Source organism: Rheinheimera pacifica (genome assembly GCF_024809855.1).
Classification (GTDB): Bacteria; Pseudomonadota; Gammaproteobacteria; order Enterobacterales; family Alteromonadaceae; genus Alishewanella; species Alishewanella pacifica_A.
Map to the genome: position 1 here is coordinate 288357 of NZ_JANUEM010000002.1, position 57553 is coordinate 345909.

55 protein-coding genes (2 of these 55 only partly in view) are annotated in these 57553 nt (G+C 50.3%); 35 read left to right on the plus strand and 20 right to left on the minus strand.

Annotated features, from left to right (window positions below):
• The 14 genes from M2404_RS04180 to M2404_RS04245 all read left to right on the plus strand — a co-directional run.
• Positions 1-903, plus strand: partial view of an ABC transporter permease gene (locus M2404_RS04180; protein ID WP_259238472.1) — the 3' portion only. The gene continues 222 nt to the left of window position 1, outside the view; the window shows 903 of its 1125 coding nt (coding positions 223-1125); its start codon lies beyond the left edge, outside the window; its stop codon occupies positions 901-903.
• A gap of 28 nt (positions 904-931) precedes the next feature.
• The gene (locus M2404_RS04185; RefSeq protein WP_259238473.1) at positions 932-1129 is read left to right on the plus strand and encodes a hypothetical protein; all 198 of its coding nucleotides are present in this window, start codon (positions 932-934) and stop codon (positions 1127-1129) included.
• 318 nt (positions 1130-1447) lie between these two features.
• Positions 1448-3025 carry a 2-isopropylmalate synthase gene (gene leuA, locus M2404_RS04190; RefSeq protein ID WP_259238474.1) on the plus strand — a complete coding sequence of 526 codons (1578 nt, stop codon included), beginning with the start codon at positions 1448-1450 and terminating at the stop codon, positions 3023-3025.
• A gap of 2 nt (positions 3026-3027) precedes the next feature.
• Positions 3028-4116, plus strand: a complete 1089-nt coding sequence (gene leuB, locus M2404_RS04195; RefSeq protein ID WP_259238475.1) for a 3-isopropylmalate dehydrogenase — start codon at positions 3028-3030, stop codon at positions 4114-4116.
• Positions 4116-5549, plus strand: a complete 1434-nt coding sequence (gene leuC / locus M2404_RS04200) for a 3-isopropylmalate dehydratase large subunit (protein ID WP_259238476.1) — start codon at positions 4116-4118, stop codon at positions 5547-5549. Before leuB ends, leuC begins: the two co-directional genes overlap by 1 nt.
• Positions 5546-6148: a 3-isopropylmalate dehydratase small subunit gene (gene leuD, locus M2404_RS04205; protein WP_259238477.1), complete on the plus strand. Its 603-nt coding sequence runs from the start codon at positions 5546-5548 to the stop codon at positions 6146-6148. The genes leuC and leuD overlap by 4 nt, the downstream gene beginning before the upstream one ends.
• A 186-nt stretch (positions 6149-6334) precedes the next feature.
• On the plus strand, positions 6335-6598 hold the full coding sequence (locus M2404_RS04210; protein WP_259238478.1) for a hypothetical protein: 264 nt from the start codon (positions 6335-6337) through the stop codon (positions 6596-6598).
• A gap of 129 nt (positions 6599-6727) precedes the next feature.
• Positions 6728-7090, plus strand: coding sequence for a DUF2200 domain-containing protein (locus M2404_RS04215; RefSeq protein WP_259238479.1), 363 nt, complete (start codon positions 6728-6730; stop codon positions 7088-7090).
• A gap of 32 nt (positions 7091-7122) precedes the next feature.
• Positions 7123-7509, plus strand: coding sequence for a DUF6152 family protein (locus tag M2404_RS04220; RefSeq protein ID WP_259238480.1), 387 nt, complete (start codon positions 7123-7125; stop codon positions 7507-7509).
• Positions 7510-7515: 6 nt separating this feature from the next.
• A complete protein-coding gene (locus M2404_RS04225) occupies positions 7516-7992 on the plus strand; it encodes a DUF6644 family protein (protein ID WP_259238481.1) in 477 nt (158 codons plus the stop codon).
• Positions 7993-8108: 116 nt separating this feature from the next.
• On the plus strand, positions 8109-8450 hold the full coding sequence (locus tag M2404_RS04230; RefSeq protein WP_259238482.1) for a gamma-glutamylcyclotransferase family protein: 342 nt from the start codon (positions 8109-8111) through the stop codon (positions 8448-8450).
• A complete protein-coding gene (locus M2404_RS04235; protein WP_259238483.1) occupies positions 8443-9033 on the plus strand; it encodes a uracil-DNA glycosylase family protein in 591 nt (196 codons plus the stop codon). The genes M2404_RS04230 and M2404_RS04235 overlap by 8 nt, the downstream gene beginning before the upstream one ends.
• A gap of 83 nt (positions 9034-9116) precedes the next feature.
• Positions 9117-10328, plus strand: coding sequence for an NAD(P)/FAD-dependent oxidoreductase (locus M2404_RS04240; RefSeq protein ID WP_259238484.1), 1212 nt, complete (start codon positions 9117-9119; stop codon positions 10326-10328).
• A 102-nt stretch (positions 10329-10430) separates the two neighbouring features.
• Positions 10431-10841: a DUF2784 domain-containing protein gene (locus M2404_RS04245; protein WP_259238485.1), complete on the plus strand. Its 411-nt coding sequence runs from the start codon at positions 10431-10433 to the stop codon at positions 10839-10841.
• A gap of 77 nt (positions 10842-10918) precedes the next feature.
• Here M2404_RS04245 and M2404_RS04250 read toward each other — a convergent pair whose 3' ends face one another.
• Entirely contained in the window at positions 10919-11869 is a 951-nt protein-coding gene (locus M2404_RS04250) for a hypothetical protein (RefSeq protein ID WP_259238486.1), read from the minus strand.
• Between the two features lie 159 nt (positions 11870-12028).
• On the opposite strand from M2404_RS04250, the gene M2404_RS04255 reads away from it, so the two are divergent.
• Positions 12029-12661 (plus strand): trimeric intracellular cation channel family protein, encoded by a 633-nt coding sequence (locus tag M2404_RS04255; RefSeq protein ID WP_259238487.1) that lies wholly within the window; start codon positions 12029-12031, stop codon positions 12659-12661.
• On the opposite strand, the gene M2404_RS04260 is transcribed toward M2404_RS04255, so the two are convergent.
• From M2404_RS04260 to M2404_RS04270, 3 genes are all read right to left on the minus strand, one after another.
• Positions 12627-13700 carry a PepSY-associated TM helix domain-containing protein gene (locus tag M2404_RS04260; RefSeq protein WP_259238488.1) on the minus strand — a complete coding sequence of 358 codons (1074 nt, stop codon included), beginning with the start codon at positions 13698-13700 and terminating at the stop codon, positions 12627-12629. The two genes, M2404_RS04255 and M2404_RS04260, sit on opposite strands and share 35 nt — an antisense overlap.
• A gap of 30 nt (positions 13701-13730) precedes the next feature.
• Positions 13731-15818: a TonB-dependent receptor gene (locus M2404_RS04265; RefSeq protein ID WP_259238489.1), complete on the minus strand. Its 2088-nt coding sequence runs from the start codon at positions 15816-15818 to the stop codon at positions 13731-13733.
• A 91-nt stretch (positions 15819-15909) separates the two neighbouring features.
• Positions 15910-16041 (minus strand): hypothetical protein, encoded by a 132-nt coding sequence (locus M2404_RS04270; RefSeq protein ID WP_259238490.1) that lies wholly within the window; start codon positions 16039-16041, stop codon positions 15910-15912.
• Between the two features lie 129 nt (positions 16042-16170).
• Here M2404_RS04270 and M2404_RS04275 point away from each other — a divergent pair, with 129 nt between their 5' ends.
• The 4 genes from M2404_RS04275 to M2404_RS04290 all read left to right on the plus strand — a co-directional run bounded on the left by M2404_RS04275 (position 16171) and on the right by M2404_RS04290 (position 22628).
• Positions 16171-19836 carry an ATP-binding protein gene (locus M2404_RS04275; protein WP_259238491.1) on the plus strand — a complete coding sequence of 1222 codons (3666 nt, stop codon included), beginning with the start codon at positions 16171-16173 and terminating at the stop codon, positions 19834-19836.
• Entirely contained in the window at positions 19836-20456 is a 621-nt protein-coding gene (locus M2404_RS04280; protein ID WP_259238492.1) for a condensin complex protein MksE, read from the plus strand. Before M2404_RS04275 ends, M2404_RS04280 begins: the two co-directional genes overlap by 1 nt.
• Positions 20456-21700: a hypothetical protein gene (locus tag M2404_RS04285; RefSeq protein WP_259238493.1), complete on the plus strand. Its 1245-nt coding sequence runs from the start codon at positions 20456-20458 to the stop codon at positions 21698-21700. The genes M2404_RS04280 and M2404_RS04285 overlap by 1 nt, the downstream gene beginning before the upstream one ends.
• A gap of 244 nt (positions 21701-21944) precedes the next feature.
• Positions 21945-22628: a polysaccharide deacetylase family protein gene (locus M2404_RS04290; protein ID WP_259238494.1), complete on the plus strand. Its 684-nt coding sequence runs from the start codon at positions 21945-21947 to the stop codon at positions 22626-22628.
• Here the strand turns inward: M2404_RS04290 and M2404_RS04295 are convergent.
• On the minus strand, positions 22594-23814 hold the full coding sequence (locus tag M2404_RS04295) for an acyltransferase family protein (protein ID WP_259238495.1): 1221 nt from the start codon (positions 23812-23814) through the stop codon (positions 22594-22596). The two genes, M2404_RS04290 and M2404_RS04295, sit on opposite strands and share 35 nt — an antisense overlap.
• Before the next feature lie 105 nt (positions 23815-23919).
• On the opposite strand from M2404_RS04295, the gene M2404_RS04300 reads away from it, so the two are divergent.
• From M2404_RS04300 to yidD, 3 genes are read left to right on the plus strand one after another with little or no spacing between them, the layout of a single operon-like run.
• Positions 23920-24810 (plus strand): LytR/AlgR family response regulator transcription factor, encoded by an 891-nt coding sequence (locus M2404_RS04300; RefSeq protein ID WP_259238496.1) that lies wholly within the window; start codon positions 23920-23922, stop codon positions 24808-24810.
• 41 nt (positions 24811-24851) lie between these two features.
• Positions 24852-25070: a DUF4177 domain-containing protein gene (locus M2404_RS04305; protein ID WP_068236204.1), complete on the plus strand. Its 219-nt coding sequence runs from the start codon at positions 24852-24854 to the stop codon at positions 25068-25070.
• Between the two features lies 1 nt (position 25071).
• Positions 25072-25335 carry a membrane protein insertion efficiency factor YidD gene (gene yidD / locus M2404_RS04310; RefSeq protein WP_259238497.1) on the plus strand — a complete coding sequence of 88 codons (264 nt, stop codon included), beginning with the start codon at positions 25072-25074 and terminating at the stop codon, positions 25333-25335.
• Positions 25336-25396: 61 nt separating this feature from the next.
• Here the strand turns inward: yidD and M2404_RS04315 are convergent, their stop codons facing one another.
• On the minus strand, positions 25397-26059 hold the full coding sequence (locus M2404_RS04315) for a DUF4097 family beta strand repeat-containing protein (RefSeq protein WP_259238498.1): 663 nt from the start codon (positions 26057-26059) through the stop codon (positions 25397-25399).
• A gap of 292 nt (positions 26060-26351) precedes the next feature.
• On the opposite strand from M2404_RS04315, the gene M2404_RS04320 reads away from it, so the two are divergent.
• Together M2404_RS04320 and M2404_RS04325 are read left to right on the plus strand one after the other, a co-directional pair.
• Complete coding sequence (locus tag M2404_RS04320; RefSeq protein ID WP_259238499.1) at positions 26352-26858, plus strand: hypothetical protein; 507 nt, start codon at positions 26352-26354, stop codon at positions 26856-26858.
• Positions 26855-27283 carry a hypothetical protein gene (locus M2404_RS04325; RefSeq protein WP_259238500.1) on the plus strand — a complete coding sequence of 143 codons (429 nt, stop codon included), beginning with the start codon at positions 26855-26857 and terminating at the stop codon, positions 27281-27283. Before M2404_RS04320 ends, M2404_RS04325 begins: the two co-directional genes overlap by 4 nt.
• 22 nt (positions 27284-27305) lie before the next feature.
• Here the strand turns inward: M2404_RS04325 and M2404_RS04330 are convergent, their stop codons facing one another.
• From M2404_RS04330 to M2404_RS04340, 3 genes are all read right to left on the minus strand, one after another.
• On the minus strand, positions 27306-28157 hold the full coding sequence (locus tag M2404_RS04330) for a PA4780 family RIO1-like protein kinase (protein WP_259238501.1): 852 nt from the start codon (positions 28155-28157) through the stop codon (positions 27306-27308).
• Between the two features lie 83 nt (positions 28158-28240).
• Positions 28241-28639: an MAPEG family protein gene (locus M2404_RS04335; protein ID WP_259238502.1), complete on the minus strand. Its 399-nt coding sequence runs from the start codon at positions 28637-28639 to the stop codon at positions 28241-28243.
• A gap of 78 nt (positions 28640-28717) precedes the next feature.
• Positions 28718-30628, minus strand: a complete 1911-nt coding sequence (locus M2404_RS04340) for an extracellular catalytic domain type 1 short-chain-length polyhydroxyalkanoate depolymerase (RefSeq protein WP_259238503.1) — start codon at positions 30626-30628, stop codon at positions 28718-28720.
• A gap of 276 nt (positions 30629-30904) precedes the next feature.
• Here M2404_RS04340 and M2404_RS04345 point away from each other — a divergent pair, with 276 nt between their 5' ends.
• Entirely contained in the window at positions 30905-32977 is a 2073-nt protein-coding gene (locus M2404_RS04345; RefSeq protein ID WP_259238504.1) for an amidohydrolase family protein, read from the plus strand.
• 102 nt (positions 32978-33079) lie between these two features.
• Complete coding sequence (locus M2404_RS04350) at positions 33080-34972, plus strand: methyl-accepting chemotaxis protein (RefSeq protein ID WP_259238505.1); 1893 nt, start codon at positions 33080-33082, stop codon at positions 34970-34972.
• A 151-nt stretch (positions 34973-35123) separates the two neighbouring features.
• Here M2404_RS04350 and M2404_RS04355 read toward each other — a convergent pair whose 3' ends face one another.
• From M2404_RS04355 to M2404_RS04370, 4 genes are all read right to left on the minus strand, one after another.
• The gene (locus M2404_RS04355; protein WP_259238506.1) at positions 35124-35345 is read right to left on the minus strand and encodes a hypothetical protein; all 222 of its coding nucleotides are present in this window, start codon (positions 35343-35345) and stop codon (positions 35124-35126) included.
• Between the two features lie 13 nt (positions 35346-35358).
• Positions 35359-35892 carry a hypothetical protein gene (locus M2404_RS04360; protein WP_259238507.1) on the minus strand — a complete coding sequence of 178 codons (534 nt, stop codon included), beginning with the start codon at positions 35890-35892 and terminating at the stop codon, positions 35359-35361.
• Between the two features lie 258 nt (positions 35893-36150).
• Positions 36151-36891: an endonuclease gene (locus M2404_RS04365; protein WP_259238508.1), complete on the minus strand. Its 741-nt coding sequence runs from the start codon at positions 36889-36891 to the stop codon at positions 36151-36153.
• 282 nt (positions 36892-37173) lie between these two features.
• Complete coding sequence (locus M2404_RS04370; RefSeq protein WP_259238509.1) at positions 37174-37674, minus strand: Mpo1 family 2-hydroxy fatty acid dioxygenase; 501 nt, start codon at positions 37672-37674, stop codon at positions 37174-37176.
• A 269-nt stretch (positions 37675-37943) separates the two neighbouring features.
• Between M2404_RS04370 and M2404_RS04375 the strand changes: the two genes are divergently transcribed.
• The gene (locus tag M2404_RS04375) at positions 37944-39368 is read left to right on the plus strand and encodes an alpha-amylase family glycosyl hydrolase (RefSeq protein ID WP_259238510.1); all 1425 of its coding nucleotides are present in this window, start codon (positions 37944-37946) and stop codon (positions 39366-39368) included.
• An 11-nt stretch (positions 39369-39379) separates the two neighbouring features.
• Here M2404_RS04375 and M2404_RS04380 read toward each other — a convergent pair whose 3' ends face one another.
• On the minus strand, positions 39380-42583 hold the full coding sequence (locus tag M2404_RS04380; RefSeq protein ID WP_259238511.1) for a DEAD/DEAH box helicase: 3204 nt from the start codon (positions 42581-42583) through the stop codon (positions 39380-39382).
• 204 nt (positions 42584-42787) lie between these two features.
• On the opposite strand from M2404_RS04380, the gene M2404_RS04385 reads away from it, so the two are divergent.
• A complete protein-coding gene (locus M2404_RS04385) occupies positions 42788-43354 on the plus strand; it encodes an SRPBCC family protein (protein WP_259238512.1) in 567 nt (188 codons plus the stop codon).
• A gap of 73 nt (positions 43355-43427) precedes the next feature.
• Complete coding sequence (locus M2404_RS04390; protein ID WP_259238513.1) at positions 43428-44930, plus strand: YifB family Mg chelatase-like AAA ATPase; 1503 nt, start codon at positions 43428-43430, stop codon at positions 44928-44930.
• Positions 44931-45072: 142 nt separating this feature from the next.
• Here the strand turns inward: M2404_RS04390 and pyrC are convergent, their stop codons facing one another.
• Complete coding sequence (gene pyrC / locus M2404_RS04395; RefSeq protein ID WP_259238514.1) at positions 45073-46104, minus strand: dihydroorotase; 1032 nt, start codon at positions 46102-46104, stop codon at positions 45073-45075.
• 146 nt (positions 46105-46250) lie between these two features.
• Between pyrC and M2404_RS04400 the strand changes: the two genes are divergently transcribed.
• Complete coding sequence (locus M2404_RS04400) at positions 46251-48044, plus strand: SLC13 family permease (protein ID WP_259238515.1); 1794 nt, start codon at positions 46251-46253, stop codon at positions 48042-48044.
• Positions 48045-48098: 54 nt separating this feature from the next.
• The gene (locus M2404_RS04405) at positions 48099-48251 is read left to right on the plus strand and encodes a hypothetical protein (RefSeq protein ID WP_259238516.1); all 153 of its coding nucleotides are present in this window, start codon (positions 48099-48101) and stop codon (positions 48249-48251) included.
• On the opposite strand, the gene M2404_RS04410 is transcribed toward M2404_RS04405, so the two are convergent.
• A complete protein-coding gene (locus tag M2404_RS04410; protein ID WP_259238517.1) occupies positions 48248-49441 on the minus strand; it encodes a Bcr/CflA family efflux MFS transporter in 1194 nt (397 codons plus the stop codon). The two genes, M2404_RS04405 and M2404_RS04410, sit on opposite strands and share 4 nt — an antisense overlap.
• A 236-nt stretch (positions 49442-49677) precedes the next feature.
• Between M2404_RS04410 and M2404_RS04415 the strand changes: the two genes are divergently transcribed.
• The gene (locus M2404_RS04415) at positions 49678-50352 is read left to right on the plus strand and encodes a DUF3334 family protein (protein ID WP_259238518.1); all 675 of its coding nucleotides are present in this window, start codon (positions 49678-49680) and stop codon (positions 50350-50352) included.
• A 28-nt stretch (positions 50353-50380) separates the two neighbouring features.
• Here the strand turns inward: M2404_RS04415 and M2404_RS04420 are convergent, their stop codons facing one another.
• Genes M2404_RS04420 through M2404_RS04435 form a run of 4 tightly spaced genes read right to left on the minus strand, consistent with a single transcriptional unit; the run spans position 50381 to position 53536 of the window.
• Positions 50381-51610 carry an ATP-binding protein gene (locus tag M2404_RS04420; RefSeq protein WP_259238519.1) on the minus strand — a complete coding sequence of 410 codons (1230 nt, stop codon included), beginning with the start codon at positions 51608-51610 and terminating at the stop codon, positions 50381-50383.
• Positions 51611-51612: 2 nt separating this feature from the next.
• A complete protein-coding gene (locus M2404_RS04425; RefSeq protein ID WP_310503062.1) occupies positions 51613-52305 on the minus strand; it encodes a response regulator transcription factor in 693 nt (230 codons plus the stop codon).
• Complete coding sequence (locus M2404_RS04430) at positions 52305-52685, minus strand: DUF3019 domain-containing protein (protein ID WP_259238521.1); 381 nt, start codon at positions 52683-52685, stop codon at positions 52305-52307. Before M2404_RS04430 ends, M2404_RS04425 begins: the two co-directional genes overlap by 1 nt.
• Complete coding sequence (locus M2404_RS04435) at positions 52685-53536, minus strand: MipA/OmpV family protein (RefSeq protein WP_259238522.1); 852 nt, start codon at positions 53534-53536, stop codon at positions 52685-52687. Before M2404_RS04435 ends, M2404_RS04430 begins: the two co-directional genes overlap by 1 nt.
• Positions 53537-53850: 314 nt before the next feature.
• Here M2404_RS04435 and M2404_RS04440 point away from each other — a divergent pair, with 314 nt between their 5' ends.
• From M2404_RS04440 to M2404_RS04450, 3 genes are all read left to right on the plus strand, one after another.
• Entirely contained in the window at positions 53851-54885 is a 1035-nt protein-coding gene (locus M2404_RS04440) for a LacI family DNA-binding transcriptional regulator (RefSeq protein WP_259238681.1), read from the plus strand.
• A 123-nt stretch (positions 54886-55008) separates the two neighbouring features.
• Entirely contained in the window at positions 55009-57312 is a 2304-nt protein-coding gene (locus tag M2404_RS04445) for a toxin-antitoxin system YwqK family antitoxin (RefSeq protein WP_259238523.1), read from the plus strand.
• Between the two features lie 133 nt (positions 57313-57445).
• Positions 57446-57553: the beginning of a TonB-dependent siderophore receptor gene (locus tag M2404_RS04450; protein ID WP_259238524.1), read on the plus strand. Its footprint extends 2040 nt past the window's final position; 108 of the gene's 2148 nt are visible here — the first part of the coding sequence; the start codon lies at positions 57446-57448; its stop codon lies beyond the right edge, outside the window.

The window sequence follows — 57553 nt, forward strand, 5'->3', positions numbered from 1 at the left end:
TTTACTATTCCTGAGCTTATATCGTTAGCTGAAGGCGATGCAGGTATGGATGCCGGGCGTTACACCTTTGTGCTGAATATTCCGCCGGGTTTTCAAAGCGATATTCTGGCTGGCAACATAACTAATATACAGCTAAATACCGACGCAACACGTATGAGCCAGGCGTTTAGCGGCAGTGGTTATGTACAGCAAATTGTAATGACTGAAATCGCTGAGTTTTTGCAGCACCAACGCGGAGAAACGGCTGAGCCGGTTGAGCTGGCACTGCGCGTACGCTTTAACCCAACGCTGGAAAAAGCCTGGTTTGGCTCGGTAATGCAAATTATTAATAACGTTACCATGTTATCGATCATTCTTACCGGTGCCGCTCTTATTCGTGAACGCGAGCATGGCACTATCGAGCATTTGTTGGTCATGCCGGTAACTCCTACCGAAATTATGCTGGCTAAGGTTTGGTCGATGGGGCTGGTGGTGCTGTGCGCGGCGGCTTTTTCACTGACCGTCGTTATTCAGGGGGCATTACAGGTGCCGATAGAAGGTTCAGTTGCACTATTCTTAACGGGGGCGGCGTTGCACCTGTTTGCAACCACATCAATGGGCATATTTTTGGCGACACTGGCGCGTAATATGCCGCAGTTTGGTATGTTAATGGTATTGATATTACTACCACTGCAAATGTTGTCTGGCGGCTCTACACCAAGAGAAAGCATGCCTGAACTGGTTCAAAATATTATGCTGGCTGCGCCAACCACCCACTTTGTCAGCCAGGCTCAGGCTATCTTATACCGGGGGGCGGGTATTGATGTGGTATGGCCACAGTTCTTGTGGCTGTTGCTTATCGGCAGTTGCTTGTTCTTATTTTCGTTATCGCGTTTTCGTAAAGCCATCAGCCAGATGGCATAATAATGGACTTAGTTTAGGAGGTATCAAAATGCTGAGTTGGTTAGCACGGTTTTTTCTGATTGCAGGGGGAGGTGTCGCCAGTTGGTTTGTCTCGCGGGAAGCTAATAATTTTGAAGTGATACAAATGGTTATTGCCATTTTTCTATTTGTGTTAGTTGCTGCAGTTGCCGCATTTTGGCCACAGATCAGAAGATGTTTTAACCAAGCAGAGTCAGATGAAAAATAAAACTGCAGTAGATAGCGGGCCGTAATATGTTCTTATTTAGCCATCTATACTGTTGCAGAAAAAAAATAACCATGCTATTACTATTGGCGTTTTGCTAACCAATGTAATGAACAGAGCAATTAATGAATTTTAACAACCGTCGCGTTTCTACAATTAGCCTCCTCGTGCTCCTCACCGGCGCGCGGGGTGCTGCTTATTGGTAAAAACGTAACGAACCGATAAAGCTAAAACCCCGTGCCACTGGCCGGGGTTTTTTGCATTTGAAGCCCCCGCCACAGGTTGCAATCTAAACCGAGACAACGGAACAGGAAACACAAGATGAGCGGCGATAACAAAATCTGGATCTTTGACACCACCTTACGTGACGGCGAGCAGGCACTGCGCGCCAGTTTAAGCCAGAAACAAAAAATTCAGCTGGCGCATGCCATTGCCAGACTGAATGTTGATGTAATGGAAGTTGGCTTTCCGGTATCCAGCCCGGGCGATTTTGATTCAGTGCAGCGCATAGCGCGTGAAGTAAAAGGCCCGATTATTTGTGGCCTGGCCCGTGCAGTAAGTGCTGATATTGAAGCCTGTGGCGAAGCGTTAAAAGATGCCGAGCGCCGCCGTATTCATACTTTTATTGCCACCTCACCGCTGCATTTACAATATAAATTGCGCAAAACTCTGGCCCAGGCCAGCGAGCAGGCCGTAGCGTGTATTAAACTGGCCAGCCGTTATACCGACGATATTGAATTTTCCTGTGAAGATGCCGGCCGCACGCCAATTGATGATTTATGCTGGATTGTTGAACGCGCCATTGCTGCCGGTGCCACTACCATTAATATCCCCGATACCGTCGGTTATACGATACCAAACGAGTTTGCTGCCATTATCAGCACGCTGCGTAATAAAGTGCCGAATATTGATAAAGCCCGCTTAAGTGTGCACTGCCATAACGATTTAGGCTTAGCGGTAGCCAACAGCATCAGCGCCATTCAGGCCGGAGCACGGCAAATTGAATGTACGGTAAACGGTATTGGCGAGCGCGCCGGTAACTGCTCGCTGGAAGAAGTGGCGATGATTATCAATACCCGCAAAGACGTGTTGGCGCCGTTGTACACTGATATTAAAACTACCGAGATTTACCGCAGCAGCCACTTAGTCAGCCAAATTTGTAATATGCCCATTCAACCGAATAAAGCCATTGTTGGTGAAAATGCCTTTGCTCACAGCTCCGGCATTCATCAGGACGGCGTACTAAAAGCACAAAATACCTATGAGATTATGGCGCCGGAGCAAGTCGGCATTCGCCAGAACGAGCTGAACTTAACCTCGCGTTCGGGCCGCCATGTTATTCAGCATCGGTTAGCTGAATTAGGCTACACCAATGGCGATTATGACTTAGAAGCGGTGTACAAAAGCTTTGTCGCACTGGCAGACCAAAAAGGCCGGGTGTTCGACTATGACTTAGAAGCACTGGTGTTTTTTGAAAACATGCAAGAGCAAAACGACTACTACGCGCTGGAGTTTTTAAGCTCGTCTACCCATACCGGCCATGTGGCAAGCGCTACGGTTGGCCTGCGCTGTGGCGATAAGGTGTTTACCGAAGCGGCTACCGGCAATGGTCCGGTAGAGGCAGCTTTTAGTGCGATTGCCCGCATCAGCAAACTGAATATCAAGATGGTTGATTTTAACTTACAGGCCAAAGGCAGCGGTGAAGATGCACTGGGCCAGGTAGATATTATTGCCGAGCATGAAGGCCGCCGTTTTCATGGCGCCGGTTTGGCTACCGACATTGTACGCAGCTCGGTGCTGGCCTATGTGCATGTGCTGAATATGATCCAGCGTGCGCAAACTATCGATGCCCACAAACACGCCCGTCAGAACACCAACAAGATTGCCGCAGGGGAATAGTAATGAGTACACAGAGCAACAAACATTATAAAATCGCGGTATTAGCCGGTGATGGCATAGGCCCGGAAGTCATGGCAGAGGCTGAAAAAGTATTACAGGTAGTAGCCGATAAATTTCAGTTCGGCATAACCTTAACCCCGGCCTTAGTTGGTGGTGCAGCAATAGATGCTACCGGTGAACCGTTACCCGCCGCCACGCTGAAACTGTGCAAACAAAGCGATGCGATTTTATTTGGCTCAGTCGGTGGGCCAAAATGGACCGGCTTAGCGCCGGATAAACAGCCCGAGCGCGGCTCTTTATTGCCACTTAGAAAAACCTTCGATTTATTCTGCAATTTACGCCCAGGCCAGATTTACCCGGCCTTTGCCGATTTATCGCCATTGCACCCGCGTGTTAGCAGCTTGGGTATGGACGTACTGTGTGTACGCGAGCTGACCGGCGGCATTTATTTTGGTGAAAAGGGTCGCACTGAAACCGATGCCTTTGATACCCAGCGCTACAGCGTGCGCGAGATTGAACGCATTGCCAAAGTCGCTTTTGAAGCAGCAACAAAGCGCAGCAATAAAGTTACCTCGATTGATAAAGCCAATGTGCTGCAAACCAGTATTTTATGGCGTGAAACGGTAGAGCGGGTGGCAAAAAATTACCCCGGTGTAACGCTGGAGCATATGTATATTGATAACGCCGCTATGCAGTTAATCCGCAGCCCGCAGCAGTTTGATGTATTGCTGTGCGATAACCTGTTTGGCGATATTTTATCTGATGAAATTGCCGCCATTGCCGGTAGTTTAGGCCTGTTACCGTCAGCCAGTTTAAACGGCAGCGGCTTTGGCTTATACGAGCCAGCCGGTGGCAGCGCGCCGGATATCGCGGGCTTGGGTGTTGCCAACCCGATAGCACAAATTTTAAGTGCCGCCTTAATGCTGCGCTACAGCTTTGGTGAGGAAGACGCCGCCTGCGCTATCGAACAGGCTGTGCAGCACTGCCTGGAGCAACATATAGTAACGCGCGATATTAACCCTAAATCTACTTACGGCACGGCTGCGGTTGGTGCAGCTATTGTGGCCACTTTGCGCCAGGAGAACCAATAATGGGCCAGGCTACTGCTAACGCGAAAACCCTGTATCAAAAAATCTATGCCAGCCATGTGGTGGGTAAGTTAAACCCCAGCACCGACTTACTGTACGTTGACCGGCATTTAATTCACGAAGTTACCTCGCCGCAGGCGTTTTCCGGTTTAAAACTGGCTAACCGCAGCGTGCGCCGGCCCGATTTAACCTTTGCCACTATGGATCATAACGTTTCAACGCAACGCCGTAGTATCGACGCCGCCGGTGACACCTCACGCAAACAGCTGGAAGCTTTAGCGGCTAACTGCGAAGAAAACCGTATTCCATTGCTGGATTTAACCCACCCGGATCAGGGCATAGTGCATGTGATAGGGCCAGAGCAGGGCCTAACCCAGCCTGGCATGATCATCGTTTGCGGTGACTCGCACACCTCTACTCACGGTGCTTTTGGTGCCCTGGCTTTTGGTATTGGTACCTCAGAAGTAGAACACGTACTGGCTACGCAAACGCTGCCACAGCAGCAGGCCAAAACGTTAAAAGTAGAAATAAACGGGCAATTAAGTGCCCATGTTACGCCAAAAGATGTGATTATGGCGGTAATAGGCAAACTGGGCACTGCCGGTGGCAATGGTTATGTTGCTGAGTTTAGCGGCAGTGCTATCCGCGCTATGAGCATGGAAGGGCGGATGACGCTGTGCAATATGAGCATAGAAATGGGCGCCAAGGCTGGGCTGATAGCGCCGGATCAAATCACCTTCGACTATATCAAAGGCAAGGCGCATGCCCCCAAAGCCGAACATTGGGACGCCGCCGTGCAGTACTGGCAAAGCCTGTATTCTGATACCGATGCCGTGTTTGATACTGTAGTGGAGATTGATGCTGCCACTATTACGCCGCAAATTACCTGGGGCACCAACCCCGAGCAGGTCATGGCCGTAGATCAAAGTGTACCGGCACCTGGCAGCTTTACTGACGTCACCAAGCGCGATGCCGCCGAACGGGCGCTGGCCTATATGGGGCTGGAGCCGGGTCAAAAGCTGACCGACTGCAAGGTAGATGTAGTGTTTATTGGTAGTTGCACCAACAGCCGGATAGAGGATTTACGCGCTGCGGCAAGCCTGGTGCGGGGTAAAAAAGTCGCTGCCGGTGTACGCGCTTTGGTGGTGCCAGGCTCGGGCGTGGTAAAACGCCAGGCCGAAGCAGAGGGCTTAGCCAGTATTTTTAAAGACGCCGGTTTTGAATGGCGTGAACCGGGCTGCAGTATGTGCCTGGGTATGAATGACGACAGAGTAGAAGCCGGCCAGCGCTGCGCCTCTACTTCAAACCGTAACTTTGAAGGCCGCCAGGGCCGCGGTGCGCGCACCCATTTGGTTAGCCCGGCGATGGCTGCAGCTGCTGCGATTGCCGGTAAGTTTGTTAATATCGCAGCCGCAACAGCAGGAGAACAGGCATGAGTAAGATATTTGCACAGGGCCTGGTATGCCCGCTGGATAAAAACAACGTTGATACTGACCAGATTATTCCAAAGCAGTTTTTAACCAGTGTTAGCCGTGATGGCTTTGCCGAGGCGATGTTTTATGACTGGCGCTATCTGGCCGATGGCGCCCCAAACCCGGACTTTGTTATTAATAAGCCGGAATACCAGGGTGCCAGTATTTTACTGACCCGCGCTAACTTTGGCTGTGGCTCCAGCCGCGAACACGCGCCCTGGGCCATTAAACAGTACGGTTTTACCGTGATTATTGCTGAAAGCTTTGCCGATATTTTCTTTAATAACAGTGTTAACAACGCAATGTTGTTAATTCAGTTAAGTAAAACCAATGTCGAGCTGTTATTTAACCGCTGCCAGCAAGGCCCGCAGCAGTGGCAAATTGATTTGGCCAGCCAGGAAATCATGTTCGGCAACAATGCTGCCATGGGCTTTAATATCGATGCCGATATTAAGCAGCGGCTGCTGTCCGGGCTAGATTTTATCGGCTCAAGCGAGCAGTTAAACTCACAAATTGCCGACTACGAACAAAGCCGCAAAGCCAGCCAACCCTGGTTGGGGTAAGCGCTAAGGTTTTATCAGCTGCGATCCAACGGGCTGAGAGCTAACACAAACACCTCAGCGGCATATCTGCCCTGAGGTGTTTTTTATATTGCGGCCTATGCAATCTACCTGTTATAAATTAGGAACTACTCGTAACGAGTTGCTGGCTTGGTGTGTAAACTAAATGTGAAGATTGAAGCTGTGGATATGAAAGAACTGAGTCTATCGCAAGCAAACGAAATTCAGTTTTTGTATCCATCAGAACCTGAATGGGTATCGGTTTCCGACGAAACTCTCATAGTGCTGGTTAAAGATTACGTTTCTGAACCAAATTGCGCGACCATTGCGCTTTGCCAGCTGAAACGACGAGATAATCCATTAACTAAGCCTTTAGCCAGGTGGCTGCTGCAAGAGGAATATGCAGATGAATGGCTTAAAGAATCAGCCCAAGATATTCTTGATGAAAGTTAGCAAACACATAACAGCAAAGGCTGCATCACCGTTTTGGCTGCGCGTACTACATGGCTGAATTTGGCATTAGCCTTGTTGAAATCCTAAACTATGGGGTTCAATCATTGCTAAACAAGCGGAAGTCCTCGTATGAAAACAACCAAAGAACACGACGAGCGAATCGCGAACATGACGTTTTCCTCTGTTTATCCACACTATGTTGCGAAAGTTGAAAAGAAAGGGCGAACCATAGCAGAATTACATCAAGTGATAGCATGGCTTACTGGTTTCGAAGCAACAGATTTGCAGCGTCTGATGGAAAATCAGGCTACCTTTGAAAAATTCTTTTCTGAGGCTACGATCAATCCGAAAGCAAGCCTGATCACGGGTTTAATTTGTGGCTATCGAATTGAAGAAATTGAAACTAGCTTGACCAGGCAGGTCAGATACCTGGATAAACTGGTAGACGAACTTGCAAAAGGCCGCAAGATGGGAAAGATTCTGAGGTCATAAGGCAGGTTTAATTTAGCGACGGAGCAAAATATATGCGTAGCAAAAACATGGCAATTACAGTTATCAGCGCTCTGGCGGCGATACTGCTTTGGTTACCCGAAGTGGCAGCGCACCATGGCTGGAACTGGACCGAAGATAAACAAACAGAAATGACCGGCACCATTACAGAGGTGTTTATTGGCCCGCCTCACCCGCGGCTGATGATTGAAACCGATACCGGCCCCTGGCAGGTAGACTTAGGTAACCCCCGGCAAACTAAAGCTGCCGGTTTTGTTGAAGGCGAAGCCAAAACCGGTGATACGGTGCTGATCCGCGGCCACCGCTCTGATAACAAAGATGAACATATTATCAAAGCAGTACGTGCCACTATTAATAACAAGCAATATACCTTTTACCCGGAATTACTGCGTGAGGACTAGCCCGTAATGCTGACGGCGTTGTTGCTTAATCTGGGCGATACGGCGTTAGCATCGGCACTGCGCCAGTCGGATATCGGTTATCCGCTGGTAGCCTCAGCACATATTCTGGGTTTGGGGTTGCTGGTGGGTAGTATTATCACGCTCGACTTACGTATTTTAAGCATCATGAAGCGGGGCAGCCTTAGCGAACTGGCGCCATTATTAAGCCGGGTCGCGGCGTGTGGCGTTATGCTGGCGATACTAACCGGGGTGTTGCTGTTTAGCGTGCAGCCTGCACACTATCTTGGCAACAGCGCTTTTCTGCTAAAACTGGCACTGATCAGTCTGGCGCTGATTAATGTAGCGCTGGTGCATAGCCTGCCGCCCTGGCGCGCTATTCTGGCTGGCCAGCCAGCTACCTTGCTGCTGAAACTTAGCGCCTTAATCTCACTTACGCTGTGGCTTGCTGCTGTCACTGCTGGCCGCTGGATAGCATTTGTCTAGCTTTGGCGTAGGGCCCGGTTTGCAGCCGGAAAGGCGCTGTACCTTAGCCCACGGCAGCAGTAAACTTATCGCACTCAACACTCAACACTCAACACTCAACACTGAGCAAGGTAACTATGGCCAAACTATTTTCTTACGGCACCCTGCAGCAAAAAAATGTCCAGTTGGCTAACTTTGGCCGCGAGTTAAGCGGCAGCAAAGATATTTTGCAGGGCTATATTATCGGCGAGGTAGAAATAACCGACGAGCGCGTACTGCGCGAAAGCGGCAAGGCATTGCACCCGATTTTACGCCTTAGCGGTAATAATACCGATGAAGTGTCGGGTACGGTATTTGAGCTGACTGATGCCGAGCTGGCCCAGGCGGATGATTACGAGGTCGATGCTTATGTGCGGGTAAAAGCGACGCTAAAATCCGGTACTGAGTGCTGGATATATGCGGCAGCTAAGCATGCCTGAACAGCTGAGTTTGCCTGAAGATGTGCGCCACTGCACCCTGTGCGCAGCGCATTTACCGCTGGGGCCCAAGCCCATTTTGCAGTGGCACCCTCAGGCGCGTATTTTAATTGCTGGCCAGGCACCGGGGCGAAAGGCGCATGACGCAGGCTTGCCGTTTGCTGATGCCAGTGGTGAGCGGTTGCGGCAGTGGCTTGGTTTGAGCGCAGAGCAATTCTATAACCCCAAACTGGTGGCGATATTGCCGATGGGTTTTTGTTTTCCCGGTACCGGCAAAAGTGGTGATTTACCACCCCGGCCAGAATGTGCCCCTGCCTGGCGTCAGGCATTATTAAAACCACTAAAACAGTTACAACTCACTCTGGTGATAGGCCAGTATGCACAGGCTTATCATTTACCGGCAGCCAAATTATCGGTAACCGATACTGTAGCGTCCTGGCAGGATTACTGGCCAGACATCATCCCACTGCCACACCCCAGCCCACGCAATAATATCTGGTTAGAACGCAACCCCTGGTTTGCCGGGCAGCTGTTACCAAAGCTACAGGCCCGGGTGAAAGAGGTTTTGTTACTGAAACGGCAATAGCCTTGTCAGGCTAATCAGCGTACTGTGCTTAGTAAGCCATAATAACATTATGCTAATAAGCACAATTACCTGAGGACAGACGGATGGATCTGAAAAGTGGCTACCCTTTCTGGGCCATCAAAAACGGCCTGATGTGCGCCTTTCCGCAATTGCAGGCTGATATTCATTGTGATGTCGTTGTTGTGGGCGGAGGTATTACCGGCTCACTGATTGCCGATGAGCTGGCAACGCATGGTTTTGACACCGTCGTGGCAGAGCAGCGCGATATCGGCTGGGGCAGTTCTGCAGCAAGTACAGCGCTGCTGCAATATGAAATTGATACCCATATGGTCGATTTAGCCGCAATGTACGGTGAACCCCAGGCCGTGCTGGCTTATAAGGCATGTGCTGCGGCAATTACAGATATCGGTAAGTTAGCGAATGAGTTGGCTGATGTAGATTTCAGCATGCAGCATAGCCTTTATTACGCCAGTAAACGCAAAGACAAAGCGGCGTTACGTGAGGAATATCTGCTGCGGAAAAAGCACCAGTTTGCTCTGCAATGGCTGGATGCGGATAACGTGAAAGCACAATTTGGTATCCAGGCTCCGTGCGCCATTCTCAGCAAACACGCCGGCTGTGTTGACCCCTATCGAATGGCATCCAGGTTATTACTGCGCCTGGCAGATCGCGGCGGCAGAGTGTTTGACCGTACGGTAATTGCCAGCATTAAACCCACCGCAGATAAGGTAACTTTGCGTACTCCGGAGGGGCATCAGATCCATGCTAAACACCTGATAATGGCGGCAGGTTACGCTTCGCAAAAATGGCTGAAGCAATCGGTGGCAAAAAATCGTAGTAGCTATGCGTTTATTACCGATCCTATGGCAGAAGACGATCTGGGTTGGTTAGCGTCAACTATGGCATGGGAATCGGCCCGGCCATATCTGTATATGCGTACCACAGGTGATAACCGTTTACTGGTGGGTGGTGATGACGACGATATCGACATACCGGCGCGTCGTGATAAAAGGGTGGAAAGCAAAGCGAAAGGGCTGGTGAAAAAAGTAGAGAAGTTGCTGCCGCAGCTAACATTGCGCCCGGCGTTTTCCTGGGGCGGCACCTTTGCCGAAACTAAAGATGGTCTGCCGTTTTTTGGCGAACATCAACAATGGGGCCCGAGGGTGCTGTTTGCCATGGCTTATGGCGGCAATGGTATTAGTTACAGCATGATAGGTGCAGGTTTACTGCGTGCCACTATTGAAGGGCGTAGCCATCCACTGGTGCCATTATTTGGTTTTTCACGGCTGAGTTAGTTTGGCAGTAATAAAGTGGACTAGCTGCAGTAAGCAAGCCTGCGCTGTTTGAAAATGTAAAGCCAGCACACTGTTGCTGCGTTAGCTTACAGGAGGATCTGTATGTCAAAAGCGTCGTTACTGCTGGGGCTTGCCGATTTCATTTTAACGCTGCACTTTTTGTTTGTGTTATTCGTAGTATTGGGTTTGCTTGCTATTTACCTGGGTTATTTTCTCAATTGGCGTTGGGTTAGAAACCGCACCTTTCGCATCCTGCATTTAAGCGCAATAGGCATAGTAGTGCTGCAGTCGTGGCTTGGAGTTATTTGCCCGTTAACCATCTGGGAAATGGCGTTGCGGCAAAAGGCCGGTGCAGCGACTTATGCCGGTTCCTTTATTCAGCACTGGCTGCAAAGCTTGCTGTATTACACGGCGCCGGATTGGGTTTTTATGGTGTTGTATACCGGCTTTGGTGGGTTGGTGGCAGTGAGTTGGTTTTTAGTACCGCCGCAGGCCAGCCGGCGCGGCGGTTAACAGAATAGCTCTGGCAAAACTGTAGTTTGGCGTTTAAATAAAAAAGCCGGCGGGGCAGCCGGCTTATCAGGCGTATCTTAATTAGCCGTCAGTTTCAGATTGGCGTATTCAATCATCGCTTCCGGTGTTTCCAGGCCTGGCATCGGTTCTCCGCTGGCCAGTTGTTCAAACTGCAATGGCTCGGCAAAGCTAAATGTCAGTTTTAACTTTTCCGGTTTATTAACAAAGGCTGTCAGGCTGTCTTTCATTGGCTGTGGCAAAGGCTCCAGCATTGAAATATTCAGTAGCGCCATGCCTTGTATGGTTTTCAGATCCGGTGCCTGGCCCTGTTCGGCTGCCATAGCAATAGCACGCTCAATAAAACCTTTATTTTCAATAGTAATATTGCCACTGTTTAATGCACCGGTAGCCAGTTTAGCCATTACCTGCTGTACATAGTCTTCGCTAACGGTAAGTGCTTGCTGCTCCTCTGGTGACATGGCGCTGAATTCTTTAGCGTATTGCCAGAATTGCTGCATTTGCGCCAGGGTAAAGTCATAGCTCAGGCTAAACTCGTCATTAATGCGGGTGTGCTGGCTAAATAACAGTTGGCCATTGGCCTGATACTCATAACTGTAATCACCGTGCAGCGCTATGCTTTGTACAAAGGCGCTGATATGGGGCGGCAGTAATTGTAATGCGGCAGGGGCGGCTTTAATGCCGGTGATTTGCATACTGGCTTTGTCAGCCAGGCTTTGCGGTTTAACACCTTTAGCCGTGATAAGCTCGATAGTGGCAACCTGGCCCAGCTCTGCCATGGTAACTTCCAGGCCACTGATGCTGTAACTTGAGGTAAGTACGTTAGCCGACACATCTTTATACGCTAATGAAAATTGTGGCATTTCGCCGGTGTCGGCAAGGTCGCGGTAGCTTTGGTTTGCCTGTTCAATCTGCTGCTTAATGGCATCTTCTGCCAGCATATTGGCATAATACAATCCGCCGCCTGCGGCTACAGCTACCACAACCAACGCTATCACTGACTTGTTCATACTAATCCTTTAAAAGTGTTTGTTAAAAAAACGGTAAAATGTTAACACAAACCGCGCTATCCGAACAGTAAAGCGGGCGGCTTTTTTATAGCTTAGCCGCCTATTTACGCTGTTGCTAAAGCCTGTTACTTTGGCCGCTGAAACAGCCTGGGGGCAGATATGGAAAGCTATTTTCACTGGTTTGATTTATTGGGCATTGCGGTGTTTGCTATTTCCGGCACTTTAGCCGCCTGGCGCAATCAGATGGACGGCTTTGGTGTAATAGTGCTGGCCAGTGTTACCGCTATAGGCGGCGGTACCTTGCGCGATGTGATTCTGGATACCCCGGTGATCTGGATTAACAATAACAGCTATTTTTACGCCATTTTTATCGCTGCTGTGGCCACTATTTTGCTGGTTCGCAACCGTTTAACCATTCCGCATAATACTCTGCAGCTGTTTGATGCACTGGGCCTGGCATTCTTCGTTATTATGGGTACACAAAAAGCACTGGATCATGGCACTTCAACTATGGTGGCAATATTACTGGGCACGATGAGCGGTGTTTGCGGCGGCATGATCCGCGATGTGCTGTGCCGTGAGGTGCCAATGGTGTTTCGTGGCGAGCTATATGCCGTAACCTGTATTTTCGGTGGTGTGGTTTATACCGGCCTGCTGGCACTGGGCGTGGCGCAACTACCCGCTATGCTTAGCGGTATGCTGGCGTTGTTACTGCTGCGTTTAGCAGCCATGAAATGGCAACTAACGGTACCGGTATTTAGTAAGCACCACAACGAGCTGAACGAGCCTTAAGCCGGCGCCAGCTAAAAATCAGCCCCAGTAGCAATAAGGCCAGGCTGAGTACGCCGGTGCACAACAACGCCAGTTGATAAAGTGTACCGCCCACGGCAGCAATATGCAGCGGGTAAAAACTGTGACGCAGCCGATCGGCCAGCGCCAGCTCAGTTGCTGGCAGCGCAAACAGCACAGTGTTATCTAACGGGTTAAGTTGCACTACACCACGGCCATTCGGGTGCCATTCGTTTGTGGCTTTGGCACGAAAGCTTATCGGGTCATCGTCTTTTTGCCGCAGGCTCACCAGCCGTAATGCCTGTGCGGGCCAGTGCTGCTGTGCGCTGTGCAGGGCAGCTGTCCAGTTGGTGGCATTAAGCGGCACCGCCGCGATATGGCGTACCGGTTGGGCTGGCGGTGCAGAGGGGGGCATTAATGTGTGCAGCACGGTTTGGGTTTGCTTACTAAATACCATCATAGCGCCGGTGGCACTGGTTAACAGCAGCAATGGCAATAGCAGTAGCGCTAACAGACTATGGTACTGGCGTAAGCTACGCAGGCTACTGTCGGGTTTTGGCAGGCTAAACAGGCGGCGATTGAAACGGCGTGGCCACCATTGCCACAGGCCGCTGAGTAATAACAGCAGGCTAAACAGGCCGATAATGCCGTTTGCGGTATGGCCGCCTTCACCCGCCAGTAAATGCAGATGAAAATCATACAGCCAGTCCAGCCAGTCGCTGTGCACATTGCGGATTAACAGTAGTTGGTGTTGCTCATTGTAATAGTGCCGCTGATTATCGAACGTAACGGCTTCCAGCCAGAGTGCATCAGCAGCGGGGAATTTTACATAACGAAACTGCGCATCCTGCTGTAATTGGTTGAGCAGCGGCCCCCAGTGGCTGATATCGGCCACTGGCTGAATATGCTGCAACTGCGGGTAATGCCAGCGCAGCAGCGGGTTTTTATACAGCAACACCGCGCCGCTAACGCTCAGCAATACCAGCCAGATGCCCAGCGCCCAGCTTAGGTAGCGATGCAGTCGCGCCGCGGTTAACACCATTTAGAATAAGCTCATAGAAAGCAAGTTCATTTAAAAGCTGTGGCTCCAGCTTAAGTTTAGCGTGCGGCCAATACCGGCAAAGTAACGGGCATTAGCCGGTGTGCTTTGCGCATAGTAGGTAAAATACTGTTTGTCGGTCAGGTTTTCTATGCCAAGGGTCCAACGGCCATAGTTTGTATCATAGCTGCTGCTTAAATCCAGAGTGGTATAGCCGTTAAACTGTTCAGCGGTATTTAGCGTATGGCTAAACAGAATATTGGCCTGCAGGCGGCTGCTAAGCTTGGGCAACCATTGCTGTTGCCAGTGCAGGTTTAACCGCTCCGGTGCGATATTTACGCCGCCCAGATCGGTATCAACTCTACCATCTGCATTGCTGTCAAAACGGCCTTTCGTGCGGGCATAGCTAAAGCCCAACTGGCTGTCAGCGCTGAAATAGTACTGGCCTTCGGCTTCAATACCGTCTATTTCGGTTTTTTCCCGCATTACGCTGTAAATGCCATCGGCATCGGGTTCTAAGCGCGAGCCTAAATCAGAGTCGGAGCGATAGGCGCTGGCGCGCAGTTGCCAGTTGTCGAAGTTGAACTCTACTCCCAGCTCCAGGTTATCGGAAATCACCGGCTGTATAGTCAGAAAGCTGTCTACTGACAAGCCCGGGGTGTTGATATCCCGCAGTACACGGCCAACATCCGGCATACTAAAGCCTTCGCTGTAACTGGCATACAACCGGACATTAGTATGCAGTTGCCATACGGCACCGGCGTTTAACAGTAGTTCGGTAAAGTCTGGCTCGCCCCCGGCAACAAAGGTACTGTTGTAAGATGCCAGTGTAGTAAAATCAGCCACTTTCAGCTTACCGTATTCATAACGGCTGCCTACGCTAAAGGTCCAGTCGGGTACTGCGCTGTAACGTAATTGGGCAAAAGGCGCGATATTATTGAATTTTGCCTCCGGTACCCAGTTGCGGCCGGTCAGCGCCAGTTCCTGATAGGTTTTATCCTGTAGCCAATCAACGCCGGTGCTTAAATCCAGCGCGTTTACTGCCAGATTAGGTTTAAACCAGGTTACGCGGCTGCCATACTTGGTGGATTTATTCTGTGATTGATCATACAGGTTCTCGCCATAAGCCGGATCCTGAAAAGCGGCAAAACGGCCACCGCCATACAAGGCAGCAAAGTCCTGTAAAAACAGCTGCCAGCTTAAACTGCCGCCCAACACTGCCTGGTTAGTGTAATCCAGCGTAGCGGTTGTGACTTTATTCTGCGGGGCGCGGCCTTCGGTTTCGCCGCGTACCGAAGTGGCTGCTATGCCCTCATTCACATTACCCGGTACCTGCACATAGTTGCCGTTACCACGCAGCTTATAATGGTTAACCATCAGCTGCAGTGTTTCGGTATTGCTTAATTGCTGCCGGGCTTTGATAAACACATCGATGCTGCGCGAGTCCATCGTATCGCCCTGAGTGCCGTCAACACCAATCAGCTTGCCATCGCCATCGCGGTACATACCGGTATCGCTGGCTGCTACGCCGGCCACCACAGCAAAGCCCTGTTGCTGGTAGCTATGCAAATAACTGGCTTTATAGCTTTGGCTATCGCTGCCGCCAGCCGTAGGTGTAGTAAAGCCAGCGCTAAGCTGATGGCGGTTGTCACCGGCTGATTTGGTAATAATGTTAATAATGCCGCCGCTGGCGCCCATACCCTGGATGGCATTAGCACCGCGGATCACCTCAATACGTTCTATCATCGCCGGATCTATGGTTTTACCGTCGCGCGAGCCGTTACGCAGCGGGTTAGATTGCGGCACACCGTCAATCATATACAGTGGTTCGCGGCCGCGCAGTGTTTCACCGGCTGAGGTCAGCTTTTGCCGGCTGGGTGAAAAGCCGGGTAACAGGTTGCCTAAAATGGCCGAAATATCCTGGGTCAACGCCAGCTGGCTGGCAATTTGCTCTTGTGTGATCACGGTAATGGTGGCCGGTACCGTACTAACCGGCGCACTGCTGCGTGTGGCGCTAACCTGAATATGCTCTATGGCATCGTCGTTGGCCTGCAACAGCGGGCTGCATAATAACAATGCCAAAGCGATACGGGATGGAGTAAAACGGGGCAGTGCAGACATAAGCAACCTTATTAACATAAAATGCAATGAGAATGGTTCGCATTTATAATTCTATTGTTAACAAAAGTCAAGCCAGCACTGTATAAGCCAGCTAACGGCACTTACGATAGCTGCGTTCTGGACGGCCGATAGCACCGTAGTGTTGATCAACCATTAGTTCTGCACTTTCCAGCAAATATTCCAGATAACGTCGTGCGGTAGAGCGGCTTTTATTCATGCGCATAAGTGGTGCGGCGCCTTGTTGTGCTGCCAGTGCTTTTCAAACTGGTATTTAGCCGCATTCCATGGATAATAAGCCGCACTAAAACATTGACTGCGGTGCGCAGTTTTTGCACCGTCGACAGGATGCGCTATGTCTCAATTACTTCGTATTGTGCTTATTCACACCCACCTGCCAGGTGTGGTGGAACTGCAACTGGATGAACACACCAATATCTGTGGTACCAATGCTTCGGGTAAAACCACCTTACAACGGCTGGTGCCGGTATTTTTTGGCGAACAGCCTAACCGGGTAGTGCCGAAAACCCGCAAAAAGTTTGATGAATTTTATCTGCCGTTTTCTAACAGCTATATCGTGTATGAATACCAGCGTGAAAACGGCGATATTTGTCAGGTGGTGTTAACGCGTAAAAACGATGGCGGGGTTGATTACCGCTTTATTAACGCGCCTTACCATAGCGATCATTACTTGCAGCACACCGCCGAGGGTGTAAAAGGCCACAGCTACAATGACTGGGCTGGCGCTATGCGCAGCCTGGCTGATGTGCAGGTATCGCATAAAATCAGTGCCACCAGTGAATACCGCAGCATTATTCAGAACGACGCCGCGGCACTGCGTGGCAACAACGCCGATAGCGTAAAATTGCGCCGTTTAGCCGCCAGCTTTAGTTTGGTTAGCAGTGGCCATAAGCTGCGCCACATTGAAAAGCTGGTTAGCGCCGTGCATGCCAAAGAAGGCAAAATGGATACGCTAAAAGCGATGTTAGCGGCCATTTTTGAAGAAGACGGCGTAACCCTGCCTACTACCAAGGTGAAAAACACCAAGGCGCGCGAGTGGATCCAGCAAATGCGCCAGTCGATGCGGCTGGACAAACTGCAACAGGATTTTGAACGCTTAAAACAACTGGCGCTGCAACTGGATAGCGCCGAAGCCCAACTGGCCGCGCTACTGCCGCTATTGCAGCAGGATGAGCAGCAACAAAAACTGCAAAAGGCCGATGCCGAGCAACAGGTACAGCTATTGCGCGGTCAGCTGCAACAGTTAAAGCAGCAATTTGAACAGCAGCAGATAGAGCAAAACAGCAAGCTGAGTAAAACTGAGGCAGACTTAACTGAAACCAGCGCGCGGTTAGATCAGCTGCAACAGCAGTATGATAGTTTTGAAAGCCGTGATATGGCCAAACTGCAGCGCGATACCGACGCGCTGCCACTGTGGCGTGACACCCTGCAGGAATTGCTGGAACAATACCAGCTGATGGTAGAGCAGCACGGCGATATGGAGCGCCAGTTAGAGCAGCGAAAAGCCAAGCTGCTTGAAGCCTTTAACCGCTTAAGTGAGCAACAGCGCGGTAAAGCTAAACAATTGCAACAGCAAAAAGACAGCACCCGCGAGCAGCAAGACACTAAACTCTCTGCGCTGGAAAGCGCCTTTTCGCAGCGTTTACAGCAGCAACAGCAGCGCTTTGCCGAACAATTAACCCAATGCAGCAATGGCATTGCCGTGCTGCAAAGCCAACTGAGCCATTCCGCACTAACCGATGCCGAGCATGACGAGCTGCGTAGCGCTGATCTACGGCTGGAGCAAACCCAGCAGCAGGCCCAGCAGCAGGCGCGGCAGGTACAGCAACTGCAGCAGCAATATCAGCAAGCCCGGCAACAGCGTGAACAGGCCGATAAGCAACTGGAGCAGGCCAGCAAAGCGCGGCATCTGGCCGAGCAGCAACTGCAGCAACTACACCGCCAGCTTACGCCGGAACAGGGCAGTTTACGCCATTATCTGCGGCTGCATTACAGCGGCTGGGAGCAAAAGCTGGGTAAGGTGCTGGACGAGCGTTTACTGGAACGGCAGGATTTACAGCCGCACTTCACCGAGTTAAGTGACAGCCTGTACGGCCTGCAACTGGAACTGGCGGCAATAGACACGCCCGACTACGCCCAGGATGAAGCGGCCATACGCCACCGCATACACAGTGCCGAGCAACAACTGGAGCAGGCGACGGCTAGTAAGGTTGCTGCCGAAAAAACGCTGAAAGACAGCCATCAGCAAGCTGAGCTGGTGCAGGCCCAACTGGAGCAGGCGCAGTGGCAATATACCCAGGCTGAGCAAAATATTGACTACGCCCGCGATGCGCGTAACCGGCTGGAAGCCGCGCAGCGCGAGCTGATTAAACAGCGCCAGGCCAGCGCACGTGCCGCACTGGCAGAGCAGCAACAGCAACTGGAAAAACTGCAACAACAGCAGCAACAGGATTTACAGGCGCTTAAAGCCGATCATCAAACACAGAAAATTGAGCTAAAAGCCGACTGGCAGGCTGAGCTGCAGGTATTTGATGAACAACTGGACGAACTGGAACGCCAACTGGAGCGCAAGCGCGACGACAACAAACAGCAACTGAGTGAATTGCAGCAGGCGTTTAACGAAGAGTTATCGGCTAAGGGTATAGATCCGAAACGACTGGTTGAGCTGAAGCAGCGCCAGGAGCAATTAAAAACCGATATTAAAGCCACCGAAAGCCGCCAGGACGAACTAACACAGTGGCAACGCTTTATGCAACTGGACTGGCAGCAACTGCGGCCACAATTACTGGGCAAAGAAACCGAATTAAAACAACAACAACGTGAATTAAGCCAACTGCTTAGCCAGTTAAAAGCTGATTTTGCCACCAGCCAGAAACGGCTGGATGAGCAAAAGCGCCAGTGGCAGGACAAAATGCAGCAGCCCGATGCCTGGCTAAGCCAGTTAAAACCGCTGCTACTAAAACTGGCCGAGCTGCATTTGGCTGAGGTTACACCGGCTGTACTTGCGGCGTCAGCCGATTTAATAGAGCGTTTAGCCCGCAGTAATGAAGCACTGGAGCAACGCAGCAAGCTGGATCAGCAGCTAAGTGCGCAACTGGATCAGTTTGAAACGACTTTAAGTAAAGACGCCGGCAGCGAGTTTCTCGACCGGCTGCAGCACGAAAAACGCAAACTGCCCGATTACGCCGGTAAGCGCCAGCAACTGCCTATACTGGCCGATTTACTGCGCATCTTAAAAGATCAGCAACAGCAACTGCTTGAAATGGGCGAAAATATTGGTGGCGACCTGAAAAAGTTCTTTACGGTATTTAGTGATATTAACCGCCGCATTGCCTTGCAAAGCCGCCGCTTAAGCGAAGCGGTAGCAGACGATTTGGTGCTTGAAGGCATCAGCAAATCCGAAGTGCGTATTTTATCTACCATTGACGAGCTGGGCTTTTGGCAGCCGTTAAAACACTTTGCTAAATTGTACGACGACTGGGGCGCCTCAGGCAAAGCATTGCCTTCCGAGCAGTACCTTAACGCACTGGCTGATGTAGTCGAGCTGCTGCGTGCCGATGAGCAATACACTATTGAATCCTTACTGCGGCTTGAGCTGCACTTAAGCGAAGGCGGCTCTGAGCTGGTGATTAAAAATGATCGCCAGTTGCTGGAGTCATCCAGCCACGGTATGGCGTACCTGATTTTATGTAAGTACCTGCTGGCCTTTACCCGGTTGCTGCGTGGCGAGGCCAAAGTAGCCATTCACTGGCCGATAGATGAAATTGGCACCCTGGCGTATCACAACGTAGAAAAGCTGTTTGCCGCCTGCAGCGCCAACAACATTATTATTGTCGGTGCCTTTCCTAACCCGGAGTCTGACGTACTGATGCTGTTTAAACACCGTTATTTAATTGAACCAAGCCAACAGGACCCGGCAAAACGCCAGTTAAAACGTATTCAACCGAAAACCAGCCGCTTAGCCGAGCGGCTGGCACAGCGGCAACAGGAGGCCAGCTAATGTTACAACATGGTCCTTTACTGGAGCGGCTGCTGGCCGGTGCTTTTATCTGCCAGGTTAGCGACGAAGATGCCTTTCGCCATTTAAGCCAGGAACAAACCCAGCAGGATATTAACCATTACTTACGGCCACTAAACCGGCGTTTAGTGAGTAATGACGATAACAGCGTGTATTTTCTGGCGTATCACGAGTTAAACAAAGTCGCGCGTGAGCAATTAAGCAGCCAGTTTGCTTTAACCGTACAATCGTTGTTACCGCTGCTGGAATGGTTGCAACTGGTGCAGGAAACCCTGGGCCGCGACAGTGCGTTAACTGCAGGTGATACCATTAAGCTGCAGGAATTTGTGCTGCGCACCGAGGATAACCAAAGCCTGCGCCAGCGCTTAAACCAACTGGCCAGCGACCGCTTTTTTAACAGCCAGAGCGACGCGTTGGACAACCAGGTAAAGCTGATTTTCCGCCGCTTAAAAGAGCACGGCTACCTGCTGCAACCGCACAGCGACCGGCAGTACTATATTGTTACCGGCAAAATTGACTATTTAATTGATGTTATTCGCTTTATCCGCGATGAAGAGCATCTGCCGGTAGATGATACCCCAACTCAGCAGGCGATGTTGTAATGGCGCCGCTGGATACAGGTTCGGCGTCTAACCTGTTTAGCGTGGGTGCTGAACGGCTGGCGCTGCTGGGTAAGCACCATAAAGCGCTGATGCAGGGCTATCTGGATGGTTTTATTGATGAAGCCGCCTTTAGCGAAAGCGCACTGAAAAAGCTGATTGCCGCGCGTATTTTGTGGCGGCCGGACGAGCAACAGCCACTGGCGCTAAGGCCGCTGGTAAGCGAGCTGATTGCCAGTATGGTGGCCGATGAAAACCGCCGTCAGATTAATGCCGACGTGGCAGAGAAACTGGAGCAAATCCGTAACCGGGTGCAGGCGTACCGCGATGCGCAGTACAAAGGCGACTACAGCGTGGCAGAGCTGCAACTGCAACGGCTAACCGAGCATGTACACGATTTAAGCGGCCAGTTTGAAGAAGCTATAGACAGCTTATGGCACCGGCTTAACAGCGATTTTGGTTTTGTTGCCAGCCTGGATGATAAGATCCGTGAGAACGAGCGGGCGCAAAAGCAATTGCGCCGTTTACTTGATGGCCTCGACTTGCTCGATTTTAATGAACTGATCGAGCTGTCTGAGGGCAATAACCAGTTGCGTAAGTTGCTGGTAAGCCAGCTACAGCACCAGCTTAGCTCGCATCACAGTAGCCTGCTGGAAGTGCAAAAACGCTTAGTCGAGCTATTAGCCCGCTTCCGTCAGCAGCAGGCACGCTCCATGCTAATCACTAATATGGCGGCGTTTTTACGCCAGCACCCGAAGTATCAGCCGGCCGATTACCCGAACCGCTCTGACGTGCCACTGTTATTTAACCAGGCCGCCGCAATACAGCCGCAAGCTGCTATTGCGCTGGATAAAGCCAGCGAACGGCAGATCCTGGCCGAACTGGTGCGGGCGTTGCCAAGAGCAGCCGTTATTAACCTGCCGGATCAGCAAAGCGCCAGTTTTGCTGCGGTAATGGAAGATGAAGAAATTGCTGCCCGCCAGCAAGCACTGAAAACTGATGTAGAAAACTTCTACCTGCGGGTTATTGATAAAGCCGGGCCGGTAAGTGCATTGGAATACCTGGCGGAACAGCAACTAAGCTGGGACAGCGAAATCTGGCTGTATCAGATTATTGCTGAGTATCAGGCATTGCCGCAGGATGAAAAACATATGTTTGCCATTAAACGTGACGAAGTGCCAGCCAGCGCCGTTAACAGCCTGCTGCTTATCCGCGATATCAGCCTGAGCCTGCAGGCCGCCGGATGAGTTACCCGCCGCTGAGCGCACAAACACTGCGCTACCTGCAACAGCGGCTTAATGGCAGTGATTACCCGATGGCTAACTAGTACAGTTGGGTTGGGGGCTAAGGCATGCGCATTAGCAACAATTCAACAGTGAAGCAAGTTTAGTCCGCTGTTGCTCAGCCACAATTCAGTTTACGCTGATTAGCATCTGGCCGCGTATTGCACAAATTAACTGATATGATGAAAAAACTCTGATCACAGCTGTGGTGTTGCTTGCGACACTTTATGGCATATGGCAACTCTCTTCAGCCCGCAGCTTCCAGCTGTTTGGTGAGCTGATACACCGGGTGGATACCAACGAAAAAGTTATTGCCCTAACCTTTGATGACGGCCCATCCAAACGCTTTACTGATGAGGTGCTGACCATACTGGCAGCAGAGCGGGTAACCGCGACCTTTTTTGTTACCGGTAAAGAAACAACGCAAAATTTACCTCAGGCCCGGCAACTGCTGGCTGCTGGCCATCAACTGGGTAATCATAGTTATAGTCACCCGCGTATGTTGCTAATGTCGCCCACCGCAGTTGCCAGAGAGATTGAACAAACCGATGCAGCTATTCGCAGTGCAGGGTATAAAGGCGATATTCTGTTTCGCCCACCTTATGGCAAAAAGCTGCTGGTGCTACCCTGGTATCTGGCAAAGCATAACCGCACGACGATTATGTGGGATCTTGAGCCGGAAACTGATCCAAAGCTGGCAAGTGACGCCCAGGCGATGGCGGCGTATGTGATTAACAATGCTAAGCCCGGCAGCATTGTTTTGTTGCATGTGATGTACCAAAGCCGGCAGGCCTCACGTGAGGCTCTGCCGTTAATAATTGAAGGTTTAAAGCAAAAAGGCTACCGGTTTGTTACGGTTAATGAGTTGCTGGCGATGCGCGCTCAGAGCTAACAGCAGGCAGCTTAACTTTTAAACCAAACAACCAGCGGCTTAGCCAGAAGCGTTTGATTAGCTCGTAACCAGCCCAGCAGCCCAGGCAGGTCAGCACTATTAACGCTATAGCTTCAATGCCTACCGGTAGTGCCAGTGGTTTTAGCCATACGGCAAATACGATAATCAGGGTTTGGTGTAGCATATACCAAGGCAAGATAGCGTTATTGCTGTAGTGCAACAGGCTGCCGTTTTTATCCAGCTTATTGGTTGGCCGGTTCAGGTAACGGCCTGCGTAACCCACCAAGGCCAGGATCCAGCACCAGTGATTCAGCGACAGCACGGCAGAGAAAACCAACCGTAACATAAAGGTGATTTCATTATCCGGTAAGCTGCCAAATACGCCGTTACGATCAGCAATAATCAGGCTATAGCACAGTAAGGCCGCCAGCAGGAAGTAACGCCGGTAGCGGATAACCTGCAGCCACCAGTTCCCTTGCTGGGCAAACAGGTAACCAGCAATAAATACCAGCATATATTTACCGTGGTTATACCAATCATCCAGCAGCGCATGGGTAGACGGAAAATGCATGCGTAATGTCAGCCAGGCCAGCATCATGCTGCCAACGATAAGTAAAAAAGCATAGCGCCCCGGCATGGCCTGTAGCCAGTTTGCTGTGGCAAGCCGGTTTAACGGGCCAGCGAACAACAGCATCAGTGCGCTGTAGCACCATAAATACGGCAAAAACCACAGATGGTTCCAGGTTAGCAGGCCAATAGGGCTGTGGTGATCTCTTAACAGCTCTGTATTGGGGTTAATATACTGCCACCAAAAACTCAGATAACCCGGTTCAATGAGCTGCTGCGATAAAGCCTCAAAATATACCTGCGGCACCACCACAATAAACATGGCACACAGCAGCGGAATAAGTAAGCGGTTACTGCGCAGGCGAAACAAGCTTAACCGGCTGCTGCGTTGCTGCGCTAACGCCAGCGCCATAGCGCTGATAAAAAACAACAGCGACATCCTCCACTGGTTGGTTAATATCATCAGGTTTTGCAACGCTTCGCTGGTTACATCACTTTTAATATGCCAGCCCCAGTCGGCTACATAGTACATGCCAATGTGATACAAAATCAGCAGGCCAAAGGCCAGGGTGCGCAGCCAGTCCAGGTCGTAGTGGCGCTGATAAGGTGTGGTGGTCATTGTGGTGCTCCGTTATTACTGTTGCGCTATAGTGCGGTGCTGCAATAGCATGAGAAACAGCAGAATGACTGACAGGCGGCGTTTGGGGATAACAGGTGGTACAGTGTGACGAACGGTAAGGCAAAAAGTGCGTTTGAGCGGTTTGACAGGCATCCGCAGTTATTCAGCTATCTGATACTTACAGTATATTTTTTTATTAATGCCGCTATTAACGCCAGTTCTGTCTGGATGGAACACAGCAGAAACAGCAATAATACCCTGCAGTTGTGGGAGCCCATAGTGTGGGAATACAGCAGCGCGGTAAGTACCCTGCTGCTGTGCCCGCTGTTTTTCTGGTGGTTTAGCCGCCATCCGTTGCAATTAACCGGCATACGCCGACAGCTACTGCGGCATTTATTCGGCAGCCTGGTGTTTTCTGTCTGCCATGTGGTCATTATGGTGGGTCTGCGCGAGCTGATTTATTACTGGCACGGCTGGAATTACAACTTCGGCCCGTTGTTACGCGAGTTTTTCTACGAATACCGTAAAGATGCCTGGGGTTATCTGTTTTTTCTGCTGGGATACCAGCTGGCGCAGTTCGTTTACAGCCGTATCAAAGGTGAAGCGCACCAGTTAGATAATGCTGAAGAGAGCGGTGTAGCGCAGCCGGTAAAAGCGCCGGAGCATTTTCTGGTAAAAAAGCTGGATAAAGAGTTTTTGATCCGGGTAGATGATATTGAATGGCTGGAAGCCAGCGGCAATTACGTTAACCTGCACAGCAAAGGCCGTATTTATCCGCTGCGCGCGACGTTAAGTAACACTTTGATGCAGCTAAGCAGCAAAGGTTTTAGCCGTATTCATCGCAGTTTGGCAGTAAACCATAATGCGATAGACAGCATTAGCTACGACAGCAGCGGCGATGGTGATATTTTGCTTAAAAGCGGGCAGCAACTGGCGCTGTCACGCCGTTTTAAAGACGCATTCAGAGCCGCATTGCAACCCGATGCAGCGAATTGAAGAACTTCCACCCACATTAATAATATTAAGGGCGACATACTATGGCGACACAGTTTAAAGAATACAGAGTGATCCATATCGCTGAAGGTGGCTGTGGCACTATATTTTTCGGTGCTTCAGGTTTGCCGTTAAAAAAAGTTGAGGCAGAGCTCAATGCGCAGGCTGCACAGGGCTGGCAGGTAGTATTTCAGGTGATTGAGCACAAGCGTTTCTGGTTGTTCTGGAGCCGTGAAGCCATGATTGTTACGCTGGCCCGCTAAAGTGAAACGGCTACTGCTGTGGGCAATACGCCGTTACCGTAGCAGTGGTGGTGGTAAACGCTGGTTTGGTATTGACTGCAACTTTGAACCCAGCTGCTCTGCCTATACTTACACCGCCATTGAACGTTTTGGTCTGCGCCGTGGTGTGTTGCTGGGCTGGCAGCGCATTAAGCGCTGCAGCCATCGCGACAGCTTTTGCAAATGCATCGAGCCGGTACCAGCGGCTGAGCATAATCCAGGGTTAAAATGTGCTGTTAAACGCTAAACCATAGCAAGTGGGATAAACCAAAGCAGCGGTAATAAACATACCGCTGCTGCTTTACCGGTTAACGGCCGTCGTTAATCTGTGTTACCACTTTAGCCTGCATCGCCGGGTTTTCGATCTGCAGCTCAACTTCTTGCTGCAGAATAATATTGCCCTCTACCACAGCATCAGCGCCGATATACAAAGTGGGCTTTTTGTCATTATTCCAGCCGAAAAAAGCTTTTTTCTTACCACGTGGTTTGTATACCACGTCACCTTTTACCACTGTTTTGCCGGTTAATTTAATGTCGCCATTTACCGTAGTTACATCACGGCCTGCCTGGCTGTTATCCAGCACAATGTCGCCATTCACGGTGGTGACATTGCCACCAATAACCGTATTACTACCGGCTAAAATCTTACCGTTAACGGTGCTGAGTTCATCTGCTACTTGCAAGCCGCTGCCGCTTTCAATACTGCCGTTTACTGTGCTGGCGCTGTGCAGCTTTACGTTGTCGCGCAGCTCTATGCTGCCATTAACGGTAGAAACGCTTTTGGCACTGCTGTTGCTGGCCATTTTTACGCTGCCATTTACCAGCGAAATGTCGTCATAGTGTTGGTTGCTGCTCACTGAAGCTGAGCCCAGTACTTTATCAATACTGCCATGCTCTGCGGCATAAGCATTAACCAGACAACCGGACGCAATCACTAAACTTACAGTGGCAACAATTTGAGATAATTTCATGGTGATATCCTTTTTATAGTTAGGTTGCCATAGGTTTTGCAAAAGCTTTGCCATATTTAACTGTTTGAAATTTAATGAATTAAATTCCTGTCCTTTTATGTTTGTGAAGTTTTTCGCCAAAATGTGGCTGGAAATGCTAATTAATAAGTTTTTACTTCTACAGGTTCTTACGCTTGAAAAAAGGCTTTTTATGATATATTTTTATAACTTAATTTAACTTTTTATTTAACTTTGAAATTGGTTTAGTGTCGGTTTTAGCGGTAGCGGCGCACATTTGCAGGAGATCTGAGGCATGTCTCAAGTTCCAACCGATATTGATAATAATCTTAATCAGCATATCAGCTACCTTTGTCCGTTTAGCATTGGCCAGAATAATAGCCAAAACCACTGTGCACATTTTGTTTCTCATGTCATGGGCTACGAATTTGCCGGGCCAACCTGTAAAAACTTTACCTGGGACGATAAACAGAAAGCCGATGCCGGTGCCACTATCCGGGTAGATGATATTTTTAAACGCTCACAGCAAACCGGCTTGCTGGAAGATAAAAGTGCCGCAATGACGGAATGCCTGATTTTCGTTACGCTGGCGTCTAATGTCAGCAAGGTAGGAGGGGCACTGGTAATGGGCAATCATCCACGTAAGCATATTGGTATTTTGTCGCACGGTAAGGTGTGGAACTACAGCAATACCGGCAACAAGGTTGTGGCCGACACGCTGGAAGCGTTTAAAGTTAAGTTTACTAACGCCTACAAAACTGCAGGTACGACGGTTGAATTTTATTACGGTAAATTGATATGAAAAATCCCGCTTTGCTCGCGTTGTTGTTTACTGCTTGCGCCTGTGCCGGCCCGGCAGCCGTAACGCCGCCCCAGGCAGAGCAAGTGTTTCAGGTGTTTATGCAGAACATGGCATTACCGTTAAGCAGTGAGCCAAATTGCCAGCAAACCTCTGCGGCTAACCCGGCGCAAAGCCTGACACTGGGCCAGCATTTTGCTACTAATTTATCGGTGAGTTATGCCAGCGATAATAACGTTAGTGTGAAGTCATCCTGCACAGCCTCAAAGTTTGAACAGGAAAACGGCCAGTTACAGCCGGTATGGGATTGCAAAATAGAGCTGCAGGAGCAAGACGCACAAGGCGAATTTATTTCCAGCTCTATGACAGCATTTTACTTAACGGCAGACAGCAAAACTTTATTACCGGGCTCGTTACGCTGTTTTTAACCTGTTGCGTAACAGTGAAAGCCTAATCGTCTTGTTCAAGTGCACGGGCTTTGCGCGCTTCAGCTTCAGCAAAGGCTGCTTTTATTTGCTCCAGTACCGCATCAACGTCGGTTTCGCTGGTATCAGCAATAAATTCGCCGCTTAGCTCTACTTCAGGGTGTAGCGCTCCGGCTTCATACAGCGCCCAGATTTCTTCGGCGTATTGGGTGCTAAGTAGTGCCGGGGCATATTGGCCGTAATAGTCGCGCATATTATTTACGTCGCGGCAGAACATCCATTTAGCATTATTGTTGGCAGCGGCATCAACCGCTTGCGGCAGGTCAATCACTACCGGGCCGTGGTCGTCGACTAATACGTTAAATTCAGATAAATCGCCATGTACCAGGCCTTCGCACAGCATAATCACAATGTAGTGCAGCATAGTGGCGTGATCAGCTATGGCTAAATCGGCATCCATTGCCACATCGGCCAACCGTGGTGCTACCATGCCTTCATCGTCGCATACCAGTTCCATTAACAATACGCCGTCGTAACAGCCATAAGGCTGCGGCACACGTACACCGGCTTTGGCCAGTTTAAACAGGGCATCTACTTCGGCATTCTGCCAGCTTTCTTCCTGCTGCTGACGGCCAAACTTAGAGCCTTTTTCCATCGCGCGGGCCCGGCGGCTGCTGCGTACTTTACGGCCTTCCTGATACAGCACGGCTTGCTTAAAGCTGCGTTTATCGGCTTCTTTATACACTTTGGCGCAGCGGATATCGTCGCCACAACGGACGATATACACAGAGGCTTCTTTGCCGCTCATCAGCGGGCGGATGACTTCATCCACCAGGCCTTCATCGACCAGTGGTTGAATACGTTTCGGTATTTTCATTGCGCCGTTATACCTTAGTTATCGGCGCATAGAAATAGCTTACATGGGCTCTGGCCTGAAAATAATTGCAGCACTACCGCCGGTTACCCGGCGATGTAGAGGCGGACAAAATACAGCACAATAATTGCCAGTGCAGACAAGGCGATAACGCCGAATGTGAGTAGCATACCAAATACACGGAATTTAAACGGCTCTTTTAGCTGGCGCACGCCCCAGGCATGGCTTAACCGGCCCAGTAGCAGCGCAATACCTAAAATATGCAGGTAAATAGCAGCTAAACCGCTGTACTCGGCCAGAAACATCAATAGCAGAGCAAAGGGCACATATTCAGCAAAATTAGCATGCACCCGTATAGCGCGCTCCAGGCACAATTCACCTTTGCTGCCGATACCTACCTGAAAACGGCGGCGTTTCGCTATCACGTTAACACTTAGCAGTAGAAAGAACAGGCCAAGTATTGCGGCATATAAAGCTGTTGTCATAGTGTATCCTCAGAAATTATAAAGCCCGTTACGGGCACGGGCTTTAGCATAGCGTTGTTTTAGCTAATTTACAGCATCTTACTGTGGGCAAGCACCTGTTTGCCAGTAACCGGTGCTGGTAGAGTGCAATGTGCTGATCCCCCAGGTAGAACCGGCTAATGCAGTATTACTGCCGGTGGCAAAATAATCTGGCAGCAGCGGGTTACCTGTGCTGTATGCCCGGCCGGCAACCTTATGGCTGTAATTGTTGTTGCTAAATTGCACACAGTCTGCCGGTGGTGGTGTGGTACCGCCATTGTCGCCACCACCGCCTGGGGTGCTGCAACTTTGGCTTGGGCCAAAACAGCTGCCGTCATTATCCTGCCAGCGGCACTGGGCGCCGCTTACCAGTTGCTCGCGCAGCACAAAGCTGGCGGTACCATATTCCAGATAGCAGTTGGCATAATTGGTGTAATCTAACCGGCCAGCACTGATATGTTGATCCAGCGTAGCGTTTTGCCCGGCATCTATACTGAAATTAAGCAGCTCAGTGCTGAACAACCCACTTTGATCCAGTGCTGTTATTAAGGCGGTATTTTCGCCACCGGGCAGATTACAACGCTGGGCGCTGAACAGATCGCCGTTAACAGTGGCGTTCATGGTGCCGTTACTGAATTCCACACTAACAGAGGCTAAATCGCGGTTTAGATCAAACACCTTGCCATTTACCATAGCACACTGGCCGTTAACACTTACCTGCAGTTCACTCAGCTCGGGGGCTGCATCCGGTGGCGGAGGCCCCAGCAGTAACGAAGCGCTGTAAGTGCTGCTGAGCAGGCCGTTACTGTCGCTGGCGCTTACACTTATCTGGTACCAGTCGTTTGCCAGTGGTGGGCTGCTCAGGCTGAAATTACCTGTGGGGTCCGGCGTAGTAACGGCGTTTTGTTTCTGGTTCAGGCTGTTGGTAAAGCTGGCACTGATGCTGATACTATCACCGTCGGCATCAACTGCTGTACCGCTGATACTGATCTGGTTATTGGCCTGGCTAACGCTGATATTGCTCAGCTCTGGCGCACTGTTGCGGTTAACCCTTTGGTTATTATTCTGAAAATACTGCCCTAAATAGCTGGCATAATTAATACTGCCTGCACTGATGTAAGCACCGCTGGCAGCCTGACCACCAGACCATGCATGGTTAACACCATTAAACCACAGCATAGATACCCGGCCATCCTGCCACAGAGTTTCATCAGCAGTACGGCTGCTGCCTTCGCTAATCAGGTTTTCGCCGCTTAGCCGCGTTACGTTATACAAACCGGCCATGCCGGTGGCATTTTGCTCGTTGTAGCACAGGTTTACTGTGGTATCGCTGCGGCCATGAGCAATTGAGGCAATCTGGCTGCTAAAGTGGCTGGCGTAGCTGCCGGCATATTGCGTGCAGCGGCTGGCCACATTGGCGGTTTCACACGGGCCAATAGCACCGTTAGAGCTGGTGCCAATGCTGGGGCCAGCGCTGACACCCACACCGGCGAAAATATCCGGTGCCAGACAAGCGGTGGTATGGGCGAAACTGGCACCAGAGGATAAACCGGCAATATAAACCTGATTCGGGTCAATTTGATAACCGCTGTTGGCGGTTAGCGTGGTGGCCAGGGTGATCAGGTTTTTATAGTCGCCCGCTGTGCGTGATCGGGTGCCCTGCCAGTAAGACCAGCAACCAAAACCCGCTTTGTTCATTGCATCCGGTACAGCAATCACCAAGCCATATTGTTCTGCCGCCTGCGCCAGATTAGCGGTTAAATAGGCATCTACCGACTGGGTGCAGCCATGCAGCACCAGCAGCAGGCCCCGGCCCTGTCCAACGGCGGATACGGAATCCGGTGTATAAAGGTGCACTTTATTAAAGCCGCCAATGGCGACATTTTGTTGCCAGCTACCGGCGTTTGCCATAGCAGAGCTTAGCAGACCAAGTGTAACTATGGCTGCCAGTGTAGAGTGATGTTTTTTCACGTCGTCTGTTCCTTATCATTATTGTTTTATTGAACACCGAAGCGACGCAGCCTCTCCCTGTCTGTGTGATACCAACCGCAGCAGCAGGCCTCAGCGTGGTAAAAACTATAGGCGGTAGCGGGTAAAAGTGGTTTAGTACTTTAGTGCAGCAGTCTTGGCGGCAACGGAGCAAATGGCTGATTTACCGACGGGTGGTAACAATTAACCGTTAAATGCCCTACTCAGCACATATAGCTGGTTATATAGTGTAGTGATAATAACAACGAGAAATGCAATATGCGCTTAATACAACAGCTAGCCGGAACAGTCTTACTGGTAGTTACTCTTATTAGTCTGCCGGTTTGGGCAGCTAAAATCGCGTTAACTAACATTAATCTGGTTGACGTGGAAAGCCTTACCATAAAGCCGTCGCAAACCATTTTGCTGCAAGATGATACTATCCACGCTATTTTGCCAGACAGCCAGCCGATACCCTCAAGTTATATACAGGTAGATTTGGCCGGTAAATATGTGCTGCCGGGCTTAATTGATGCTCATGTGCATCACGCGACTGAACCTGAAGGCTACAACAATGCCGATATTACGCGTTTGCGCCTGCAAAAACTGCTGCGTGGTGGGGTAACGTCGGTAAGGGATATGGCCGGTGATGTGCGCGTGCTTGCGGGGCTAAAACGTAGCGCCCAGCTTGATTTAATTCAGGCGCCGGATATTTACTACTCAGTTATTTTGGGTGGCAAAAGCTTTTTCAGCGATCCCAGAACCGCAGCGGCGGCAAAAGGCGAAACGCCCGGTGAAACCGACTGGATGCGCTCGGTGGACGATAATACTGATGTTGATGCCCTGATGCAGCGTGTGCTGGGCACCGGTGCCACGGGTATTAAAATTTATGCCGATGTACCGGCCAGCATAGTTAAACCGCTGGCAGATGCGGCAAAAAAAGCCGGTTTAAAGGTATGGTCGCATGCGTATATTGGGCCGGATAAACCTTCTGCAGTGGTAGCCGCCGGTGTTGAGGTAATATCACATATACCAGATTTATCTGCTGAAGTTATTCCGGATTATAAAGCCTGGCGGCGTAAGGATGCCTCTATCAGTGAAGCCGTTAAAGCGGCATCGTTTGACAGCAGCAACTACCACAGTTTACTGCGCAGCATACAGCAGCAAGGCATAGTACTGGACGCCACTTTGACAGTATTTGAGCAACACCGTGATAGGGGCCCTAACCGCGAGTTGATGTTTCAGCACGGTATTTTTCTGACCAAACTGGCTCTAAAGCAAGGTATTACGCTGGCGGCAGGCACTGATACTTTTGATGATGCTGCGCCACTGCCTATGCTGCATCATGAGCTGAAACTGCTGGTAGAACTGGCAGGCTTAACACCAGCACAGGCATTGCAAGCCGCTACACTGAACAGCGCAAAAACCATCGGTATTGCAGCTAAGGCTGGTAGCATCGCTGTTGGCAAAGTGGCCAACCTGCTAATTGTTAATGCCGATCCCTTCGCTGATATCAGCCATAGCTCTGATATTGCCCATGTGATTAAAAATGGCCGCTTTATTGATCGTGGCACAGGTCAGCATTTACCTGTTGCAGCCAACAACGGCGCATCGCAACCGCCGACAGCGGAATTTAACTGGCCAAACGGCGCTAAAGCTGCGGTAAGCCTGGCGTATGACGATACACTGGCCTCGCAGTTGGATGTGGCGCTGGTGCAGCTAAACCGGCACCAGCTTAAAGCCAGTTTTTACCTGCAGTTATCCAGCCCGCTGTTAGCTGCACGTTTAAGCGAGTGGCGTGCAGCTGCCGCGCAGGGCCATGAACTGGGCAACCATACGCTGTTTCATCAATGTTCTGCTAGCAAACCCGGCCGTGATTGGGTGGCAGCGGAAAATGATCTGGATAACATCAGCGCGGTACAGTTGGTACAACAAATCCGGTTGGCTAACAGCATGCTATTTGCCATCGACGGTAAAACCGAACGCACCTTTACCGCTCCCTGCGGAGACGAGTCAGCAGGCGGCCAGCCTTATTTACCGCTGATATACGACGACTTTGTCGCAATAAAGGCCAAAACAGGGCCTGTGGTTGCCAATATGGCGCAGTTAAATGTGCATGCAGTTGAGGTAATAGCTCCGGTGGGTAGCAGTGGTGCAGAGTTAATCGCGCTGGTTAAACAGGCTGCGCAATACGGCACTATGGTGAATTTTACTTTCCATGGTATCGGTGGCGATCACTTAAGTGTATCGGCAGACGCCCACGCTGAACTGCTAGCGTACCTGGCTGCCAACCGCGATACCTACTGGACTGACACCTTTATTAATATTATGCAGTATGTAAAAGTAAATTAGCCTGGGTCTTTGCTAAGTACATTGTTTTTTCTTAACTAATCTATACTTGCCGAACTTATTCTGTCCTAATATTTGCCAGAGCTACATCACAAGGAAATCTTCATGCACTCTACGCTAAAAATGCGGCTGTTATTTAGCAGCCTGGCCGCTGTTCTGGTTACCGTGATTACACTGGTTGGTCTTACTACCTACTTTATCCGCCATCATGCCTTGATTGATACTCAGGAAAAAATAGACCAGTTAGCCACTACTTTTGCCGGTGGTGTAGGGCAGTGGATGGAGGATAAAAAAAGTAATATCAGCAGTTTGAAATCTACCATTGAAGCCGATCCGGAAGTAAATGTGCGGCTACATTTGCTGCAAACTCAAAATGCCGCCCGGTTTGGCTCTACGTTTTTTGGTAGCGAAGCGGGGGTAATGATGTACCAGGACGCAGCACTGGACAACGCCAATCTGGATCCGCGCACCCGCCCCTGGTATCTGGATGCAAAAGCCGCAGGCACTATTGCCATTACCGCGCCTTACATTAGTTCATCGCTAAAAAAACAAGTTGTTACTATTGCCGAACCGGTGATGGTTTCTGGCCGGCTGTATGGTGTGGTTGCCGCCAATTTAACCATTGAACAGCTAACCGATGCCGTTTTACAACTGAAAGTACCGGGCGACGGTTATGGCATTATGGTGCAAAAAAGTGGTCTGATTATCAGCCATCCCAACAAAGCTTTAAACGAAAAACAAATTACCGACATAGACAACAGCTTTACGCTGCCGTGGCTAGCCCAAAATATGGGCACCGCTACCCTGACAGAGCACATTCTGGATGGATCTACCAAACTGGTCTACACCACTGCTATTCCACACACCGATTGGGCCTTAATTTTTGTTATGGGCAAGCAGGAGATTATGGCGCAATCAACCGGTCTGGCCTGGATTATGTCATTTGCCGGTGGTGCTTTAATGATACTATTCGGTATTATTCTTATCGCCATTTTTAAACTGCAGTTCCGCGATTTAGAGCGTGTTGCCCAGGCGCTTAACAATATTGCCGAAGGTGAAGGTGATCTTACTGTAAGCATTAAAACGGCTAACCAGCGCGACGAAATTGGCGTACTGGCTTCTGGTTTTAACCGTTTTGTTTCGCGCTTACACGGCATGATTTCGCGTATGCACGATATTGCCGGCCAACTGGAAACTCAGGCTAAAAGTAGCAGCAACTCTGCCATGCAAACCAGCCAGCGTATTGAAGTACAACAAGATGAAGTTACCATGGTAGCGACGGCTGTTACCGAAATGGCTGCCGCCACCGAGGAAATCGCCGGTAATGCCGATCATACGGCGCAAACGGCACAGGATGCTGTTAGCTTGTCTGAACATGGCAAACAGCAAGTAACAAAAAGCCAAACTTCTATTCGCGATCTGGCCCGTGAAGTAGAAACAGCCAGTACTATTATTGGTGAATTAAATGCCCACTCGCAAAAAATCAGTAGTATTTTGTCCACCATCAGTGGCATTGCTGAGCAAACCAACTTACTGGCATTAAACGCTGCTATTGAAGCCGCTCGCGCCGGTGATCAGGGCCGGGGTTTTGCCGTGGTTGCAGATGAAGTACGGGTGCTGTCGCAGCGCACGCATTCATCAACGCAAGAAATTCAAACCATGATTGAAACCCTGCAACAAACTGCTGCTAAAGCAGTGAAGTCGATGACACAAAGCCACCAAATGGCAGAAACCAGCGTAAGTGACGCCCACTCAGCCAGCGAGAGTCTGGTAAAAATCAGCCAGGCCATTCACGAGATTTCAGGTATGGCCATTCAAATAGCCACCGCAGCTGAAGAGCAAACATCGGTTACCAGTGAAATTAACCGCAACACGGAGTCTATCCGCACTGTATCTGAAAGTCTGTCAACCGAGGCTCAGGCTGCCAAAGCACAAGCGCAGGAACTGGCAAACCTTGCTGCATCACTGCAGCAGGAAGTGGGGCGTTTCAAACTGTAGGGTTTAATAACAACGCTGTGGCAGGATAGCTAAATGCCCCTCTTTACTCTTCGCAAGGAGTTAACGGGCATTTAAATGTAAAGCACACTGCCTCTTGTGTTATTCGCCTACAAAACGGCACATACCTTTACCCAGTGTCTCGCCATCGCGTTCAACAAAGCCGTAGCGGCGGTAAAAAGCCATCACCTACAACACGCGCCATACCAATAAGCTTACCGTCAAGCCGCACGGTAGTGTTGAACAGTGAGTTATTCAGACTATTTTGCGCAGTGCTAAGCTCAATGCAGTCCCAACCCACTTTGCTGCGCAGGGCGATATATTCAGCCGCTGTGGGTGGCTGGTCAGTGGTAATGTAGCCATGCGTTTTTATCATGGGCACCGCTGGCCTATTCATGGCTGCCACAACTGGTGACTACTGAACGGGAATAATCCAGCAGTACGTTCAGGCTTGGGTCATTAAACTCAGCGCTATAGGTTCGGTTAAAAAGGTTCGCCAAATCCTCAGACGATTTATTCGTTGTGCCATTGCTGGTGCCGAGTATCTGAAAGGTCTCCATTATACTGGCGTGTAAGCACTCAGCTTCCGGCTCTGCCGACTCGCTACAATACTGTGTTAACTCTTTGCGGGCACTATTATCGCTGCTGCCGTTGGCGGTGGCCAAGAACCGAAGCACACTAATATAGTGGGCGCTAACTTGCTCTGGATCATCAAGCATTGGCTTCATCGCGTTCAGTATGGCAAGGGCTTTATCAAAGTCTTTGCTGTTTTGCGTTTTAGCACCGCGCAGAATTAAAAACCGCGCAACATTGTTGCCTACAACATATTCGCGGTCGTTGCCGACTTCACGCATGGCGGCAATGGCTGCATCTGCCCCCTCGGTGTTATAACGATACTCTGCACTGCACAGTTGTTGGTACATACGGGCATTATTATCGCTGCACGCGGCGAGGATTATAACAAGGGGTAGAATGAAGATTGGCCGGTAGCGCATACAGGAGTCCATTTTCTAAGTCGTTGCGGGTGCTTATAAGCACCGTGGTAGTATTTGGGTGGATGGCAAACTTATATGTGGCGCAGAGTGCTGTCAATATGGTTGTTTGCCGGTTCATTGCCTCAGTTTGCTGATGACCAACAGAGCTGCGTAAAATCAGTGGCAGTGAACAAACTGATTTATGCTTTATTGGCTGACCTTTAAACCATAGCCCGTTGGTTTATAGCCTAAATTCCACTCGCGCTTGCCGCTGACAAAGGGGTTGTCGTGGCCCATATGTTGTTGGATGCGTTGGTTTAACTCACGCTCTTGCGGTGTTACCGGGTCTTGCTTGTGCCAGACGATAAACAGCTGCTGCTGGGCGCGTGACAGGTTTAGGTTGTATTTGTCAGCCATATAAAAGTAAATACGCGCTATATCGCCACGTACCGGCGGGGCAGGTTCGAATACCTGCTGTTTAAAATCTACTTTTACCGGGCAGGCGCCATGTTGGTGCTGCGTGCCTGGTAAAACACCAAAGCGGAAGTTACTGCGATCGCCGTTTACTTCACCTATGGCCGGTACCAGGTTGTATAAATCGGCTTCCATGGCGCGAAATACGCTGTCGGTTTTTACGCAGTTTTTCCGTCCGCCGTCTTGCCAGCACTGGCGCTGGTGGCCAAAGTGGTGTGCCGGCATAACGTGTTCCCACTCTATCCGGTTTGCGCGGGGGCCGTTTTTACGCACCTGATAACCGCAGCCGGCTAAATCGGGAATACCTTTCCCGCCTTGCCAGCGAATATCGCAGTCGCAATAAAAGCTTTTCGCTTCAGGGGCGTGAATGCGCTGGGCTAAACGTTTGGCCTGATCAAAGTTGGCGGGGGCGGCTAAAGCAAATACAGAAAACAGCAGCAAAAAGCTGCCGGCACAACAAGATAAAAACTTCATTCACTACCACTTACTTCAGTGAGAACCAATTCTTTTTATTAAAATACTGCTTTAAACACGAACAAACTTACCCACACCAACACGCCATAAATACGTCCATGTAGGCCCGCAGGGTGAACTTCATCCTGAAGTTCACCCTGCGGGCCAGCGGAGCTGTTCAAATTCGTTCCTGACGAATTTGTCAGCATCCGGGGCTCCAACGGTTGGTTAGGGTAAGCTTGTTTTTGCTTATATGTTTACAGTTAGCCAGAGCATACTCAGCCGCGCTGAACAGCAACTGACTTAATGCGTTTTACCGGCTATCTGCTCGATATCCTGCTGCAACGGTTTACGCAGGCCAAGTTTAAAACCCAGCTCGGCCATAATAAATAACGGGCCAATCAGCAAGCCAATCAAATCATCGACAAAGGCCGGTTTTTTGCCTTCGTAATAATGGCCAATAAACTGCAACACCCAACCGACAACAAAAATGGCAATTGAACTGCCAAGCCACAACCCGAAGGGTAAGGTGGCCAGTTTTGCTGCCAGCAGCAGGCTAATACCGCTAAAAACAAACATAACCAGGCCAAAGCGCAAGTCCAGCCGCAGGTAAAACGCCATACTGCCAATAAACAGCAATAATGCCGGGGTAATAACCATGCCTGCCAGCGTAAATAACGGCCAGTACAGCAGGGCAAATACTGCCACCACTATTAACGGTATGCCGGCGTAGTGGGTAAGAATATTGCGCTCGTCGCGGTGGTATAGCGCATACTGGCTTAAATGTTCGGTCAGGGTTTTCATTGTTATTCTGCCTGCGTGTGTCCGCTGTTGGGTCGGGTATTGCTAAGCCTAAATCCGGTATGGCAGCGGGTCAATGAGACACTTTGTTCCCAATGTAGCTAAGTTGTGAAATTGGCGTATATAGGCAATAAATTTTGTAGCTAAAGGCGTAGGCTTGCGATGTGTTAACGGAGCTTGCTGTCAATAACACTTAGTGGTGCGGCGGGGACCGCACTGCTGCCCATTCACGGATGACTTGCATAAACCAATGAAAAATAAAGGATAGACCAATGCAAGTAATCAGTACCATGCTAAAGCGTCAGCTATTGTGGCTGGCATTCGTTGTGAGTTCAGGTGTGTTTTCGTCGGCTGCTGTTGCCGATGCTATTTTACATGCCTTTGACTGGCACTATGATGAAGTTGCTGCCAAAGCGACAGAAATAAAAAATCTGGGTTATAAAGCGGTATTAGTGGCACCGCCGTTAAAATCGAACGCGGGCAATTGTGCCTGGTGGCAGCGTTATCAGCCACAGGATATCCGTGTCATTGATCATTGCAAAGGTAACAAACAATCGTTTGTAAATATGATCAATGCCCTGAACGACACCAACCCGGCGCGTAAAGTAGATGTGTACGCCGATATCGTATTAAACCATATGGCGAATGAGCGTAACGGCGCGACTGACTTTCCCGGCCAGGCTGCAGTAAATAGCTATGGCAGTAACAGCAGTTACTGGAATAACCAGCGCCTGTTTGGCAATTTAACCCAGGGTTTGTTTGGCGCCAGCGACTTTAACCCGGCTAACTGTATCAGCAACTATAACGATGTATGGCAGGTGCAAAACTGGCGGCTGTGCGGTGGTGCGGGTGATGTCGGTTTGCCGGATCTGAACCCCAACAGCTGGGTGGTGCAGCAACAGCGTAATTACTTAACCGCATTAAAAGACTTAGGCGTAAAAGGCTTTAGGGTTGATGCGGCCAAGCATATGACCATTTGGCATATTAATGAAATTTTCACCAGCAGCATTAAAAATGGTATGTACGTGTTTGGTGAAATTATTACCAGCGGTGGAGCCGGTAATAACGAATTCGATAGCTTCTTATCGCCTTACCTGGCCTATACCGACCATAAAGCCTACGATTTTCCGCTGTTTAGCGCTATTCGCAGTGCCTTTAGTTTTGGCGGTAGCTTAAGCCAGCTGGTTAATCCGTTGTCTAATGGTCAGGCGCTGCAAAACAGCCGGGCAGTAACCTTTACTGTTACGCATGATATTCCGACCAATGACGGTTTTCGTTATCTGATTATGGATGCTACCGACGAATATCTGGCCTATGCCTACATTATGGGCCGTGATGGTGGTAAGCCGCTGATATTCAGCGACAGCACCGGCACTGATAACAACCGCTGGGTTAATGCCTATAAAGCCGATCATATTGGCAAAATGCTGAATTTCCATAACCGTATGCAGGGGCAGGGCATGGAAATGTTAGCCTGGAATGACTGTGCTATTTTGTTCCGCCGTGGTCAGGAAGGCGTGGTAGGCATTAATAAGTGCAGCAGCAACCAGAGCTTTAACATTAACACCAACGGCCGCTTTTACTGGTACCGTAATTACCGCGACGTGTTAAGTGGCGGTAATCTGGTGTATATCAATGGTGGCAGCTACAACTTCAGTATTCCGGCGCGTCAGGCCAGAATGTGGTACGCCGACTAAGTCATTTGTGCTTAGTCAGCACTGAATAACGCCAGTAAATCTTCGGCCTTGCCTTGCCATGGCTGGCCCTGGCCACCGGCAAACAGCTGGTCGGCCAGCTGGCGTTTGTGTTGCTGCAGTAGCTGTACTTTTTGCTCTACGGTATTGCTGGCGATCAGCTTATAAACAAATACGGCTTTTTTCTGGCCGATGCGGTGGGCGCGATCAGTAGCCTGGGCTTCTGCGGCGGGATTCCACCAGGGGTCGTAGTGAATAACGGTATCGGCAGCGGTAAGGTTTAAACCGGTACCACCAGCTTTTAAGCTGATTAAAAATACCCGGGTTTCACTACTTTGAAAGGCATCAATCTGCTGCTGGCGGTGTTTAGTCTGGCCGGTGAGTTTGCTGTAGCTGATGCCCAGGGCGTTCAGCTCATCTTCTATCAGTGTCAGCATGCTGGCAAACTGGCTGAACAGTAAAATATTGCGGCCCTCTTCCAGCATTTCCGGCAGGGTGTCGCGCAGCCACTGTAACTTGGCATTGGTTTGCACTGAGCGGGCATGTTCAACCGGTACCAGCCGGGCATCACAGCAAGCCTGGCGCAGCTTTAACAAGGCATCTAAAAACTGGATCTGGCTGGCGGCCACACCTTTTTGCACAAATAGTTCACGTACTTTGGTTTCCATTACCAGGCGGATACTTTCATACAGGTTACGCTGGTCGCTTTCTAATTCCAGTAGCTGCACTATCTCGGTTTTGTCTGGTAACTCACTGGCTACCTGGGCTTTGGTGCGGCGCAGCATAAAGGGCGCAATACGGGCTTTTAACGCATGCGCGCGCTCGGCATCGCCGTGTTTTTCTATCGGTTTGCGGTATACCTGGTTAAAGTGAGTGTCGTTACCCAGCAGGCCGGGCAGCACAAAATCAAAAATCGACTTTAACTCGCCTAAGTGGTTTTCCAGCGGGGTGCCCGACAACGCCAGTTTAAAATCGGCTTTTAATAAGCGCACCGCTTTGGCCGCCAGGCTACCGGCATTTTTAATATGCTGGGCTTCATCCAGAATAACAGCGCTAAGCGGCTGGTTCTGGTAATACTTATGATCACGCACCACCAGCGGATAGCTGGTTACGATCAGATCGTAATTGCTCAGTTCATTAAACAGCGGCTGGCGCTTATTGCCATGAATTTGCAATACCCGCAGTTGCGGTGTAAATCGTGCGGCCTCAGCCAGCCAGTTACCCAATACGCTGGTAGGGCAGATAATAAGCGCCGGGTGTTGTAACTCGCCGCGCTGCTTTTGCAGCAGTAGCAAGCTTAGGGTTTGCAGGGTTTTACCCAGGCCCATATCGTCGGCCAGTACGCCGCCTAAGCCAAACTCACGCAAAAAGCTTAGCCAGCTTAAGCCCTGTAGCTGGTAATCACGCAGTGATGCTTGCAGGCCCTGCGGCACGTCGCACGGGGTAATGCCATTAAAATTGTGCAGCAGGTTACTTAAACGCTGTACACGTTGTGCATTTAAAAACTGGATGTCTTTGGCTGTTTCCGGTGGTAATAACGCCGCTTTAAATGCGGGTAAATCCAGGCTGAACTGTGGCTTATTCGGGTTTAGCAGTTCAATAATGGTGTCAATAAACGGCTGGATCAGTGCCAGCGGTAACGCCAGCTTACCTTGTGGTAATGACAACCAGATGGGTTTATCAGCATCGGGCAAGCCATGCTGGCGCAGCCACTGGCTGATCAGCGGCAGCAGCGGCACCTGGGTGCCGTCGATATCAACCTGTATGGCTAAAGCAAAACCACCCACGGCATTGTCCTGCACCTGCAGGTAAGGGGCGCCGTTTAATATATCCAGGTTAAAATTATCATCACGGGCAATATGCCAGCCTTGCTGTTCTAAGTGTGGCAGTGCGTCCAGCAAGGGTTGCCATAACAGTGGGTTGTCTGGCCCTTCACCCACGCCAAACGCACTTTGGTCGCTGTAAGGTGGCGGCAATGCCGGTAGTTGCAGCAGTTCAAGCTGTAACAATTGCTCCAGCGCGCTGGTTTCTGTAGCCCGGTGCCGTTTGATAAAAACAGTGGTGTCATCCTGTACCAGCTCGGTTTGTGCCTGCGTCAGATTAAGTGGTAGCAAGTAGCTGGCATACTGAAACTGCAGCACAGCTGTAGGCTCACTGCGGCCTTTGGCTTTATGTGGCAGCATTTTTAACTGCAATACCGGCCGTGGTGTGCTGCTGATTTGTTTTAGCCCGGCGGCGCTGGGCAACGGCAGGCTGGTTTGGTTAAACAGCTGTTGCAGGCGGCTGATACTTGGCGCCAGTGCCTGCTGCGGTATCGGTGGTATTTTGTTTAACAGCTTTAACTGCGCACTGCTAAGAGCGGTGTCCAGCTCGCCTATCTGGTAGTAACTGGTGTCCAGATAACAGGGGGGATCGGTATAAACCAGCTCAAAGTCGCGGTCATCGTCGTCCAGCTGCCAGCTCAGTTGCTGGCCTGCTGCGGTATCCTGCCAGGTAAAAGCCAGCGCCCGTTTCGGGCCCTGCTGCACCGGGTAGCGCGCTTCAGAAAAAAAGCAGCGGCCACTGCCCAATAATTGTTGCAGCAACTGATATCCCCAGTCACCTTCCAGCAGTGGTAAATCGCGCAGGCTTTGAGCGCGGAAATAACTTAGCAGGCGGTAATCCTGCTCATCAATCCAGTGCGGTATACCTGGGGTAACTAAATCGTATTTGCCAATGGCTACGCCTTTGGTATAACCGCCTTTTTTACTTTCGCGCACCCTGCGCGGGCTAAGTTGTAGCCCAGCCTGGCCATAAGACAACAAATACAGCACTACATCTTTTTCATCCCGCGCCGGGGCAAGAGACTGTTCTACCTGTTCAAACCACTGGTTTAGCTGGCGCACCGGTTGTTGCTCCAGTTGCAGCTTGTGTTGCTGGTAATCGCGCTGCAGCCGCAGCAGTACGGCCAGCACGTGTTTGCAATTGGCACCTACCGGGCAGGTGCAGCGGTTTTGCAGCTGCCAGCCGCTGCTGTTGTGTTTAAGGCTGATAAATTGCCGGTATGGCGTAAAAGCTGCGCCCCATACCTGAGCACCGATCTCAGATAAGTCGCTGTTGTATTCCAACTTGACCACTTTACCGGCCTGCAAATACGCCTGAGCCCGGTGAAAGGTTACGGCATCAAACCAGAGTTCTAGCTGTTGCTGGCTAAGTGGGAACGCAGTATCGGTTGTCATAACGCCTGAATGTTGAACACAAAGGCGTAATGCTACCGCAGTTTTGCCCCAAGCCAAATGCGATAGCGTGAAATAAAATAAATTTGTACAGATCCAGCACGATAAACCGCCACTGGAGTGTTAACAAAAAGCCAGCTATGTTTATTTCGGCCCGGAGCAATTTAGCCCCGTTAACACAATAAAATCGCTACAGAGGTAACCATAATGATTAAAAAACTACTGCTGGCTGTAGTTGTGTTGCTGGCAATACCACTGGTGGCCGCATTATTTGTAAAGCAGGATTATAAAGTAGAAACTCAGGTAATTATTAAACAGCCAGTGACCGTGGTGTTTGATTACATTCGTTTTTTAACTAATCAGGACAACTTCAGTGTTTGGGCAGCACTGGACCCTAATATGCAAAAAACCGATCAGGGTGTTGATGGTACTGTGGGTTTTGTTTCGGGCTGGCATAGTGAAAATGCAGATGTGGGCACCGGCGAGCAGGAAATAAAAGCTATAGTGGAAGGCGCCCGGATAGATTACGAACTGCGTTTTTACCAGCCTTATGCTGCAGTGTCGCCAGCTTATATGCAAACAGAAGCCGTTAACGCAGAACAAACCAGGGTAACCTGGGGTTTTGCCGGCCATATTCCTTACCCCATTAACCTTATGCTGTTGTTTATCGACGTTGAAGCGATGATAGCGGCAGATTTGCAGCAAGGCCTGGAAAACCTGAAGCTCATTCTGGAAACACCAGCGGCAGAGCCTGCAGAAATGCCAGCAAGCTAATTTTACGCTTGCTAATATTTAACAATATGCTAAATATTAATTATCTTTTTTATTTGTCCGCGCAGGAGACAGGATGTCACTGGCCGTTGTTTTCAGTCGTGCCCGTCATGGTTTAGATGCCCCTTTAGTTACTGTTGAAGTGCATATCAGTAATGGCTTACCAGCTTTCCAACTGGTGGGCTTGCCCGAAACCTCGGTAAAAGAATCGCGTGATCGGGTGCGCAGCGCCATGGTAAACAGCGGTTTTGCCTTCCCTGACCGCAAAATCACCGTTAATTTAGCCCCGGCTGATTTACCCAAAGAAGGTGGCCGGTTCGATTTGCCGATAGCGCTGGGCATTATTGTGGCCTCTGGCCAGCTGGCCGAAAAAAGCCTGCAAGGCTATGAGTTTTGTGGCGAGCTGGCGCTGTCGGGCGAGATCCGCAGCATCGTAGGTGAAATTCCGGTGGCTATCGCCTGCCGTGATGCTGGCCGTGAAGTGGTGCTGCCAATGTTAAATGCCCAGCAGGCGCAGCAGGTACCCAAGGTAGTGGTGCACGGTGCCGAACATTTATTACAGGTGCACAGCTTTTTACTGGCCCAGCAGCCATTGCCAGCTATTCCGGCATTACCGGTGCGTGAACAGCAACATACGCCGGATTTAGCCGACGTAAAAGGCCAGGCACATGCCAAACGGGTGCTGGAAATTGCCGCCGCCGGTGAGCATAACCTGTTAATGCTGGGCCCGGCTGGTACCGGTAAATCTATGCTGGCACAGCGTTTACCCGGTATTATGCCGCCGCTGACAGAGCAGGAAGCACTGGCCACGGCTGCTATTTACTCTATTGCCGGGTTAAAGCGTAACTTAACCGACTGGCAGCAGAGGCCGTTTAGGTCGCCACATCACACCAGTTCTGCTGTGGCGCTGGTTGGTGGGGGTTCTGTGCCCAGGCCAGGTGAAATTTCGTTGTCGCATCACGGAATTTTGTTCCTTGATGAACTTCCGGAGTTCCCGCGCAAGGTGCTGGATGTGCTGCGCGAGCCGCTGGAAACCGGTGTGGTACATATTAGCCGTGCTGCGCGCCAGGCAGAATTTCCGGCGCAGTTTCAACTGGTAGCAGCATTAAACCCCAGCCCGACCGGGCACCATCAGGATGGCCGCGCCACGCCTGAGCAGGTAATGCGTTACTTAAACCGGTTGTCGGGCCCGTTTATCGACCGCATAGAGCTGCAAATTGAAGTGCCGCTGCTGCCCAAAGGCATGCTTAGCCAGCATACGCAGGAAGAAAGCAGCGCCAGTGTGCGCGAGCGGGTATTGGCAGCCAGGCAATTACAGCTGGCGCGGCAGGGTAAAGCTAATGCCCGCTTAAGCGGCAGTGAAATTGCCGATTTTTGCCCGTTGCAACAAGCCGATGCACGCTTTTTGGAAGACACCATTCACCGCTTTAAACTGTCGGCCCGTACTTACCATAAGATTATTAAAGTGGCGCGCAGTATTGCCGATTTACAGCAGCAAGCCCAAATTAGCCGCGCCCATTTAATGGAGGCCCTCAGCTACCGTGCGCTGGAGCGGCTGCTGAGTTATTTAAAGAACTGAGTCTCGCGTATATTAAAGCAGGAGTCGATGTACTCTAAGTCAACCGTTGCAGGCCAGGATGGCCGAATCGAGCCCCCAGGGATGGGTTTACGGCGTGTTGACGTGAGTATATCGGCTCATGCGTTACGCCTGAGCCTGTAAGTTACACCAATTTCCAATTTAAGGTTTCGCCGGCATAAAAAGGTACTATCGGGTTGCCGTTGGGCAGCGTAATTTCGTTTGGCACCTGCCACTGCTGTTTTTGCAGTATCACTGTGCCGCTGTTACGTGGCAAGCCATAAAAGTCGGCACCGTAGTGGCTGGCAAAGCCTTCCAGCTTATCCAGAACACCTAAATCATCAAATACCTGAGCATACAGCTCTATCGCGCTGTGGGCGCTGTAACAGCCGGCGCAGCCACAGGCAGACTCTTTGCGGTGTTTTTCATGTGGCGCAGAATCGGTGCCTAAAAAGAACTTGCTGGAGCCACTGGCCACAGCCGCGCGCAGCGCTTCCTGATGCGTGCGGCGTTTTAATACCGGCAGGCAATAGTTGTGTGGCCGTACGCCGCCGACTAACAAGTCGTTGCGGTTTAACAGTAAATGCTGTGGTGTAATAGTGGCCGCCACATTGGCAGAAGCCTGGGCTACAAAGCTGGCGGCATCGGCGGTAGTGATGTGCTCAAACACCACTTTCAGGCCGGGTAAGCGCGCAACAATATGCTGCAGGTAGCGGTCGATAAACACCTTTTCGCGGTCAAAAATATCAATATCGTGATCGGTAACTTCGCCATGCACCAGCAGTAACATACTTTGCTCTGCCATGGCTTCAAATACCGGATACAGGCTATCCAGCGCACTTACTGCATCGCTTGAGTTGGTGGTAGCTCCGGCCGGGTACAACTTAGCCGCAACCACACCGGCGGCTTTGGCTGCGCTGATATCGGCAGCGGTAGTTTTATCGGTTAAAAATAAGGTAACCAGCGGCTGAAAATTACTGCCTGCCGGGCGGGCTGACAAAATACGGTTGCGGTAGGCTACTGCCATGTCAGCGGTGGTTACCGGCGGTACTAAGTTCGGCATCACAATGGCACGGGCGAATTGCCGGGCAGTGGCCGGTACGGTTTCACGCAGCATATCGCCGTCACGAAAGTGTAAATGCCAGTCATCCGGGGTTTGTATGGTAAGCGTGGTCATGGAGGCTCCTGCAACTGCTGCGGCAAAAAAAGTGGCGCTATGATACCAAGTAACCTCGTTGGGTGAAATTGCTTCAGCGCGTATTGTGGTAAGTTGGCGTTCAGCGTAGCTTAGCCATTATTGATATTTACTCATCGGATACCGCAATGACATTAGAACAGGGAATGCTCTTTGCAATTTTACTTTGCACGATAGCGTTGTTTATCTGGGGCCGCTGGCGGCATGATGCGGTGGCGCTTGCTACCCTGATGGCCGCAGTTGCTGCTGGCCTGGTACCAACCGACACCGCCTTTAGCGGTTTTGGCCACCCGGCTGTAATTACCGTAGCCTGTGTGCTGGTGCTAAGTTATGCGCTGCAAAACAGCGGTGCGGTTGACCTGTTAGCGCGTAAATTACTGCCTGCCAACGGTGGTGTTATGGCCACTATTGCCTTGTTAACTGCCTTGGTAACGCTGCTATCCGCATTTATGAATAACGTCGGCGCTATGGCATTGATGATGCCAGTGGCGATTCAGGCGGCAACCCGGCTTAAGTTAACGCCGGGGCAGGTGCTGATGCCGGTGGCATTTGGCTCAATACTCGGAGGTATGACCACCTTAATTGGTACGCCGCCCAACTTGATTGTGTCGGGCTTTCGAGATAGCAGCCAGGGCAATAGTTTTGCCATGTTCGACTTTAGCCCGGTGGGCGTGCTGGTGGCTGTGTCTGGCGTGGCTTTTATTACCATCATTGGCTGGCGTTTGGTGCCTAAACGCCAGCAGGGTGGTGTTGAGGGGTTTGATACCGCCAGCTATTTAACCGAGGTACGGGTAGATGCAAAAGGCAAAGCCGATGGCCTGCGCCTGGCGGCACTTGAACAGTTACTGGAAGAAGCCGATGCACAGGTAGTAGGTTTGGTGCGCAATAAGTTCCGCGTGTCGGCTCCTACCGGATATAGGATGCTAAAAGCAGACGATGTACTGGTGATTGAAGCTGAGCCGGAATCGCTGGGCAATATATTGTCTGAGCTGGGGTTAACGTTGGAAGAGAATGTTAAAGCCGATGTTGACACTGCAGATGCAGAGAAAACTTCTGGCTCGGGCAAGGAAGAGGTGCTGCTGGAGCTGGCCGTGATGCCCGATGCTTTGCTGATTGGCCGCTCAGCGGCAGATCTTAGCCTGCGCAGCCGGTTTGGCATTAATTTACTGGCGTTGTCGCGCCAGGGCAATCGTTCCATTAAGCGGTTACGCCGTACTGAACTGGTTGCCGGTGATGTACTGCTAATGCAGGGGGAGGCAGAACTGCTGTCGGCATTTGCCAGTGAGTTTGGTTGTGTACCGCTGGCAGAGCGGTCTATTCAGGTGCCGGACAAACGCCGCATTTGGTTAACCAGCGTTATTATGTTAAGTGCTGTGGCAGGGGCCGCCTTTGGTTTAGTACCTGCTGCAGTATCTTTTGCAGCAGGGGTACTGGCCAGTATGTTGTTTAAGGCGCTGCCGCTTAGCAAGGTCTATCAGGCTATTGACTGGCCGGTGGTGGTGTTGCTTGCGGCGTTAATACCGGTAGCCGAAGCGATGCTAAGCACCGGTGCTGCAGCTTTATTGGCAGAGTTAATGTTGTCGCATTTGTCCCAAGGTAGCGGGGTATTTGCACTGATCTTGTTGCTGATACTGACAATGACCTTGTCTGATTTTATGAACAATGCTGCCACAGCAGCAGTAATGTGTCCGATAGCGTTAAGCATCGCCAGGCAGCTTGATGTCAGCTCCGACACCTTTTTAATGGCAGTGGCCATTGGTGCCTCCTGCGCCTTTTTAACGCCGATAGGCCATCAGAACAATACCCTGATCCTGGGGCCTGGCGGCTTTAAGTTTGGTGATTACTGGAAGTTGGGGCTACCACTGGAACTGCTGGTTGTAGCAGTATCAGTACCGGCACTTTTATACTTCTGGCCGCTTTAGCCGGGCGGTGGCCTTTGCTACACTATTAGCGCTATTTAACTGAGGGGAATATTAATGTCTGAGCTGGATTTTGATTTAGACCATCTGGACTTTGCTGAAGCAGAGCAAAATGTAGAGCGCCAGCAACAAGCTGAACTTAGCCGTGCTGACGCGCCACAATATGGTGATGACGACGATGAATGCAGTGGCGGTGCCTGTAAAATTTAATCCGGACTGGCTGCAGTAACGGGCAGCTCCGCGGGTTTATGCCACAACTGGCTTACTGCAATACACAGCACCCCTGCCAGCATCAGCAATGCAAATGGCAGCGGGGTGCCGTTATAAAACAGCGCCAGTAACGGCCCGGCCAGTGCACCTATACCAAAGCGCAAAGTACCTATTACCGCCGTTGCGGTACCGCTGTTATCCGGAAATTTCATCAGGATCATAGCATCAGCGTTAGTGGCTATCAGGCTTAAGCTGGCCATTAGCGGGGCTATCGCCAATACCGTATACACCAGCTCAAACTGCCAGAAGTTAAACATGGTTAACGCGCTGGCGCTGACAATCGCCACTGCCAGTCCGGCTTGCAGCATACGTTGTGGGCCAAGGCGGGTAACCAGACGGCTGTTGATCAGGTTTGCCAGCATCAGCATTAATACATTAAAGCCAAATAACAAGCTGAACTGCTGCTCGTCTACACCAAAAAATTTGATATAAACAAAAGGTACGGCGGTTAAAAAGCAAAAAAATGAGAACGAGGCAAACATCGACGTAGCAATATCCGGCCGGGCAGAAGCCCTTGAAAACACCACTTTGTAGCCGGCAAAAAACGCCAGCTTCTGTGGCGCACCGGCAGGTTTTATCTCCGGCAGATAACGCCAGCTAAGCAACAGGATAAGTAAGCCATAGGCTGCCAGCGTAATAAAGATCATCTGCCAGTTGGCCAGCCACAACACGCCGCTGCCAATGGCTGGTGCCAACAAAGGTGCCAGCATCATAATCATCGATACATACGACATCCCTTTAGCGGTATGTTCCTGATATATATGCCGTACTATACCCGGCACTACTACTGTAGCCGCCGCGCCACATAAAGCCTGAATCGCGCGCCAGAATAAAAACCACTCAATAGTGCTAACTAAACTTAAGGCAATACTGGCCAGCACAAAGCCGGTTAAACCAAAAATAGCCAGCGGCCTGCGACCAAAGCTGTCGGCCAGCGGGCCACAAATCAGCATGCTGATACCAAAAAAAGCTAGGAAAATACTTAACGACTGCTGCACCATGCCAATAGAAGTATTCAGTTGTTGCGCCATAATGGGCATGGCTGGCAGGTACATATCAATGGCCAGCGGCGTGGTGGCAACAACGGCTGCCAGCAATATAATAATCCAGCCAGCGGGTTTGTTTGACATAGGTTAAGGCTCTTAATTTGGCAGCGCACTATAATACGCGGTTTTGTTAGCCTCAGCTAATGGCTGAGTGTAAAAATGGGTTAACAAATATGTCTGGCAGCTAAGAGGGATAATTCACGCAGTAAATTAATAGATAAGCTGCAAACGTTTAAATGCAGTGCTGCTATCGGAACAGAATAGCTTAAGCCAGGGTATTACGCTTATACTGAATAAACTCAGATTGTTGGATTTAAATAATGAAAAAAACCAAAATAATTACTACAGATGAAATATTACTCACGCTGTGTCAGTCGGTAAGCAAAGTATTATCGGGCGCTGGCAACAGTAATGTAGCTTATTCGCCCATGGTACAAAAAATACAAAAAACCTGTCTGCGGCCTGATCTGGGGTGCTTTGTGTTGTTTGACGGCGGCTTCTCCGGCCTGGTAATTATTAACTTTACCGCCCAGGCTGCGATGGAAATTTATAAAAAATACTTAATGAGCATGGGGATGCCGGAAAGCGAACTGGCTCAGTTTCATACCTCTGATGAAGTAGGCAATGTGATGGGCGAGTTGATGAACCAGATCGTTGGCGATTTTACCAACACAGTGCGCTATGACCTGCAAACGTCAATTAATCAGAGCCAGCCAAAAATGATGGCCATTAATAAGCAGGTGCAAATTTTAATTAATACCCAGCTTGATCAGCCGCAGGCTCGCCGGGTTACCTTTAGTACGCCAGAGCATAATATTTTTTATCTGGAACTGGCGATGGACAAAACCGAGTTTATACAACTGCATGAGTTTGATAAAGCCGAGCAGGAGCACCCGGACGATATTCTGGCCAATGCGCAACAATATACACCGGAGAACACCGTTAGTGCCTCAGCAGAGGTGGATGATGATTTTCTGAAAAACCTGGGTTTATAACCGGTATTGCCGCGATATTCCCCGGCGGTTAAGACGCTACTTTGCCTGTCGGCAGGCGCAGGCAAAAACTGGCTCCCGCCAGGGTGGCGGATTTACTTACACTGATGCTGCCCTGATGCCACTGCATAACACGCTGCACTATGGCCAGCCCCAGGCCAAAGCCGCCACCTTGTTTATTACGGCTGGCTTCAAGGCGGAAAAAAGGTTTCAGGATGTCTTCACGCATGGCCTCCGGAATTCCGGGGCCGTCATCTTCAATGTGGATATGCCAGTAATCTTGCTGTTGTCGCAGTGTCAATGTAATGCGCTGGCGGGCATACTTTTTGGCGTTAACCAGCACATTTTGCAGTGCCCGTTCCAGATAATGGCCATCGCCAAACAGCATGGCCTGCTCTGGCATCGTTAAACTAATTGCTGCGCCAGGCAGCGGCGACAGTTTTTCGTTCAGGTTGGCTATTAACTCAGTCAGGTTTATCTGTTGCAACTGCAAGGGTAACTGGCCGGTTTCCAGCCGGGCATAATCAAGTATTTCATCTACCAGTTGTTGTAACTCCCGTACATCCTCACACATCAGGCGACGTTCGTCCTCTGGCAGTTGGGTTGCCATTTCCAGTGCAAAATTCAACCGGGCAATAGGAGTGCGCAGTTCATGCGATACCGCATGCGTCATTTCGCGCTGCAGGTTCAGCAAATCGCGGATTTGCAGGCTCATCTGGCTGAAACTTTGTGCTATCGGCGCAATAAAAGAATGCGTCGGTACAGCTATGGTACTGTCGCTATTGCCGGAAAATTGCTTCAGGCTAAACTGCAAGGTACGGATATCACGCGCTACCGGCCAAAGCCACAGCGCTACCGCAACAGCTAACAACACAAAAAACAACAGCGTAAACCAGGTGGCACCTTCTTGTTGTATTAATGGCAGCGGGCCCAAACGCCATAACTGCTGGCCTTGCTGATAGTAAAAATACACGCTGTCGGCTTCGAACAAGGTAACAATATCACCTTGTTGCAGTAACTGTTGCTCTTGTGGCAACCAACTGATGCTGTCGGGGCTGAGTTCAGTGTAAGGCAGGCTGATATGGCTTTGCCATTGTATGGCGGGCTGTTGCAATTGCTGCTGCAACAGCTGGCTGTAGCTGTTAAGCCAGGGGGGGGCGGTGTCGGGTTGCCATTGCTGCCACAGCTGTTCTACTGCCCAGCCAATACCAAGCAATACCAGAAACAGAAACAGGTAAAAGTGCCAGAATAGCCTTTGCATGCTTAGTGCCAGGCGTCTGCAACAAATAAATAGCCTTTACCCCAGACAGTTTTAATACGAAACGGTGTTTCGGCGTTATCGCCCAGCTTACGGCGTAAATGCGAAATGCGTACATCGACAGTGCGGTCGAGGCCGTCGTATTCACGGCCAATAATCTGTTGATGAATAGCTTCGCGTTTTACGGTTTGGCCAGCGTGTTTAGCCAGCATCCAGAGCAAATCAAATTCATAGCTGGTAAGTTCTACACGCTCGTTGTCGTACCAGGCTTCACGGGCACGCTGTTTTAACAGTAAGCGGCCAAACTGCAGTTCTTGCTGCTCGGTTTTGGTGGTAGTTTGGCTGCGCCGTAGCAAGGCATTTATCCGTGCCACCAACACACGCGGCTCTACCGGTTTTACTACATAATCATCAGCGCCCAGTTCCAGCCCTAGCACCTGATCAATGTCACTTTGTTTTGCAGTTAACATTAACACCGGGCCTTTATACCAGGGGCGGATCTGGCGGCAAACGCCAAAGCCATCCAGGCCCGGTAGCATCAGATCCAGCACGATCAGATCAGGTTGAAACTGGCGGCAGTGCTCTGCTACTGCATCGCCCTGGCTTTGCTGCTGCACGGTAAAGCCGTGTTGGGTAAGAAAGCTCTGCACCAGAGAGGCCAGGCGGGCATCGTCTTCTACTAACAATATTTTGGCCATCAGAAAATACTCCATGGGCTGGCGATCCGGCGCCGCATGGGTTTGCGGCTTAATACTTTCAGTTCTGTTTGTAACAATACAATGTCGTGGTCATTACGCAGGCTAAGCTCGGTATTTTGCCACGACAGCGGCTGCTGCCATTCGCCGGTGGTGGTATCTTGCCAGCATTGGATAAGTTGCTCTGCCAGAAACAGGCACGGGCTTAGCTTTTGCTCGCTGTACCACTGCACCTGCAAGTCTGCGTGGCAGGGTTGATTGGGTTGTTCGGTAACACAAATTTGTGGTTTTACGTTCCAGCATAGCGCAGCCGCACAGGGTGCAGGCGCAGCCTGTGATGCAGTCACTCCGTTCAGTGCCAGTAACAACCAGAAACCGTGCATTAATAAAACCGGTAACTCACGCCTAAAAACCAGGTTGTTACATTATCAGACCGCACCAGCGGACTTTGGGTCATAGCATCATCCAGATGTAGGTAGCGAACAAAAGCCAGCATAGAAACGCGTTCAGACACGGGCTTTTGCCAACTTAAACGCAGCTCAGGCTGCCAGCTTGGCCTGCCGTCGTAGCGTGGCAGATAAAACGGCTCATTATTATCAATGCCATAATAAGTATCAATCAGTTTGGCGCTTTTCCAGTTTAGTTTGGCCGTGGCCTGCCACAGGCCACTGTTTAGCTGCCAGTTGCGGCCGATGCTGATACTGGCATGCTGGCCCTTATAGGTGTTGCTAACGTCTTGCCACAGCGCTGCTTGCGCCTGCCAGTTTTCATTAAACCAATCCAGTTGGATGCCTAAGTCGAAGGCGGTTGGCCGTTTACTAACCTGACGTACAGAAACCGCCTGAGCACTACGCTCTTCAGCATAGCTTGGCCCTTCCATAGCGGTATGACTAAATTGCATCAGGTTGCCGCCAAACCATTTCTGGAAATAGCCTTTTTCCTGATTAAACTGGCCCAGCACACTTAATTGCCAGTTGTCTGACAAAGCCAGGCTGCTGCCAAGTTTACCGTTGTCAAAAAACCAGTAGCGGCTGTAATAATAGATATCCGGCAGAATAACTAACGGCAACTCTTCGCCATCGTACAGAGGGTTGCTACGCTGGCCATAGCCCAGTGCCCAGCTCAGGTGCAGCCGTTGCTCTTCTACGCACTGAGCGCCTTGTGTGCACACCGGCGCAGGCTCGGCTTTCACCTGCCAGCTTAGCAGCAATAAAAGTATGATCAGGTAGCGCAATCTTCACCTTGGCTCAGAAATTGAGTTCACAAATTTTTCTACGCTGTTAGTTTAGCAAGTTGTACGGCCAGACATAAGCAGGCATAACAATGTTTCACAATTCGATTCTGCTGATCTGGCAGCATAGCTTACATCAGAGTGATCCTGATATGGGTGGTAAGTGTATAAAGCAGGCTGGCGTAAGATGTAAATTGAATCCCCTGCCAATTCACTTTATGATAAGGCCACAATAATTCTAAGATACCGGTAGTTGCTGCGGCGGGTTGCCGGTGTTGATAAGCGTAGTAATATCGCTGTCATAGCAGAGCGTTTTGATGAGAGACAAAGCTACCTCGTTCGACATTGCTTATATGGCTGGTGTATCGCAGTCCACGGTATCGCGTGCGCTACGAAACAGCCCGCAGGTTAATAAAGAAACCCGCGAAAAAGTGCAGGCGATTGCGCGGCAACTGAATTATAAAGTAGATAAAAATGCCAGTAACCTGCGCCAGCAGCGCAGCAGTACCCTGGCGTTGTTGTTATTTGAAGATCCCACCACTGACGAGTCGCTGATTAATCCGTTTTTTTTATCCATGCTTGGCAGTATTACCCGTGCCTGTGCCAAACGCAGCCAGGATTTACTGGTATCTTTTCAGCAATTAAGTGACGACTGGCACGCCGATTACGAAGACAGCAATAAAGCCGACGGCATTATTCTGCTCGGTTATGGCGACTATAAAGATTACGAAGAAAAACTGCATAAATTACTGGCACAGGAAACCCACTTTGTTTGTTGGGGCGCTGAAGTGCTGGGCCATCCTGAATTTACACTGCGCAGCAATAACCGCGAAGGTGGCCGCCTGGCCGGTGAGCATTTGCTGGCTACCGGACATAAAAGGTTTGCCTTTGTTGGCAATGCCTCTGAAGGCAGCCCGGAATTCAGTGCACGTTATCTGGGGTTTATTGATGCATTAAATACTGCGGGTATACAGGCTTCGCAAGTACCACACTTTGATGCTATTTCTACTGAAAGTGCCGGTGATAAAGCCACCGAGCAACTGCTGGCTGCCGGCCATCAGGTAGATGCCATTTTCTGCGCCAGCGATCTTATCGCTATTGGCGTTATGCGTTGCCTGAAACGGTGCAACTTAAGAGTGCCGGAAGATATTGCCGTAATGGGCTTTGATGATATTCCCGTGGCATCTTTTGCCACCCCAGCTCTTAGCACTATTCAGCAAGACACCACCCAGGCCGGTGAGCTGCTGGTAAATAACCTGCTGCAACTCATTAATAACCAACCAATTACGGTCAATCAGATAGAGCCTAAGCTGATTATCCGCCAGTCTTGTGGCTTTAACCGCAATACCTGATCCGCCAGCAGTAGCCGACAACTGCTGCGGTTTCTTTACCTGCCTATAACCTTGCTTACGCTGCTGCTGCTTTGTGTTAATATCCAGCCCCCGGAATATTGGTTTAAACAGGAACAGGTATCTGTGCGTTCTTTATCACTGAAAATTTTACTGTTGTTTTTCCTGCAGTTAGCTATGCCAGTTATGGCTAGTCAAACTTTAGCCGACCGCATGGTGGATGTACGCAAGGTTGAAGGCACCGACGTGTATTACAACCTTAGCAATGGTCTGGCGCTGCAAGGTGAATACCGCTTAGTGCGCGATAGCCAGGGTTATACGCAAGCTACTTTTGACCAGGGCATTGCACAAGGCAACTGGCAAGTATTTGATCAGCGGAATCAGCGGCTATTGAGTGGCCAGTACCAGGCCGGACGCCAGCATGGTGAATGGCAATACTTTAGCGTTGATGGCAGCCTGGATCACATTGAACACTACGACGCAGGGGTAGCAAGCGGCGTGTGGCAACGGTTTAACAGTCAGCAGCAAGTGATAGAAACCACGCAGTTTGAGCATGGCGAAAAAACCAATGTCAGCCGTTTTTATGACAACGGTAAAATACGCAGTATAGAAATTTATCAGGACAGCCTGCGTCATGGCGTGTGGCAAACTTTCCATCTTAGTGGTGAAGTGGCTGAAGCCTGGACCTATGCCAATAATCAGCTTAACGGCCCTTACCAAAGCCGGGATGAACAGGGCAACATATTGCTGCAAGGCCAATATAATAGTAACGGCCAACAAGATGGCTTATGGACGCAATTTTTCGCCGCCGCCCGCCCTGCCGCTAACACGCATTATTTGAATGGGCAACGCCATGGCGTGGCCGAGCAGTTTAATACCGACGGTTCCCTAATTAGCCGCTGCAGCTTGCAGCATGGCGCGGAACACGGAGAATGCCGCGAGTTTCATGTTAATGGTCAGCTCGCGCGGGTATCAGCCTATCAGCAAGGTAAACTGCATGGTGAACATCTGCGCTATAGCAGTGATGGCGTGTTACTGGAAAAGTTTAATTTCATCGATGGTATGCAGGCGGGTGAGCAATTAACTTACCACAGCAACGGTAAACTGGATCACCGTATTCAGTATCATACCTCTGAGCGTAATGCTAACGGGCAGTTTCCACAACATGGTGTGCAAGAACGTTACAGTGTTGATGGGTTGCCTATTGTTACTGCCAATTTTGCCATGGGGCTACGCGATGGCGTATTTAAACGCTTTCAGGGCGAAAAACTCGTTGAAGAAACACAGTACAAAGCAGGCAAGCGCCATGGCGTAAGCAAAACGTTTTACTCGTCAGGCGAACCGCGGGAACAGAATACCTATGTAGAAGAACGGCAGACCGGCCCCTTTAAAGCCTGGCATATCAATAGCCAGCTACGAGAGGAAGGTGAACGTGACAATGGCCAGATCATTGGCCGTTATCAAAGTTACTACGACACAGGCAAGCCACAAAAGCTGGAACACTTCGCTACCGAGAAAAAACCGGGTGAGCATAGCTATGGCAGGGTTGGCGAATATAAACAATGGGCTGCGAACGGTGATCTTACTCAGGAAGGCCAGTATCTCGATAACAAGCGTCATGGTAACTGGATCACCTATCAGCAAGGTGAAAAAAGCCGTGAACAGGAGTTTATAAACGGTAATGCCGAAGGCCGCTTTATTGATTATTATCAGGGGCGGCGCCGCAGCAGTGGCTTTTTCCTGAACAATCAGAAAACCGGCGAATGGCTTGAATACTATTACCAGGCAGATGACCCAACCTATGGGTTTATTCCGGAGGGCACAATACGCTACAAAACCCAGTGGCAGGACAACAAACAGCATGGTAAAGCCGAATTTTATACCGCCAAAAATATTCTGTACAAAGTTGAGAACTGGGATAAAGGCTTAAAAAGCGGCGGCTATCAGGAGTTTTATGTCAGCAACGGCGAACCTAAGTTGGCTGGCAATATGCAAAAGGGCGAGTGGTTTGGCTTGTGGCAAGCCTGGTATGAAGACGGTACTCTGGCGCAAGCTGTGCATTATGACGCCAGCCGCAAGCATGGTTTAGCGCAGGAATACTACGACAACGGCCAGCTAAAAAGCGAAATTGAATACGAGTACGACAAACCACACGGCCGGTACGAGTTATTTCATTTAAATGGCCGGCCGCAGCAAAAAGAAAGCTATGTCAAAGGTTTAAAAGAAGGCAAGGCTGAATACTTCCACCCCAATGGTAAATCACTGCAGCAGGGGGATTATCTGCGTGATCGCAAAGAAGGCGAGTGGCTGGAATACTGGCCCAATGGCCAGGTTCGTACTCAGGGCAGCTATATCAGCAACCGCCCGTCGGGCGACTGGCAGTACTTTGATCAACACGGCAAGTTAATTAAAACCGAGCATAAAGGCTAACAGGTATCCGCTGCTGCCGACGAGGGTGGCAGCGGATTAGCTGAAATTTTAGCTACAATTTAATTGTAATGGTAATTGTTATCATTTACCATTCGCGGCCTGTTTAATTCTCTGCAATACAGGTTGTCCTATAATGTTGCCGCTCTCTGCTGTAAGTCTGCGTCTTTCTGCTGTTAGTTTATTCTGCACTATGGCATTTTCTGCTAACACTCAGGCCGATACCGCACCGGCTAATACTGCT

Coding starts and splice junctions, on each gene's coding strand:
- M2404_RS04245 (WP_259238485.1), top strand. CDS start 10,431: ATGTCAAAAGCGTCGTTACTGCTGGGGCTTGCCGATTTCATTTTAACG.
- M2404_RS04215 (WP_259238479.1), top strand. CDS start 6,728: ATGAAAACAACCAAAGAACACGACGAGCGAATCGCGAACATGACGTTT.
- leuC (WP_259238476.1), top strand. CDS start 4,116: ATGGGCCAGGCTACTGCTAACGCGAAAACCCTGTATCAAAAAATCTAT.
- M2404_RS04390 (WP_259238513.1), top strand. CDS start 43,428: ATGTCACTGGCCGTTGTTTTCAGTCGTGCCCGTCATGGTTTAGATGCC.
- M2404_RS04210 (WP_259238478.1), top strand. CDS start 6,335: ATGAAAGAACTGAGTCTATCGCAAGCAAACGAAATTCAGTTTTTGTAT.
- M2404_RS04345 (WP_259238504.1), top strand. CDS start 30,905: ATGCGCTTAATACAACAGCTAGCCGGAACAGTCTTACTGGTAGTTACT.
- M2404_RS04185 (WP_259238473.1), top strand. CDS start 932: ATGCTGAGTTGGTTAGCACGGTTTTTTCTGATTGCAGGGGGAGGTGTC.
- M2404_RS04330 (WP_259238501.1), bottom strand. CDS start 28,157: ATGAAAATACCGAAACGTATTCAACCACTGGTCGATGAAGGCCTGGTG.
- M2404_RS04315 (WP_259238498.1), bottom strand. CDS start 26,059: ATGAAATTATCTCAAATTGTTGCCACTGTAAGTTTAGTGATTGCGTCC.
- M2404_RS04250 (WP_259238486.1), bottom strand. CDS start 11,869: ATGAACAAGTCAGTGATAGCGTTGGTTGTGGTAGCTGTAGCCGCAGGC.
- M2404_RS04225 (WP_259238481.1), top strand. CDS start 7,516: ATGCTGACGGCGTTGTTGCTTAATCTGGGCGATACGGCGTTAGCATCG.
- M2404_RS04285 (WP_259238493.1), top strand. CDS start 20,456: ATGGCGCCGCTGGATACAGGTTCGGCGTCTAACCTGTTTAGCGTGGGT.
- M2404_RS04260 (WP_259238488.1), bottom strand. CDS start 13,700: ATGGTGTTAACCGCGGCGCGACTGCATCGCTACCTAAGCTGGGCGCTG.
- M2404_RS04295 (WP_259238495.1), bottom strand. CDS start 23,814: ATGACCACCACACCTTATCAGCGCCACTACGACCTGGACTGGCTGCGC.
- M2404_RS04280 (WP_259238492.1), top strand. CDS start 19,836: ATGTTACAACATGGTCCTTTACTGGAGCGGCTGCTGGCCGGTGCTTTT.
- M2404_RS04360 (WP_259238507.1), bottom strand. CDS start 35,892: ATGTACCAACAACTGTGCAGTGCAGAGTATCGTTATAACACCGAGGGG.
- M2404_RS04350 (WP_259238505.1), top strand. CDS start 33,080: ATGCACTCTACGCTAAAAATGCGGCTGTTATTTAGCAGCCTGGCCGCT.
- M2404_RS04415 (WP_259238518.1), top strand. CDS start 49,678: ATGAAAAAAACCAAAATAATTACTACAGATGAAATATTACTCACGCTG.
- M2404_RS04370 (WP_259238509.1), bottom strand. CDS start 37,674: ATGAAAACCCTGACCGAACATTTAAGCCAGTATGCGCTATACCACCGC.
- M2404_RS04380 (WP_259238511.1), bottom strand. CDS start 42,583: ATGACAACCGATACTGCGTTCCCACTTAGCCAGCAACAGCTAGAACTC.
- M2404_RS04320 (WP_259238499.1), top strand. CDS start 26,352: ATGTCTCAAGTTCCAACCGATATTGATAATAATCTTAATCAGCATATC.
- pyrC (WP_259238514.1), bottom strand. CDS start 46,104: ATGACCACGCTTACCATACAAACCCCGGATGACTGGCATTTACACTTT.
- M2404_RS04400 (WP_259238515.1), top strand. CDS start 46,251: ATGACATTAGAACAGGGAATGCTCTTTGCAATTTTACTTTGCACGATA.
- M2404_RS04425 (WP_310503062.1), bottom strand. CDS start 52,305: ATGGCCAAAATATTGTTAGTAGAAGACGATGCCCGCCTGGCCTCTCTG.
- M2404_RS04385 (WP_259238512.1), top strand. CDS start 42,788: ATGATTAAAAAACTACTGCTGGCTGTAGTTGTGTTGCTGGCAATACCA.
- M2404_RS04355 (WP_259238506.1), bottom strand. CDS start 35,345: ATGATAAAAACGCATGGCTACATTACCACTGACCAGCCACCCACAGCG.
- M2404_RS04375 (WP_259238510.1), top strand. CDS start 37,944: ATGCAAGTAATCAGTACCATGCTAAAGCGTCAGCTATTGTGGCTGGCA.
- M2404_RS04365 (WP_259238508.1), bottom strand. CDS start 36,891: ATGAAGTTTTTATCTTGTTGTGCCGGCAGCTTTTTGCTGCTGTTTTCT.
- M2404_RS04240 (WP_259238484.1), top strand. CDS start 9,117: ATGGATCTGAAAAGTGGCTACCCTTTCTGGGCCATCAAAAACGGCCTG.
- M2404_RS04420 (WP_259238519.1), bottom strand. CDS start 51,610: ATGCAAAGGCTATTCTGGCACTTTTACCTGTTTCTGTTTCTGGTATTG.
- leuD (WP_259238477.1), top strand. CDS start 5,546: ATGAGTAAGATATTTGCACAGGGCCTGGTATGCCCGCTGGATAAAAAC.
- M2404_RS04325 (WP_259238500.1), top strand. CDS start 26,855: ATGAAAAATCCCGCTTTGCTCGCGTTGTTGTTTACTGCTTGCGCCTGT.
- M2404_RS04270 (WP_259238490.1), bottom strand. CDS start 16,041: ATGCGCATGAATAAAAGCCGCTCTACCGCACGACGTTATCTGGAATAT.
- M2404_RS04410 (WP_259238517.1), bottom strand. CDS start 49,441: ATGTCAAACAAACCCGCTGGCTGGATTATTATATTGCTGGCAGCCGTT.
- M2404_RS04255 (WP_259238487.1), top strand. CDS start 12,029: ATGGAAAGCTATTTTCACTGGTTTGATTTATTGGGCATTGCGGTGTTT.
- M2404_RS04275 (WP_259238491.1), top strand. CDS start 16,171: ATGTCTCAATTACTTCGTATTGTGCTTATTCACACCCACCTGCCAGGT.
- M2404_RS04405 (WP_259238516.1), top strand. CDS start 48,099: ATGTCTGAGCTGGATTTTGATTTAGACCATCTGGACTTTGCTGAAGCA.
- M2404_RS04230 (WP_259238482.1), top strand. CDS start 8,109: ATGGCCAAACTATTTTCTTACGGCACCCTGCAGCAAAAAAATGTCCAG.
- M2404_RS04335 (WP_259238502.1), bottom strand. CDS start 28,639: ATGACAACAGCTTTATATGCCGCAATACTTGGCCTGTTCTTTCTACTG.
- M2404_RS04235 (WP_259238483.1), top strand. CDS start 8,443: ATGCCTGAACAGCTGAGTTTGCCTGAAGATGTGCGCCACTGCACCCTG.
- M2404_RS04305 (WP_068236204.1), top strand. CDS start 24,852: ATGGCGACACAGTTTAAAGAATACAGAGTGATCCATATCGCTGAAGGT.
- M2404_RS04430 (WP_259238521.1), bottom strand. CDS start 52,685: ATGCACGGTTTCTGGTTGTTACTGGCACTGAACGGAGTGACTGCATCA.
- leuA (WP_259238474.1), top strand. CDS start 1,448: ATGAGCGGCGATAACAAAATCTGGATCTTTGACACCACCTTACGTGAC.
- M2404_RS04440 (WP_259238681.1), top strand. CDS start 53,851: ATGAGAGACAAAGCTACCTCGTTCGACATTGCTTATATGGCTGGTGTA.
- M2404_RS04265 (WP_259238489.1), bottom strand. CDS start 15,818: ATGTCTGCACTGCCCCGTTTTACTCCATCCCGTATCGCTTTGGCATTG.
- M2404_RS04220 (WP_259238480.1), top strand. CDS start 7,123: ATGCGTAGCAAAAACATGGCAATTACAGTTATCAGCGCTCTGGCGGCG.
- leuB (WP_259238475.1), top strand. CDS start 3,028: ATGAGTACACAGAGCAACAAACATTATAAAATCGCGGTATTAGCCGGT.